Source organism: Pseudomonas veronii (genome assembly GCF_002028325.1).
GTDB lineage: Bacteria > Pseudomonadota > Gammaproteobacteria > Pseudomonadales > Pseudomonadaceae > Aquipseudomonas > Aquipseudomonas veronii.
Map to the genome: position 1 here is coordinate 4,229,943 of NZ_CP018420.1, position 55,533 is coordinate 4,285,475.

56 protein-coding genes, 1 tRNA gene and 3 pseudogenes (2 of these 60 running past the window's edge) are annotated in these 55,533 nt (G+C 59.7%); 24 read left to right on the forward strand and 36 right to left on the reverse strand.

Annotation, left to right across the window (positions count from 1 at the left end; all coding sequences use genetic code 11):
- Positions 1–210: the 3' end of an undecaprenyl-diphosphate phosphatase gene (locus PverR02_RS19075; protein ID WP_017846697.1), read on the forward strand. Its footprint begins 663 nt before the window's first position; the window shows 210 of its 873 coding nt (coding positions 664–873); the start codon falls outside the window, past its left edge; it ends in the stop codon at positions 208–210.
- Between the two features lie 12 nt (positions 211–222).
- Here the strand turns inward: PverR02_RS19075 and yghU are convergent, their stop codons facing one another.
- Both yghU and PverR02_RS19085 read right to left on the reverse strand, forming a co-directional pair.
- On the reverse strand, positions 223–1,059 hold the full coding sequence (gene yghU / locus PverR02_RS19080; protein WP_046383028.1) for a glutathione-dependent disulfide-bond oxidoreductase: 837 nt from the start codon (positions 1,057–1,059) through the stop codon (positions 223–225).
- A gap of 81 nt (positions 1,060–1,140) precedes the next feature.
- On the reverse strand, positions 1,141–2,067 hold the full coding sequence (locus tag PverR02_RS19085) for a LysR substrate-binding domain-containing protein (protein WP_017846699.1): 927 nt from the start codon (positions 2,065–2,067) through the stop codon (positions 1,141–1,143).
- Positions 2,068–2,181: 114 nt separating this feature from the next.
- Here PverR02_RS19085 and PverR02_RS19090 point away from each other — a divergent pair, with 114 nt between their 5' ends.
- A complete protein-coding gene (locus PverR02_RS19090) occupies positions 2,182–2,784 on the forward strand; it encodes a glutathione S-transferase family protein (protein WP_079444157.1) in 603 nt (200 codons plus the stop codon).
- 6 nt (positions 2,785–2,790) lie between these two features.
- Here the strand turns inward: PverR02_RS19090 and PverR02_RS19095 are convergent, their stop codons facing one another.
- The gene (locus PverR02_RS19095) at positions 2,791–3,558 is read right to left on the reverse strand and encodes an SDR family NAD(P)-dependent oxidoreductase (protein ID WP_017846701.1); all 768 of its coding nucleotides are present in this window, start codon (positions 3,556–3,558) and stop codon (positions 2,791–2,793) included.
- Between the two features lie 138 nt (positions 3,559–3,696).
- Here PverR02_RS19095 and PverR02_RS19100 point away from each other — a divergent pair, with 138 nt between their 5' ends.
- From PverR02_RS19100 to potE, 3 genes are all read left to right on the forward strand, one after another.
- Positions 3,697–4,845, forward strand: a complete 1,149-nt coding sequence (locus PverR02_RS19100) for an aldose epimerase family protein (RefSeq protein ID WP_079444158.1) — start codon at positions 3,697–3,699, stop codon at positions 4,843–4,845.
- 147 nt (positions 4,846–4,992) lie between these two features.
- Positions 4,993–5,424, forward strand: a complete 432-nt coding sequence (locus PverR02_RS19105) for a hypothetical protein (RefSeq protein WP_017846703.1) — start codon at positions 4,993–4,995, stop codon at positions 5,422–5,424.
- Between the two features lie 342 nt (positions 5,425–5,766).
- Positions 5,767–7,095 carry a putrescine-ornithine antiporter gene (potE, locus tag PverR02_RS19110; protein ID WP_079444159.1) on the forward strand — a complete coding sequence of 443 codons (1,329 nt, stop codon included), beginning with the start codon at positions 5,767–5,769 and terminating at the stop codon, positions 7,093–7,095.
- Positions 7,096–7,215: 120 nt separating this feature from the next.
- On the opposite strand, the gene PverR02_RS19115 is transcribed toward potE, so the two are convergent.
- From PverR02_RS19115 to PverR02_RS19140, 6 genes are all read right to left on the reverse strand, one after another.
- Positions 7,216–8,958 (reverse strand): ABC transporter substrate-binding protein, encoded by a 1,743-nt coding sequence (locus PverR02_RS19115; protein ID WP_079444160.1) that lies wholly within the window; start codon positions 8,956–8,958, stop codon positions 7,216–7,218.
- A 169-nt stretch (positions 8,959–9,127) separates the two neighbouring features.
- Entirely contained in the window at positions 9,128–9,400 is a 273-nt protein-coding gene (locus tag PverR02_RS19120; protein ID WP_010567825.1) for a DUF2160 domain-containing protein, read from the reverse strand.
- 10 nt (positions 9,401–9,410) lie between these two features.
- Positions 9,411–10,211: a carbohydrate ABC transporter permease gene (locus tag PverR02_RS19125; RefSeq protein ID WP_017846707.1), complete on the reverse strand. Its 801-nt coding sequence runs from the start codon at positions 10,209–10,211 to the stop codon at positions 9,411–9,413.
- 10 nt (positions 10,212–10,221) lie between these two features.
- Positions 10,222–11,088, reverse strand: coding sequence for a carbohydrate ABC transporter permease (locus PverR02_RS19130; RefSeq protein WP_034098582.1), 867 nt, complete (start codon positions 11,086–11,088; stop codon positions 10,222–10,224).
- Positions 11,085–12,182, reverse strand: a complete 1,098-nt coding sequence (locus PverR02_RS19135) for an ABC transporter ATP-binding protein (RefSeq protein WP_079444161.1) — start codon at positions 12,180–12,182, stop codon at positions 11,085–11,087. Before PverR02_RS19135 ends, PverR02_RS19130 begins: the two co-directional genes overlap by 4 nt.
- Positions 12,182–13,276: an ABC transporter ATP-binding protein gene (locus tag PverR02_RS19140; protein WP_017846710.1), complete on the reverse strand. Its 1,095-nt coding sequence runs from the start codon at positions 13,274–13,276 to the stop codon at positions 12,182–12,184. The genes PverR02_RS19135 and PverR02_RS19140 overlap by 1 nt, the downstream gene beginning before the upstream one ends.
- A gap of 328 nt (positions 13,277–13,604) precedes the next feature.
- Between PverR02_RS19140 and PverR02_RS19145 the strand changes: the two genes are divergently transcribed.
- Positions 13,605–15,422, forward strand: a complete 1,818-nt coding sequence (locus PverR02_RS19145) for a sigma-54-dependent Fis family transcriptional regulator (protein ID WP_079444162.1) — start codon at positions 13,605–13,607, stop codon at positions 15,420–15,422.
- A 90-nt stretch (positions 15,423–15,512) separates the two neighbouring features.
- The gene (locus tag PverR02_RS19150) at positions 15,513–15,842 is read left to right on the forward strand and encodes a DUF7693 family protein (protein WP_079444163.1); all 330 of its coding nucleotides are present in this window, start codon (positions 15,513–15,515) and stop codon (positions 15,840–15,842) included.
- On the opposite strand, the gene PverR02_RS19155 is transcribed toward PverR02_RS19150, so the two are convergent.
- From PverR02_RS19155 to PverR02_RS19170, 4 genes are all read right to left on the reverse strand, one after another.
- Positions 15,812–17,929, reverse strand: coding sequence for a TonB-dependent receptor family protein (locus tag PverR02_RS19155; protein ID WP_079444164.1), 2,118 nt, complete (start codon positions 17,927–17,929; stop codon positions 15,812–15,814). The genes PverR02_RS19150 and PverR02_RS19155 overlap by 31 nt on opposite strands.
- A gap of 138 nt (positions 17,930–18,067) precedes the next feature.
- Positions 18,068–18,337: a hypothetical protein gene (locus PverR02_RS19160; protein WP_017846713.1), complete on the reverse strand. Its 270-nt coding sequence runs from the start codon at positions 18,335–18,337 to the stop codon at positions 18,068–18,070.
- 127 nt (positions 18,338–18,464) lie between these two features.
- On the reverse strand, positions 18,465–19,178 hold the full coding sequence (locus PverR02_RS19165; RefSeq protein WP_017846714.1) for a hypothetical protein: 714 nt from the start codon (positions 19,176–19,178) through the stop codon (positions 18,465–18,467).
- A 408-nt stretch (positions 19,179–19,586) separates the two neighbouring features.
- Positions 19,587–20,912 (reverse strand): OprD family porin, encoded by a 1,326-nt coding sequence (locus PverR02_RS19170; RefSeq protein WP_046485330.1) that lies wholly within the window; start codon positions 20,910–20,912, stop codon positions 19,587–19,589.
- A 684-nt stretch (positions 20,913–21,596) separates the two neighbouring features.
- On the opposite strand from PverR02_RS19170, the gene PverR02_RS19180 reads away from it, so the two are divergent.
- On the forward strand, positions 21,597–24,200 hold the full coding sequence (locus PverR02_RS19180; protein ID WP_079444166.1) for a cation-translocating P-type ATPase: 2,604 nt from the start codon (positions 21,597–21,599) through the stop codon (positions 24,198–24,200).
- Positions 24,201–24,590: 390 nt separating this feature from the next.
- On the opposite strand, the gene PverR02_RS32220 is transcribed toward PverR02_RS19180, so the two are convergent.
- Both PverR02_RS32220 and PverR02_RS19185 read right to left on the reverse strand, forming a co-directional pair.
- Positions 24,591–24,872 carry a hypothetical protein gene (locus PverR02_RS32220; RefSeq protein WP_156422907.1) on the reverse strand — a complete coding sequence of 94 codons (282 nt, stop codon included), beginning with the start codon at positions 24,870–24,872 and terminating at the stop codon, positions 24,591–24,593.
- 246 nt (positions 24,873–25,118) lie between these two features.
- Positions 25,119–25,577: an anti-virulence regulator CigR family protein gene (locus PverR02_RS19185; RefSeq protein ID WP_079444167.1), complete on the reverse strand. Its 459-nt coding sequence runs from the start codon at positions 25,575–25,577 to the stop codon at positions 25,119–25,121.
- Between the two features lie 577 nt (positions 25,578–26,154).
- Between PverR02_RS19185 and PverR02_RS19190 the strand changes: the two genes are divergently transcribed.
- Positions 26,155–26,445 carry a hypothetical protein gene (locus tag PverR02_RS19190; protein WP_227778673.1) on the forward strand — a complete coding sequence of 97 codons (291 nt, stop codon included), beginning with the start codon at positions 26,155–26,157 and terminating at the stop codon, positions 26,443–26,445.
- A gap of 207 nt (positions 26,446–26,652) precedes the next feature.
- Here PverR02_RS19190 and PverR02_RS19195 read toward each other — a convergent pair.
- Positions 26,653–26,921 (reverse strand): annotated as a pseudogene (locus PverR02_RS19195) (IS5/IS1182 family transposase); the annotation flags it as partial.
- A 424-nt stretch (positions 26,922–27,345) separates the two neighbouring features.
- On the opposite strand from PverR02_RS19195, the gene PverR02_RS31940 reads away from it, so the two are divergent.
- On the forward strand, positions 27,346–27,750 hold the full coding sequence (locus tag PverR02_RS31940; protein ID WP_152032031.1) for a hypothetical protein: 405 nt from the start codon (positions 27,346–27,348) through the stop codon (positions 27,748–27,750).
- Positions 27,751–27,829: 79 nt separating this feature from the next.
- On the opposite strand, the gene PverR02_RS19200 is transcribed toward PverR02_RS31940, so the two are convergent.
- The 5 genes from PverR02_RS19200 to PverR02_RS19225 all read right to left on the reverse strand — a co-directional run bounded on the left by PverR02_RS19200 (position 27,830) and on the right by PverR02_RS19225 (position 30,537).
- Positions 27,830–28,120 carry a hypothetical protein gene (locus PverR02_RS19200; RefSeq protein ID WP_152032032.1) on the reverse strand — a complete coding sequence of 97 codons (291 nt, stop codon included), beginning with the start codon at positions 28,118–28,120 and terminating at the stop codon, positions 27,830–27,832.
- A gap of 148 nt (positions 28,121–28,268) precedes the next feature.
- Positions 28,269–28,583: a hypothetical protein gene (locus PverR02_RS19205; RefSeq protein ID WP_079444169.1), complete on the reverse strand. Its 315-nt coding sequence runs from the start codon at positions 28,581–28,583 to the stop codon at positions 28,269–28,271.
- Positions 28,584–28,688: 105 nt separating this feature from the next.
- Positions 28,689–28,997 carry a putative quinol monooxygenase gene (locus tag PverR02_RS19210; RefSeq protein ID WP_057004405.1) on the reverse strand — a complete coding sequence of 103 codons (309 nt, stop codon included), beginning with the start codon at positions 28,995–28,997 and terminating at the stop codon, positions 28,689–28,691.
- A gap of 98 nt (positions 28,998–29,095) precedes the next feature.
- Positions 29,096–29,593, reverse strand: coding sequence for a hypothetical protein (locus tag PverR02_RS19215; protein ID WP_079444170.1), 498 nt, complete (start codon positions 29,591–29,593; stop codon positions 29,096–29,098).
- 440 nt (positions 29,594–30,033) lie between these two features.
- Positions 30,034–30,537, reverse strand: coding sequence for a GNAT family N-acetyltransferase (locus PverR02_RS19225; protein WP_079444171.1), 504 nt, complete (start codon positions 30,535–30,537; stop codon positions 30,034–30,036).
- 199 nt (positions 30,538–30,736) lie between these two features.
- Between PverR02_RS19225 and PverR02_RS19230 the strand changes: the two genes are divergently transcribed.
- A complete protein-coding gene (locus PverR02_RS19230) occupies positions 30,737–31,063 on the forward strand; it encodes a hypothetical protein (protein WP_079444172.1) in 327 nt (108 codons plus the stop codon).
- Positions 31,064–31,258: 195 nt separating this feature from the next.
- Here the strand turns inward: PverR02_RS19230 and PverR02_RS19235 are convergent, their stop codons facing one another.
- Positions 31,259–32,086: a TIR domain-containing protein gene (locus tag PverR02_RS19235; protein WP_079444173.1), complete on the reverse strand. Its 828-nt coding sequence runs from the start codon at positions 32,084–32,086 to the stop codon at positions 31,259–31,261.
- Between the two features lie 347 nt (positions 32,087–32,433).
- On the opposite strand from PverR02_RS19235, the pseudogene PverR02_RS19245 reads away from it, so the two are divergent.
- The 4 genes and pseudogenes from PverR02_RS19245 to PverR02_RS19265 all read left to right on the forward strand — a co-directional run.
- Positions 32,434–33,588, forward strand: a pseudogene (locus PverR02_RS19245) (DNA cytosine methyltransferase); the annotation flags it as partial.
- A gap of 552 nt (positions 33,589–34,140) precedes the next feature.
- On the forward strand, positions 34,141–35,133 hold the full coding sequence (locus tag PverR02_RS19250; protein ID WP_079444175.1) for a hypothetical protein: 993 nt from the start codon (positions 34,141–34,143) through the stop codon (positions 35,131–35,133).
- A 672-nt stretch (positions 35,134–35,805) separates the two neighbouring features.
- A pseudogene (locus PverR02_RS19260) lies at positions 35,806–36,367 on the forward strand (hypothetical protein).
- A 47-nt stretch (positions 36,368–36,414) separates the two neighbouring features.
- Positions 36,415–36,756 carry a site-specific integrase gene (locus tag PverR02_RS19265; RefSeq protein WP_424801389.1) on the forward strand — a complete coding sequence of 114 codons (342 nt, stop codon included), beginning with the start codon at positions 36,415–36,417 and terminating at the stop codon, positions 36,754–36,756.
- Positions 36,757–36,844: 88 nt separating this feature from the next.
- On the opposite strand, the gene PverR02_RS19270 is transcribed toward PverR02_RS19265, so the two are convergent.
- A tRNA-Ser gene (locus tag PverR02_RS19270) sits at positions 36,845–36,935 on the reverse strand.
- Between the two features lie 152 nt (positions 36,936–37,087).
- On the opposite strand from PverR02_RS19270, the gene PverR02_RS19275 reads away from it, so the two are divergent.
- On the forward strand, positions 37,088–37,759 hold the full coding sequence (locus PverR02_RS19275) for a Bax inhibitor-1/YccA family protein (RefSeq protein WP_057004407.1): 672 nt from the start codon (positions 37,088–37,090) through the stop codon (positions 37,757–37,759).
- A gap of 74 nt (positions 37,760–37,833) precedes the next feature.
- Here the strand turns inward: PverR02_RS19275 and murB are convergent, their stop codons facing one another.
- The 8 genes from murB to PverR02_RS19315 form a co-directional block, all read right to left on the reverse strand.
- Positions 37,834–38,853, reverse strand: a complete 1,020-nt coding sequence (gene murB, locus PverR02_RS19280; RefSeq protein ID WP_079444176.1) for a UDP-N-acetylmuramate dehydrogenase — start codon at positions 38,851–38,853, stop codon at positions 37,834–37,836.
- Positions 38,850–39,314, reverse strand: a complete 465-nt coding sequence (locus PverR02_RS19285; RefSeq protein ID WP_017848010.1) for a low molecular weight protein-tyrosine-phosphatase — start codon at positions 39,312–39,314, stop codon at positions 38,850–38,852. The genes murB and PverR02_RS19285 overlap by 4 nt, the downstream gene beginning before the upstream one ends.
- A complete protein-coding gene (kdsB, locus tag PverR02_RS19290) occupies positions 39,314–40,078 on the reverse strand; it encodes a 3-deoxy-manno-octulosonate cytidylyltransferase (RefSeq protein ID WP_017848011.1) in 765 nt (254 codons plus the stop codon). Before kdsB ends, PverR02_RS19285 begins: the two co-directional genes overlap by 1 nt.
- Complete coding sequence (locus PverR02_RS19295; RefSeq protein ID WP_003174668.1) at positions 40,075–40,260, reverse strand: Trm112 family protein; 186 nt, start codon at positions 40,258–40,260, stop codon at positions 40,075–40,077. Before PverR02_RS19295 ends, kdsB begins: the two co-directional genes overlap by 4 nt.
- A gap of 23 nt (positions 40,261–40,283) precedes the next feature.
- Complete coding sequence (lpxK, locus tag PverR02_RS19300; protein WP_079444177.1) at positions 40,284–41,294, reverse strand: tetraacyldisaccharide 4'-kinase; 1,011 nt, start codon at positions 41,292–41,294, stop codon at positions 40,284–40,286.
- A complete protein-coding gene (locus PverR02_RS19305) occupies positions 41,294–41,722 on the reverse strand; it encodes an ExbD/TolR family protein (RefSeq protein WP_046382925.1) in 429 nt (142 codons plus the stop codon). The genes lpxK and PverR02_RS19305 overlap by 1 nt, the downstream gene beginning before the upstream one ends.
- Positions 41,719–42,354, reverse strand: a complete 636-nt coding sequence (locus PverR02_RS19310; RefSeq protein WP_046382924.1) for a MotA/TolQ/ExbB proton channel family protein — start codon at positions 42,352–42,354, stop codon at positions 41,719–41,721. Before PverR02_RS19310 ends, PverR02_RS19305 begins: the two co-directional genes overlap by 4 nt.
- A gap of 109 nt (positions 42,355–42,463) precedes the next feature.
- Positions 42,464–44,677: a DNA internalization-related competence protein ComEC/Rec2 gene (locus PverR02_RS19315; protein WP_079444178.1), complete on the reverse strand. Its 2,214-nt coding sequence runs from the start codon at positions 44,675–44,677 to the stop codon at positions 42,464–42,466.
- Between the two features lie 147 nt (positions 44,678–44,824).
- Here PverR02_RS19315 and PverR02_RS19320 point away from each other — a divergent pair, with 147 nt between their 5' ends.
- On the forward strand, positions 44,825–45,340 hold the full coding sequence (locus PverR02_RS19320; protein WP_017848016.1) for a DUF2062 domain-containing protein: 516 nt from the start codon (positions 44,825–44,827) through the stop codon (positions 45,338–45,340).
- 3 nt (positions 45,341–45,343) lie between these two features.
- Here the strand turns inward: PverR02_RS19320 and PverR02_RS19325 are convergent, their stop codons facing one another.
- Together PverR02_RS19325 and PverR02_RS19330 are read right to left on the reverse strand one after the other, a co-directional pair.
- On the reverse strand, positions 45,344–46,714 hold the full coding sequence (locus PverR02_RS19325; RefSeq protein WP_079444179.1) for a sensor histidine kinase: 1,371 nt from the start codon (positions 46,712–46,714) through the stop codon (positions 45,344–45,346).
- Positions 46,701–47,429: a response regulator transcription factor gene (locus PverR02_RS19330; RefSeq protein ID WP_079444180.1), complete on the reverse strand. Its 729-nt coding sequence runs from the start codon at positions 47,427–47,429 to the stop codon at positions 46,701–46,703. Before PverR02_RS19330 ends, PverR02_RS19325 begins: the two co-directional genes overlap by 14 nt.
- Positions 47,430–47,633: 204 nt before the next feature.
- Between PverR02_RS19330 and PverR02_RS19335 the strand changes: the two genes are divergently transcribed.
- The 4 genes from PverR02_RS19335 (at position 47,634) to PverR02_RS19350 (ending at position 52,362) form a co-directional block, all read left to right on the forward strand.
- Complete coding sequence (locus PverR02_RS19335; protein WP_046382920.1) at positions 47,634–50,387, forward strand: response regulator; 2,754 nt, start codon at positions 47,634–47,636, stop codon at positions 50,385–50,387.
- A 72-nt stretch (positions 50,388–50,459) separates the two neighbouring features.
- Positions 50,460–51,449: a 2-hydroxyacid dehydrogenase gene (locus tag PverR02_RS19340; protein WP_057004413.1), complete on the forward strand. Its 990-nt coding sequence runs from the start codon at positions 50,460–50,462 to the stop codon at positions 51,447–51,449.
- 71 nt (positions 51,450–51,520) lie between these two features.
- Positions 51,521–51,961 carry a hypothetical protein gene (locus tag PverR02_RS19345; RefSeq protein ID WP_079444181.1) on the forward strand — a complete coding sequence of 147 codons (441 nt, stop codon included), beginning with the start codon at positions 51,521–51,523 and terminating at the stop codon, positions 51,959–51,961.
- Complete coding sequence (locus PverR02_RS19350; protein WP_079444182.1) at positions 51,958–52,362, forward strand: META domain-containing protein; 405 nt, start codon at positions 51,958–51,960, stop codon at positions 52,360–52,362. Before PverR02_RS19345 ends, PverR02_RS19350 begins: the two co-directional genes overlap by 4 nt.
- A gap of 115 nt (positions 52,363–52,477) precedes the next feature.
- Here the strand turns inward: PverR02_RS19350 and PverR02_RS19355 are convergent, their stop codons facing one another.
- Complete coding sequence (locus PverR02_RS19355) at positions 52,478–52,939, reverse strand: TlpA disulfide reductase family protein (RefSeq protein WP_017848023.1); 462 nt, start codon at positions 52,937–52,939, stop codon at positions 52,478–52,480.
- A gap of 115 nt (positions 52,940–53,054) precedes the next feature.
- Between PverR02_RS19355 and arsC the strand changes: the two genes are divergently transcribed.
- Genes arsC through PverR02_RS19370 form a run of 3 tightly spaced genes read left to right on the forward strand, consistent with a single transcriptional unit; the run spans position 53,055 to position 54,422 of the window.
- On the forward strand, positions 53,055–53,408 hold the full coding sequence (gene arsC / locus PverR02_RS19360; RefSeq protein WP_046382919.1) for an arsenate reductase (glutaredoxin): 354 nt from the start codon (positions 53,055–53,057) through the stop codon (positions 53,406–53,408).
- Positions 53,405–54,019: an NAD(P)H:quinone oxidoreductase gene (gene wrbA / locus PverR02_RS19365; RefSeq protein WP_046485241.1), complete on the forward strand. Its 615-nt coding sequence runs from the start codon at positions 53,405–53,407 to the stop codon at positions 54,017–54,019. The genes arsC and wrbA overlap by 4 nt, the downstream gene beginning before the upstream one ends.
- Complete coding sequence (locus tag PverR02_RS19370; RefSeq protein ID WP_017848026.1) at positions 54,003–54,422, forward strand: DUF2069 domain-containing protein; 420 nt, start codon at positions 54,003–54,005, stop codon at positions 54,420–54,422. Before wrbA ends, PverR02_RS19370 begins: the two co-directional genes overlap by 17 nt.
- Before the next feature lie 83 nt (positions 54,423–54,505).
- On the opposite strand, the gene PverR02_RS19375 is transcribed toward PverR02_RS19370, so the two are convergent.
- Both PverR02_RS19375 and ttcA read right to left on the reverse strand, forming a co-directional pair.
- Positions 54,506–55,177, reverse strand: a complete 672-nt coding sequence (locus PverR02_RS19375) for a DNA-3-methyladenine glycosylase I (protein WP_079444183.1) — start codon at positions 55,175–55,177, stop codon at positions 54,506–54,508.
- A gap of 67 nt (positions 55,178–55,244) precedes the next feature.
- On the reverse strand, positions 55,245–55,533 hold the final stretch of the coding sequence (gene ttcA, locus PverR02_RS19380; RefSeq protein WP_017848028.1) for a tRNA 2-thiocytidine(32) synthetase TtcA. Its footprint extends 536 nt past the window's final position; the window shows 289 of its 825 coding nt (coding positions 537–825); the start codon falls outside the window, past its right edge; its stop codon occupies positions 55,245–55,247.

Genomic DNA, 55,533 nt, shown 5'->3' on the forward strand with positions numbered 1-55,533 from the left:
GAGCTGTGGGTGCTGCTGCACGCCGATATGCCGGTGCATGCCTGGCCGCACTTGCTGTTTGGCCTGGTAGTCGCCAGCGTCTCGGCGTTCTTCGCGATCTGGGGCCTGATGAAGTTCCTGGAGCGGTTCTCCACCTGGCCGTTCGTGATCTACCGTGCGCTGCTGGGGATCTTCTTGATCGTGGCGGTCAGCACCGGGTTGTTGAGCTGAGCCTCATCGACCTCAGCGCTCGAAATCGCGCGCATCGTGCCGCTCCGGCAGTTGCTCTTCGAGCGGCCCGGACACCCGGTTGACCCGTCGTCCACGCTGCACCGCCGGGCGCGCCTCGATCGCATCGGCCCAGCGCAGCACATGTTTGTAATCCTGCACCGAAAGGAACTGCGCCGCGTCATACAGGCGGCCTTTGACCAGGCCGCCGTACCAGGGCCAGATGGCGATGTCGGCGATGGTGTAGTCGTCACCGGCAATGTACTCGCTCACGGCCAGGCGCTTGTCGAGCACATCCAGTTGGCGCTTGGTTTCCATGGCAAAGCGGTTGATCGGGTACTCCATCTTGCTCGGCGCATAGGCGTAGAAATGCCCGAAACCACCGCCCAGGTACGGCGCGCTGCCCATCTGCCAGAACAGCCACGACAGGCACTCGGCGCGGGCCGCAGGTTCGGTCGGGAAGAACGCCCCGAATTTCTCCGCCAGGTACTGCAGGATCGCACCGGACTCGAACACGCGAATCGGCGTGGCGCCGCTGCGGTCGAGCAAGGCGGGGATTTTCGAGTTCGGGTTCACCGCGACAAAGCCGCTGCCGAACTGGTCGCCGTCGCCGATCTTGATCAGCCAGGCGTCGTATTCCGCGCCGGTATGCCCGAGGGCCAGCAGCTCTTCGAGCAGGATCGTGACTTTCTGCCCATTGGGCGTGGCCAGCGAGTACAGCTGCAGCGGGTGCTTGCCGACCGGCAGTACCTTGTCGTGAGTCGCCCCGGCGATGGGCCGGTTGATACTGGCGAACGTGCCGCCACTTTCGGTGTCCCAGGTCCAGACCTTGGGGGGTACGTATTCGGTCATGCTCACGACTCCTGATGTGCTTGAGGTCAACGAATCGACCCAGACTAAACCAAAGGTTGGGGTTGCGTCACAACCCAGCCTTCATCCTTGAGCGCTGGGTGGACACTTATCGGTAACGCCTTTCAATTGCCCCAGGTAGCTGTCCACTTCCTTGAACAACCACTGGGAAAACGCCTGCTGCTTGGTGTGCGAACCTTCGCGGGGCGGCCAGACCAGCCAGTAGGGATACGCGTAGGGCACACTGATATCGCCGAGCTGCACCAGTTCGCCACGGGCGATGGCGTCCTGCACCAGGCTGCGCCGCTCCAGGGCGATGCCCTGCCCCAGGCGCACCGCCTCCAGGATCAGGTTGGAATCATTGCTGCATAAGCCGGCGCGCTCACCGGACATCTCGACGCCCGCCGCCTCGCACCATGGCAGCCAGGACTCGGTGCTATGGATGATCGGGCTGTCGACGATCTGCTGTGGTGTCTGCGGCAACTGCCCATGATTGAAATGAGGCGCGGCCACGGCGATCACTTCATCGTGAAACAACAGCCGCTGCTCCACGCCGTCCCAATCGCCCTCGCCCATGCGGATGCCGATATCGACCGATTCCTGATGCAGGTTGGAAATGCTCAGACTGGCTTGCAAGCGAATGCGGATATGCGGGTACAACGCCTGGAACGTCGGCAGGCGTGGGACCAGCCAGGAGCAGCCGAACGAGGGCAGCACCGCGACCACCAGTTCATCGGTCTTGGGTTGGGCCTGGATCAAGCGCGTGGCTTCGGCGATATCTCCCAGCGCCTTGCGAATCTGCAAGGCGTACAGGCGCCCGTCTTCGCTCACCCGCAGGCCGCGACCTTCGCGCACGAACAGGGCCAGACCGACGAGCTCCTCCAGCACCTTGATCTGCTGGCTGATGGCTGAGTGGGTAACGTGCAGTTCCCTGGCCGCCAAGGTCACGCTGCCCAATCGCGAGGTGGCTTCGAAGCTGCGCAGGCAGGTCAAGGGAGGAAATGCGTTCATGTAAGCTCAGCTAACCTTTTACGGTAAAAATAATCGATATTGCAGGACCTACAGCCGCTTTAAAGTTACCTAAATTAACCAATCCTGCCAACTACCCATTACCAAGGAGGCTTTATGAAACTGGTCGGCATGCTGGACTCGCCTTATGTACGCCGCGTGGCCATTTCCCTGGAACTGTACGGGGTGGATTTTGTGCATGAGCCCTTGTCCGTGTTCAGCACCTACAAAGCATTCGCGCGGATCAACCCCGTGGTCAAGGCGCCCACCCTGGTGCTGGACGATGGGACAGTGTTGATGGACTCCAGCCTGATCCTGGATTACCTCGAAACCCTCGCGCCAGCTGACAGAAAGCTGCTGGCGCAGCCCCCCGCGGCACGCGCCAAGGACCTGCAGTTGCTCGGGCTGGCCCTGGCGGCCTGTGAGAAAAGCGTGCAGATCGTCTATGAACACAACCTGCGGCCGGCCGAGAAGCAGCATGCGCCGTGGCTCGACCGCGTCAGCGGGCAATTGCTGGCCGCGTATACGCTGCTGGACAAACACCTGAGCCAGGCCGACAGCGAAGCGCTGACCCAAGCCTCGCTGACGGTGGCGGTCGCCTGGTCCTTCAGCCAGTTCACCGTGGCCTCGGTGGTCAAGGCGGATGCGTTCCCCCATGTGCAACGCCACGCCGAACGCCTGGAGCAGCACCCGGCCTTCAAGCGCTACCCCATCGAGTGACCGGAGCTACACCCAACCGCCATCGACAATGAAGTTCTGCGCCGAACACATCGCTGACGCCTGCGAGGCGAGAAACAGCGCCATGCTGGCGATGTGTTCCGGCAATACGCTGCCAGGCAGGCACTGGCTGCGGCTGATCAGTTCCTTGGCGGCGTCGTCGACCCACATCGTCAATTGTTTTTCGGTCATCACCCAGCCCGGCACCAGCGTATTGACGCGGATACGGTCCGGGCCCAGCTCACGCGCCAGCGCCCGCGTCATGCCGTGGGCGGCGGCCTTGCTGGCGGCGTACACCGGGTAGCCGGCGGAGGCCATCATCCAGCCAACGGAGCCCAGGTTGATGATCGAACCGCCACCCGCACGTTTCATCATCGGCACCACAGCCTTGGCAGCAAAAAAGGCGTGCTTGAGGTTGACCGCGATCAGCTTGTCGAACGTCTCCGAATCAACTTCCTCCAGGGTATGACGCACGTCGTTGGCGGCATTGTTCACCAACACGGTGATCGGCCCCAGGGCGTATTCGAAGCGCGCAATCGCGGCCTTGTAGGCAATCTCGTCGGTGATATCGCAGTGACCGAACTCGACGGTGTGCCCCTGGGCACTCAACAACGCCGCCAGGCGCTCGCCCTGGCCTTGCGCGCGGTCGACGAACGCCACCTTGGCCCCCTGCCCGGCGAAGGCTCGCACCATGAATTCGCCGATCCCCGAAGCGCCTCCGGAAATCAATACGGTCTTGCCCTTGAGGTCGGGATAAACGGCCTGTTCAGTACTCATATCAAGGTTGCCTCGATCAATTAGTCTTATTTTATTTTACGAAATCGGCGTTTAAGGCTATAAATTTGCGGCCTCACCGACAAAATATCGCACATTAGTAGAACTATTCCACTCAAAACAACAAAAGGAAGTTCGACCATGAAGCACCCTCGATACCTGTTGTCCGGCCTCGCCTTGTCCATGCTGATCGCCAGCGGTGGCGCGCAGGCCGCCGGTCTGTCCAGTGAGCACAAACCCTTCGGGAAAACCAACGACGGCACCGCTGTCGAGCAGTACATATTGCGCAACAGCCATGGCATGCAAGCCACGGTCATCACCTATGGCGGCGTGTTGCAGGCGCTGAAAGTGCCGGACAAGCACGGCAAGGTCGAGGACGTGGTGCTCGGCTTCGATGATGTGCAGGGCTATCAGCGCGGTACGGCGTTTTTTGGCGCGACCATCGGCCGCTTCGGCAATCGCCTGGCCGGCGGTGCGTTCGAGCTCGACGGCAAGCGTTATCAGGTGCCGCTCAACGACGGTCCCAATTCGCTGCATGGCGGCGCCCAGGGCTTCGACAAGCGCGTGTGGCAAGCCAAGCCCGTCAAGGACAAGGATTCGGTCGGCGTGACCCTGACCTACCTGTCCAAGGATGGCGAGATGGGCTTTCCCGGCAACCTGACCACCGAAGTCACCTATCGGCTCAACGACAACAACGAATTGCACATCGACTACAAGGCCACCACCGACAAACCGACGGTGCTCAACCTCACCAACCACAGCTATTTCAACCTCGCCGGCGCGGGCAACGGCGACATCCTCAAGCAGGTGGCGACCTTGCACGCCAGCCACTACACGCCGGTGAATGCCACCTTGATTCCCACCGGTGAAGTGGCATCGGTCAAGGGCACGCCGATGGACTTTCTCCAGCCCACCGCCATCGGCCAGCACATCAAGGACGCGCATCCGCAACTCAAATTCGCCGAGCCGAAACAGGGCGGGTTTGACTTCAACTGGGCGCTGGATACCCAGGGCGACATCAAGCAACTCGCCGCCGATGTGTACGACCCCGCCTCCGGCCGTCGTTTGCAGCTCTACACCACGGAACCTGGGGTGCAGTTCTATACCAGCAACTTCCTCGATGGCTCGGTGAAGGGCAAGGCAGGCAAAACCTACCTGCATTGGAGCGGTTTCACACTGGAGACCCAGCACTTTCCCGATGCGCCGAACCAACCGACGTTTGCCTCGACACGCTTGGACCCCGGGCAGACCTACACCCAACGCACCCTCTTCAAGTTTTCCGCCGATTGAGGATGGCGGCGGGCTTGCCGGCGACCAAAACGCTGTCGCCGGCAAGCCGGCGTCCGGCGCTAATGTGATGCAAATAGTCCCCAAAACCGTGCTTGGCTGCTATTGTGCCGCGCTTTGAAAAGCCGCCTACCAGCAAGGAATTGGACGTTGAACACTGACGAAAAAATGACCGGGGACCTGTTCGAGGTGGATAAGCGTCTGTCACTCAAACCCGTGGTGGACTTCAACGCCTACCTGCGCAACGCATTCGGCGACGGCCCCTGCACCTGCGTGCGCTGTGCTGCCGCTGGCGGGGAGGAAACCGGCTATGAGTTCCAGCACACCTTCAACCTCGACACCAAACCCACCCACCGCCGCTTTGCCTCGACGGCCGGCAGCGATGTGCTGTTGATGTTGAAAAAGGCGTGGCTGTCGTACACCAAGGCGGAGTTGCCGCTCAGTGGTGTGCTGGCATTGCCGACGGTGAAGGAGTTTGTCGAGCCACAGCTGCACAAGCGCCTCGCCCCGTTGTTTCTGGCCAGTGGGTTGGCCAAGGATGTCGACGGCGAACTGCGCATCCAACCGCAGGCCATGGCCTGATCCCTCCCTTTGAGCCGCCCTTGAATGTGCGGCTCAGGCGTCGGGGTGATAAATCGAACCGTTGAGTGAGCACAGTAGCGAGCGTCCTACCCTGGGACGCCGCTGTCCCTACGCCAATTCTGCCTATTTCGGCTTTTTCCTTGCGCAAGTTTCATCAGTGGGATCAGCATGGCCCACGATGAATAGCCGCTTGATCGAATAACGCGCCTTCACCACCAAAGCCGAACACCGTCGCACCGAGACGGGCATCCTGCGCGTGACGATGTCGCCCGACTGCCGCCGCGCAGGGTTGGCGCAGCGAAAGCACAGCTCAGGTTTTGCGTTGATCACAAGGAGTTCTGGATGGCCGCACCAAGCAAGAAGATGAGCCTGTTGGGCCTGACCACCCTGGTAGCGATCAACATGATGGGCTCGGGGATCATCATGTTGCCGGCCAGCATGGCGCAACTGGGCGCGATTTCGCTGCTGTCGTGGGTCGTCACTGCGCTCGGTTCGATGGCGATCGCCTACGGCTTCGCTCAGTGCGGGCTGTTCTGTACCCACAGCGGCGGGATGTCGGCGTATACCGAGGAGGCCCACGGCAAGTCGGGGTTTTTCCTGTGTTCGTTTCTGTATTTTCTGTCGCTGATCATTGCCAATGTGGCGATTGCGATTTCGGCGGTGGGTTATTTGTCGTCGTTCATTCCGTGGCTGGGCAGCGGGCCGGGGCCGTTGTTCGTCGGCAGCCTGGCGCTGATCTGGCTGACCACCGTGGCCAACTTCGGCGGCCCGCGCATCACCGGGCGCATCGGAGTGGTCACGGTATGGGGCGTGATCATTCCAGTGGCGGGGCTCTGCGTGATCGGTTGGTTCTATTTCAAGCCCGAGGTGTTCACGGCCGCCTGGAACCCACACCAACGGCACCTGTGGGACGCCGTCAGTGCGAGTATTCCTCTGACCCTGTGGGCGTTTCTTGGCATGGAGTCGGCCGCCCAGGGCTACGACGCGGTGGAGAACCCCAACCGCACCGTGCCCCTGGCCTGCCTGCTCGGCACGCTTGGGGTGGCGGTGGTGTATGTGCTGTCGACTGCGGTGATCCAGGGCATCGTGCCCAATGCCGAACTGGCGGCGTCCTCCGCACCGTTCGCACTGGTTTACGCACAGATGTTCAGCCCCTGGGTCGGCAAGCTGATCATGGCGTTGGCGGTGGTGGCCTGTATCGGCTCGTTGCTGGGCTGGCAATTCACCCTGGCGCAAACGGCCAAGATGTCGGCGGACCAACGCCTGTTTCCGCGGTTTTTCAGCCGCATCAGCGCCGCGAATGCGCCGGTGCTGGGGCTGCTGGCGTGTGCCACGCTGCAAAGCCTGATTGCCTTGTCGACCATCTCGCCCAGCGCCAGCGCGCAGTTCAGCAAACTGGTGAACCTGGCCGTGGTGACCAACCTGCTGCCCTACGTGACCGCCCTCACCGGCCTGCTGGTGATGATGTACAAGGCACACGCCAACGCAACGGTGCAGGCGCGCAATACGTTGGTGGTGCTGGTGGCCGTGGGGTATTCGCTGTATGCGATTTATGCCTGCGGTGAAGAGGCGGTGTTTGGCGCGATGCTGGTGCTGGCGTTCGGGTATCTGTTGTATGGCTTCCTGGCCAAGCGGTTTATTGGGGAACCGGCAGATTCCCCTGGCAGATGAAGATCAAAATGTGGGAGGGGGTTTGCCCCCGATTGCGCCAGTCGATACATGCATTGACTGAACCACCGCTATCGGGGGCAAGCCCCCTCCTACAGTGTTTACCGCGTTTGCCTGAACTGATTATTTACGCGCCGCCTCCCACTGCTTGAGCAGGTCGCCGTAGGCCACGGTTTCGCCTTTGGGTTTCTCGTTGGCCAGTTTCGGCTTCGGCGCGCCGGGCTGGTCGAACCAGTATTGGGCGTCACGTTCCGGGTTCATTTTCGGACCGCACACCGGTTGCACTTTGGAGCGCTCCAGGCGCGTCATGATCGCGTCTTGCTCCTTGGCCAGGTTGTCGAGCGCCTGTTGCGGGGTTTTCTCGCCGCTGGCCGCCGCCGCAATGTTGCTCCACCACAATTGCGCCAGGCGTGGATAGTCCGGCACGTTGGTGCCGGTCGGGGTCCACTCGACCCGGGCCGGGCTGCGGTAGAACTCCACCAGGCCGCCAAGCTTCGGCGCCAGGTCGGTCATGGCCTGGGAATTGATGTCCGACTCACGGATCGGCGTCAGGCCGACGATGGTTTTCTTCAGCGACACGGTTTTCGAGGTGACGAACTGCGCGTACAGCCAGGCCGCGAGCTTCTGCTTCTCAGGCGTCGACTTGAGGAAGGTCCAGGAACCCACGTCCTGATAACCCTTCTTCATGCCCTTTTCCCAATAAGGCCCGACGGGCGACGGCGCCATGCGCCATTTCGGCGTGCCGTCGGCGTTGACCACCGGCAGGCCCGGCTTGGTCATGTCGGCCGTGAACGCGGTGTACCAGAAGATCTGCTGGGCGATGTTGCCCTGGGACGGCACCGGGCCGGATTCGGAGAAGGTCATGCCCGCCGCTTCCGGCGGTGCGTAGGCTTTCATCCAGTCCACGTATTTTTGCGTGGCGAACACGGCGGCCGGGCCGTTGGTGTCGCCGCCCCGGGTGACGCTGGAGCCCACCGGGTGGCAGTCCTCGACGCGAATGCCCCACTCGTCCACCGGCAAACCGTTGGGCAAACCCTTGTCGCCGCCACCAGCCATGGAGAACCAGGCATCGGTGAAGCGCCAGCCGAGGGATGGGTCTTTCTTGCCGTAGTCCATGTGCCCATAGATGCGCTTGCCGTCGATTTGCTTGACGTCCTCGCTGAAGAACTTGGCGATGTCTTCATAGGCCGACCAGTTCACCGGCACGCCGAGGTCGTAGCCGTATTTTTCCTTGAACTTGGCTTTCAGCTCCGGCCGCTCGAACCAGTCAGCGCGGAACCAGTACAGGTTGGCGAATTGCTGGTCGGGTAACTGGTAGATCTTGCCGTCCGGCGCGGTGGTGAAGGAGATACCGATAAAGTCCTTGATATCCAGGGTCGGCGAGGTGAAGTTCTTGCCTTCGTTGGCCATCAGGTCAGTGATGGATTCGGTTTTGCCGTAGCGAAAGTGCGTACCGATCAGGTCGGAATCGTTGACCCAGCCGTCATAGATGTTCTTGTCGGACTGCATCTGGGTTTGCAGCTTTTCCACCACATCGCCTTCCTGCAGCAGGTCGTGGGTCAGCTTGATACCGGTGATTTCACTGAAGGCCTTGGCCAGCACCTTGGATTCGTATTCATGGGTGGTGAGGGTTTCCGACACCACGTTGATCTTCATCCCACGGAACGGTTCGGCGGCCTTGATGAACCACTTGAGTTCCTCGAGCTGCTGGTCGGCCGTGAGGGTCGACGGCTTGAACTCGCTGCCGATCCATTTTTTCGCCGCATCTTCATACGCATCGGCCCAGGCCGTGGCGCTCAAACCACTGAGGGCCAGTACGGCGGCCAATGAAATGCTATGTCGCAGCTTATTGTTTTTATCGAACATAGAGACCTCCTGGTTGATTTCAAAAGGGACTACAAACGCCACACACCCCTTGTAGGAGCGAGCTTGCTCGCGAAAAACGCCCAGACACCGCGCACGCCCAGAAACGCCGCGTTATCGTTGACAAATTTCGCGAGCAAGCTCGCTCCTACAGGGAATAGAGGCATCCGCACTAGCCCCAACGCATCACACACAACAGCCATACAAGGGAGAGCGCGGACGCCACCCAGATGCTCCAGTCGGTTACGCCGATCACCAGCAGGTGCAGGTAGGCGCTACCGAGAAGACCGATAAACAAACGATCACCACGGGTGGTGCTGATCGGCAGAAACCCGCGCCGAGGGATACTCGGCGCGCGCAATTCCCAAGTGGTCATGCCCGCCAGAATCAGGGCGATACCGCCAAAGAACAGCGCGGTGGGGGTGGTCCAGGCCATCCATTCCATCATCGACTCCTCAGACCCGGCCCAGGGCAAAGCCCTTGGCCACGTGGTTGCGTACAAACCAGATCACCAGCATGCCGGGCAGGATGGTCAACACCCCCGCCGCCGCCAGCACGCCCCAGTCGATCCCCGACGCCGAGACGGTGCGGGTCATCACCGCCGCGATGGGCTTGGCATTGACCGAAGTCAGGGTGCGTGCGAGCAGCAGTTCGACCCAGGAAAACATGAAGCAGAAAAACGCCGTCACGCCGATGCCGGAGCCAATCAATGGGATAAAAATCTTCACAAAGAACTTGGGGAAGGAGTAGCCGTCGATGTAGGCGGTTTCGTCGATTTCCTTGGGCACACCCGACATGAAGCCTTCGAGAATCCACACCGCCAATGGCACGTTGAACAGGCAGTGCGCCAGGGCCACCGCGATATGCGTGTCGAACAGGCCGATGGACGAATACAGCTGGAAAAACGGCAACAGAAACACCGCCGGCGGCGCCATGCGGTTGGTCAGCAGCCAGAAAAACAGGTGCTTGTCGCCCAGGAAGCGATAGCGCGAGAACGCATACGCCGCCGGCAGCGCCACGCTCAAGGAGATCAGTGTGTTCAGGCTCACGTAGTACAGCGAGTTGAGATATCCGGTGTACCAACTCGGGTCAGTGAAGATCACCTTGTAGTTGGCCAGGGTGAAATCCTGCGGAAACAGCGTCAGCCCACCGAGGATTTCGGTATTGCTTTTGAAGGACATGTTCAGCAGCCAGTAGATCGGCACCAGCAGGAACAGGATGTAGATCAGCAGCGGTATGACTTTGCGCTTGCTCATGTTGGTGGCCTCAGCGGTTGGCGTCGGAATGGGTCATGGCGGTGTAGAACAGCCAGGACACCAACAGGATGATCAGGAAGTACACCAGGGAAAACGCCGCGGCCGGGCCCAGGTCGAATTGGCCGACAGCCATCTGAGTCAGCGTCTGGCTGAGGAACGTGGTGGCGTTACCCGGCCCGCCACCGGTCAGTACGAAGGGCTCGGTGTAGATCATGAAACTGTCCATGAAGCGCAGCATCACCGCGATCAGCAGCACACTTTTCATCTTCGGCAGTTGGATATGTCGGAAAACCGCCCAGGCCGACGCCCGATCGATACGCGCCGCCTGGTAGTACACATCTGGAATAGCGCGCAGCCCCGAGTAGCACAGCAGCGCCACCAGGGAGGTCCAGTGCCAGACATCCATCACCAGCACCGTGACCCAGGCGTCCATGGTGTTGGCCGCATAGTTGTAGTTGATGCCCAGCGCATTGAGGGTAGAGCCGAGCAGGCCGATATCGGCGCGGCCGAAAATCTGCCAGATGGTGCCCACCACGTTCCACGGAATCAGCAACGGAATGGCGAGGATGATCAGCACCAGCGACGACCAGCGGCCCTTGGTCGGCATGGTCAGGGCGATGGCGATGCCCAGCGGGATTTCGATCAGCAGCACGCACGCCGAGTAGATGAACTGGCGCAGCAGCGAGTCGTGCAGACGCGGGTCGAGCAGCACCTGTTTGTACCAGTCGGCGCCGACGAAATAGCGGCTGGACTGGTCGAAAATGTCCTGCACCGAGTAGTTGACCACCGTCATCATCGGGATCACCGCACTGAATGCCACCAGCAGGAACACCGGCAACACCAGCCACCAGGCCTTGTTGTTCTGCACCTTGTTCATGGCCGCACCTCCAGCAGGTAATCGTCGGCGTAGAGCATCAGCCACTGCGCGGGGAAGCTGATAGAAGCTGTGCCTTCGGGCACCGGTTTGTCTTCGGCCAGGCGCACTTTCAGGGTGGCGCCGTCCAGGTTCAGGGTCAGGATCTTGTAGGTGCCGAGGTCCTCAATATGGGTGACGTCGGCTTGCAGCGCGTCGGGGTTATGCTCATCCCACACATGAATGAATTCCGGGCGGATGCCCACCTGCAAGGTCGTGTAGGGCGTGTCGGCGAGGCGTTGCTGCACGGCCTCGGACAACCGCAGATGGGTGTCGGCAAAGCGCACTCCGCCGGCCTCGGCCTGCACTTCGATCAGATTCATCCCAGGGCTGCCGATGAAATAGCCGACAAACGTATGGCTCGGCCGCTCGAACAAATCCCGCGGCGTGCCGAATTGCACGATTTGCCCGCCGTACATCACCGCGATCTTGTCGGCGAAGGTCGAGGCTTCCAGTTGGTCGTGGGTCACGTAGACCATGGTGATATTGAACTGCTCGTGGATCTGCTTGAGCTTGCGTCGCAGTTTCCATTTGAGGTGCGGGTCGATCACCGTCAGCGGTTCATCGAACAGGATCGCCGAGACGTCGTCGCGCACCAGGCCCCGGCCCATGGAGACTTTCTGTTTTTCGTCGGCGGTGAGGTTGCGTGCCTTTTTGCTCAGCAGGCTTTGCAGGTCGAGGACTTCGGCAATTTCCTGCACCTTGCTGTGAATTTTCGCCTCGGCCATGCCCTGGTTACGCAACGGGAAAGCCAGGTTGTCGAACACCGTCATGGTGTCGTACACCACCGGGAACTGGAACACCTGGGCGATGTTGCGTTTTTCCGGGGTCAGCTCGTTGACCACTTTATGGTCGAACAGCACGTGCCCTTCGGACGGGCTGAGCAGGCCGGAGATGATATTGAGCAGGGTTGATTTGCCGCAGCCCGAAGGCCCGAGCAAGGCGTAGGCGCCGCCCTGCTCCCATACGTGGTTCATTTCCCGAATGGCGTAGTCCTCGGGACCTGTCGGCGTAGGGCTGTAGCTGTGCGCCAGGTTCTGCAAATGGATCTCAGCCATCAGGCAACCCTCGCGACACGGCGTCCGGGGGCCTGGACCAAGCGGCCCTGGCCATCGAACACAAACAGTTTATGGGTGGGGATATACACACGGATCGGCGCGTCGACGTCGTACTCATGCACCCCCGGCAAGTGCAGCACCAGCAGGAAATGCTCGCTGCGCACATGCAGGAAGGTTTCCGAGCCGCTGATCTCGGCGACTTCCACGGTCACCGCCAGTTCGAGGTCGTCGTCGTTGCTGGGCACCAGGCTGATATGGCTGGGGCGCACGCCAAAGCGGAACTCGCCCTCGCCGATGGGACGCAGGTCAACATTGAGTGGGAAGTGTACGAAATTGGCGAAGCTCACTTCATTGCCGCGGATGCTGCCCGGCATCAGGTTGATCGGCGGTTCGGAAAACAACTCGGCGGCCAATACGGTCTGCGGCTGGTGATAGACCTCGGCCGCCTTGCCGCTCTGGATCACCCGGCCTTCGTGGAGGATGGTGGTGGTGCCGCCGAGTGCCAGCGCTTCGTTGGGCTCGGTGGTGGCGTAAATCGCAATGGTGTGGCGGGCCTTGAACAGCTCGCGCATTTCCTGACGCAGCTCTTCGCGCAGTTTGTAGTCCAGATTCACCAACGGCTCATCGAACAGGATCAGTTCGGCATCCTTCACCAACGCGCGGGCCATCGCCGTGCGTTGCTGCTGGCCGCCGGACAGCTCCAGCGGGTGGCGCTTGAGGAACTTCTCGATGCGCAGCATCTTCGCGGTTTCCAGCACCTTGCTCTGGATCAGCTCGTTGGACACACCGGCCTGGCGCAACGGCGAGGCGATGTTCTCGAACACGGTCATGGTCGGGTAGTTGATGAACTGTTGATACACCATCGACACGTTGCGCAGGCGCACCGGTTTAGCGGTGACATCCACGCCGTTCATCAGGATGCGACCGCTGTCGGGCTTGTCCAGGCCGGCCATCAGGCGCATCAGGCTGGTCTTGCCGGACAGGGTGCGACCGAGCAGCACATTGAAGGAGCCGGCCTCGAAACGCAGGTTGGCGTCGTCGATCCAGGTCTGGCCTTCGATGACGCGGGAGACATGTTCCAGGGTCAATGACATGACACGCCCTTTTTTATTATTGGAATGAATCTGGCCAGTGGTCACAGCGAGTTTCGTGCCAACCGCAGCAGGTGCTTGATCCACAAGGAAATGCCCTGAAAGCGAGGTTCGGGAGCGAACAAAAATGAACAATTCGGACTGAACAACTGAACACTCAGCGGGTTGACAATGAACAGTTCTGAACAACACTGTTTGAACCCGATTGACTGAACAACGCAGAACACATGTGGGAGGGGCGGTGCGACGATTCGACTTGCCCCCTCCCACATTGACCGGGTGACATCCGTTAGATTGCGCAAGACCCAAAAACAATAAAAAGAAGGTCTCCATGGCCGAACCGCTGACTCACGACACCCTCATCCAGGAGTCCTGGCGCCGCTGCCGCGCATTCGGCCTGGACCACCAGAGCCCACCCAGCTTTGACCAACTGCCCGCCGAGGGCATCAGCCAATTGCTGGAGAGCCAGCATTCCCTGGTGCAGACCACCCACCAGGAAGTGTTGCCTTACTACGAGAACATCCTGAGCAACTCCAACTGCCTGATCATGCTGGCCGACAACCAGGGCCAGGTTTTGACGTCGTGGGGCACCCAGCGCTTTATCGACCCCAAGTTGGCCCGTGGTTTCAGCCCCGGCGCCAGTTGGATGGAGCGTTCCAGCGGCACCAATGCCATCGGCACCGCGCTGGCCTGTGCCCAGGCGGTGCATATCGAACACGATGAACACTTCCTCAAGGCCAACCGCTTCATGACCGGTTCGGCGGCGCCGATCTTCGACGCCCAGCGCGAAATCATCGCAGTGCTGGACGTGTCCAGCGACAGCTACCTGCCGCCCTCCCACACCCTGGGCATGGTCAAGATGATGAGCCAGACCGTGGAAAACCGGCTGATCCTCAACCTGTTTCGCGGCGAGCATTTCCAGCTGACCTTCAACACCGGGCTGAACAACCTCGACAGCCAATGGGCGGGCTTGCTGATCTTTGATGAAAGCGGCCAGGTGTTATCGGCCAACCGCCGCGCCGACAACCTGCTGGGCATCAGCCTGTCGCGGGTGATGATCGACCGCTTGTTCAAGGTGTCGATGCTGGAGTTACTGAATCAGCCGGAGGGTTTGCCGTTCTCCTTGCAGGCGGCCGGCCGCAATCGTTTCCAGTGTTTATTGAAGCGGCCCAAGCAGATGCCGGTACACGCGCGGGTTTTCAGCGAACCGGCGCCGCCGCAAGCCGCACCGATCAGCCTCAAGACCCTGCATTTTGGCGATGTGCGCGTGGAAAAAGCCGTGCGCCAGGCCGAACGCCTGCTGGAAAAGGACATTCCGCTGCTGATCCACGGTGAAACCGGCGTGGGCAAAGAGGTATTCGTCAAAGCCCTGCACCAGGCCAGTTCGCGCAGCCAACAGGCATTTATCGCGGTGAACTGTGCGGCGATTCCCGCTGAGCTGGTGGAATCGGAACTGTTCGGCTACGAAAAAGGCGCCTTCACCGGCGCCAATCAAAAAGGCAGCGTCGGCCTGATCCGCAAGGCCGACAAGGGCACGCTGTTTCTCGACGAGATCGGTGATATGCCACTGCCGACCCAGGCCCGCTTGCTGCGGGTCTTACAGGAACGCTGCGTGCAACCGGTGGGCAGCAGCGAGTTGTTCCCGGTGGATTTGCGCATCATCTCCGCCACCAACCATGTGCTACGCGAGCAGGTGCAAGCCGGGCGCTTCCGTGAGGATTTGTACTACCGCATTGGCGGGCTGACCCTGGAGTTGCCACCACTGCGCGAGCGCACTGACAAGCAGGCGTTGTTCCAACAACTGTGGCAGCAACACCGCGAACCGAAGCAATGGGCCGGGCTGAGCGCCGAGGTGCTGGCGTTGTTCGAGCAGCACCCGTGGCCGGGCAATTTGCGCCAGGTCAGCAGTGTGTTGCAGGTGGCGTTGGCCATGGCCGAGGAGCAGCCGATCCGCCCGGAGCATCTGCCGGACGACTTCTTCGTCGATCTGAACGTGACGGCGCCGCTGCCCGCCAGCGCGCCTCTGGAGGACAGCATTGACCTGACGCGGCGCTTGAAAGCGGCAGGCGGGAATATTTCCCACCTGGCGCGGGAACTCGGCGTGAGCCGCAACACCCTGTACAAGCGCCTGCGCCAAGGCAATGACTGAAACCCGGGCAGCAATCGACCGCTGCCCTCAGGCTTGAAACCGCCTCGCCCGCACGCGACACTGCGCCGCTCCATCACGAGGACACCGCCGATGACCGCAACCGCCGCCACCGTTTCTGCACGGGAGGCTTATCAAGTGCTCAAGGATATGGCCCTGGAAACGCGGGTCATCAGCGCCTGCGCGGCAGCGGATGACACGGTGAGCGTGGAAACCGACGGCTGGCGGATGGTGCTGCTGACCCAAGGCGCGATGCTGGTGGGGTGCCAGCACTGCCGCTCACCCGACGGGCGGCATGGCTCATTGGACAGCTGGCAACGCTATGGCACCAACCCAGTGGCATTGATGAGTACGTGGGAGCACGCGCAAGTCGAGCGCCTGTTGTCGGTGTCTCAGCGCCAGCTCCACGACACGCCGGTGTAGATGCCCCGACCGTCCCCGGGCGTGGAGCGGGCGGCGTCCAGGCCATTGTCGTCATAACCCGGGGTGACGGTGTTGGCGTAGCGGCGGTTGGTCAGGTTGCGCAGGTCGACCCAGGCTTGCCAGTCCTGCTGCGGGGCGTCGTAGCCGAACGTGGCGCCGAGTAAGGTATAGGCCGCCGCGTAGTAGGAATTGGCGTAATCCACCGCCACCCGCGAGGAATGCTCGGTGTTGAGGCTGGTGTAGAAACCGGTCGGATGGCTGTAGCGCAACTGTGCCTGGTAGTAGTGCTTGGGAATACCCGGCAAGGTGTTGTCGCCGAAGCGGTCGTCGTTGCGGTAGTGGAAGTCGCTGAAGGTGTAGGCCTGGCGCAGGGCGAGCTTACCGCTGCCGCCGCCGTCCCACAGCGGGCTGAGCAGGCTCAGTTCGACACCTTGGTGAACCGTGGGGCTGGCGTTGGCCTCGGCGAGGATCGCGTTGCTGGTGGGGGTCTGGGCCTGGGTTTCAACGGTGAGCAACTCGTGGCGCACTTCCGAGCGGTACAGTGCCAGGTCCCATTGGCCGAACCACGCGTCACCACGGCCGCCGACTTCCAGGGTGGTGGCGGTCTGGTTTTTCAAACTCACGCCTTCGCGTTGCAGGCCGGTGGCCGGGCCGCTGCCCGGCCCGAAGTATTTGTTGGAACCCCAGATCATCGACCAGGCATGCGGCGGCTCGACCGAGCGGCTCAGGTTGCCGTACACCTGCAATTGCGGGGTGAAGTCATAGCGCAGGCCGATGCGCGGCGCATAGTCCCAGTCATGTTGACTGAGCGGCGCCTGGCCGTCGGGATAGGTCACCTGGGTTTCGCGGCGGGTGTAGATCGCCGCCAGGCCGGTGGTCAGCCACAGGTCCGGGACCAGTTCCAGGTCGTTGCCGATATGCAGCACCGTGTCGGAGCCCAGGTAGCTGTAGTCGCGGGTCTTGGTGCCGGGGGCATAGCCTGCGGTATTGCCGACAGGAATTCGCACGTATTCCGACGCGCCATTGTTGGGCATCGCCTGGGTGGTGCGCAGGCCGATCATGGTTTTACTGTCGTGACCGAACAGGGTGTCCTGGCGAATGTAGTTCAGCGTGCCGCTGATATCGGTGTAGGCGACTTTCAGGCGATTGGTGCCCTCGCGCAGGTCCATCGGGTAGTCGTGATAGGCCAGGCCGACTTCGAGCCGTGCGTTGTCGTCGAGCTGCAACGTGGTCTTGTTGGCGATCCAGGTGGAGCCCGGTTGCAGGCGTTTTGAATCGCGGGCGGCGTTGAGGCTGTTGGCGGCACGCGGATCATGGCTGATCTGGTAGCGCGTGAGCTTGCCTGGCGTGTCGTTGGTGGTTTCGCGGTAGCGAAAGTAAAAGCGCGTCTCCAGGTTCGGGTTGAAACGGTAGCCGAAGTTGGCCGCGACGCCCTTGCCCGTGCCGGCGCTCTGCTGCTGATAGCCGTCGGATTCGGAATCGGTGAGGCTGATGCAATAGTCGGCATCCCCCAGCACCTGGCCCGAACTGATCTCGCGCTGGGCATAACCACGGCTGCCTGCTTCGTAGCGCACTTGCAGCTTGGGCGCGTCGTAGCCGGTGTGGGTCACGTAATTGACCGCCCCACCCAGGGCCAGCGCGCCCTGATCAAAGCCGTTGGCACCGCGCAGCACCTCGACGCGGCTTTGCCACAAGGGGTCCTTGAGTTCATAGGGCGTACCGCCGGGGCCCGTCAGCGGCAAGCCGTCGAGCGTCTCGTACAACCCGGAAGCATGGGCGCCGGGGCTGCGGTTGAGGCCCGAGCCACGGATCGAGAGTTTGACGCCTTCATTATTCGCCGCCTTGGCGTACACCCCGGCCTGATACTTGAACACGTCCTCGTTGGTGCTCACCCGCCCCTGTTGCACGCTGCCCATGTCGATGTAATTGGTGCCGCCGGGCACGCGCTTGAGCTGCGCCTGCGCCACTTCAGCCGCGCTGGCTTCGCTGGTGGTGACTTCGACCGGCGCCAGTTGCAGGTCTTCGGCCTGCACAAGGGAACTGAGGGTCAGGGCAGCAAAAAGCAGCGGGGGTTGGCGCAGCAACATGGGGCGGGTCCTTGGAATGCGGGGGCGTGAAGGCCAGGCCTGGCACGCGAACTGTGATGGGAAGACCGGGACGCTCGCCAGGTCACGCCTTATTCACGGCGCAGAGCCTTCCCGACCCCTGAAAAAACTACCTGTCTCCTAGCCCGCGGCGGACGCCAGCGCGCGCATGAAGTCATCCGCCTCCGACCCCGCCGGAAAGCGGAACCCGTACATTTCGTCGGTCGTCAGAATGCTGTTGAGGGCGTCGCGAAATTGCGCCTCAGTCGGCGACTCCTGCAGCAGTTTGTGTGCCGGTAACAACAGCTCGGCAGAGACGCCTTGCGCACTCGCGGCGTCAATCACCGCAAACAGGATAAATCGCAGGCGAATTTCGCGATCCGTGGGCCAAACCGTTTTTCGCTTACCCAAGGTAGGGCCTCATATTTAAGAAAAGTCCGAGGCTATTGCCGACAGATGGGCGTTTCAAGCAGTGCAGTGCAAGATAGGGCACTTCCTACAGAGGAAACGGAAACACCGCACTCAACGGCCCTAACGCTCACTGCACCGGCAGAAAATTCATCAGCAACAGGCTTTGCGCGTAATTGACGCCAATGCGTCGGTAGCGCTCATCGAGCATCTGGGTCAGCAGGTCGAGCCGCGCGACGATCTTGCCGAACTCGACGGCGAAACTGAGGTTGCTGCCCTCCTCCGAGATCTCGTTGGAAAACAGCAGCAGCACGCCATTGGCATCCTGACGCTGGCTGAGCAGCCAGGTGGCCTTTTCGATATTGCGCGCCGCGTTGCTGACGAATTGCGGGTTGATCGTGTCAGAGATATAGAACCGGGTGCGCCCGCCATGCGCAGTCACCAGCATGCTGCCAATCGCATAGATAAACGCTCCGACCCGATCGCCGCGAAACTCGGGGCTCAAGGAGTAACTCAGGGCCGCCAGATCGCGACGATCCCCCAGGGCGGGCAGCGGTTGACGGTTTTCGATGGCCGAACGGATTTCCCGCGCCGCGCTCACCGCGTCCAGGTAACCCGACTGCCGCCACTGGTTGGGGTTGCGCAGGTACAGCTTGTTCATCAGCAAATACAGGCTTTGCAGGTTATCGCGCATGCCGAGGGTGGCCATGCGGTCGACGCTGGTCTGGAGAAACTCATCAGGCTTGCCATTGCTGAATTGCCTGGCGATATCGCGCCCCTGTTGCTGGCTGCAGGCGGTGGTGCAGAGCAGAAACACGAGGACGAGCCAGCGCGGGCGGTTCATCCATCGGCAGGTAAGAGGCGGGAACGTATGATCCATCGGCACCAGGTCTAGTTCTTATGTCCACACGCAGTATGAGTATGGCTGGGATAGAGATAGATCCGAAAAATCCGAAAAAGTGCAGGATTGGGCAACAGAACATCCGGAAGGTCATGAGAAATGCCCAGCGCATGTCAGTGGGTTTCGCAACAAAGCGACCTCAGGGCCGGTCGGCACCCGAATCAGCACAAGCGCGTAACGATCCGCAGATTCAGGCTGCCAAAACGGGAACCTCAACCTTGTAGGGCAAGCGTCGGACATAGCCTCCCGCCGACAAAGAACGCGTTATACAAACAAAAACGCCAGCTTCAGCAGAGCTGAAACTGGCCGTCAATGCGTTGCGTCCTCCGGGCTTGACCGGCGATCGTCCGCTTAGAAAATCGAGATTGGGTAATCCACGATCAGACGGGTTTCGTTGTAATCCCCTTCCGCCTGATCAGCGTTACCGCGGTGCCAGGCTTGACGCACGCGCATCGACAAATCTTTGACTGGGCCGCTCTGTACCACGTATTTGGCTTCAAAGTTGGTTTCATGGTGCTTGCCGTCAGCACCATAACCATAGGCACGGTAGGCGCTGCCGACCGGCATGTGCGTGCCGTCGATATTGTCACCGTTGAGGTAGCGCGTCATAAAACTCAGCCCTGGCACGCCATAAGTCGCCATGTTCAAGTCGTAACGGGCCTGCCAGGACTTTTCGCCTGGGCCGTTAAAGTCAGAATATTGAACCGAGTTGGCCAGGAAGATGGAGTCGGCCAGATCACCCGACTTGTTATTACCCACGGCCACATAGTCGAACGGCGTGTCGCCGTGAACTTTCTGGAACGCCAGTGTGACGGTATGAGCACTCAGGAAAGAGTACGCCGCTGCCAACGACCAAGTGGTGTTGTTGATGGAACCGGCTTTGGACTGGCCGGAATCGGTGGTGCGGTAGATGTTGAAGTCCAGGTTCAATGATTGATCGGCAGTGAACGGAATCGTGTAGTTGGCATTACCGTAGTATTGATGCCAGACGTCCTTGAGGTCCGAGGCAAACACGCTCATGGACAAGTTATCGGTCAGCGTGTACTTGCCACCGAGGTAGTCAATGCTCTTGGCCGGTATGTTGGCATAACCGGCATACAATTCGTGGCTATTGTTGGTCGTGGTCGGACCGTTACTGCTGGTGAAGTGCCCGGCGTCGAAGTTCAACCCTTCAATTTCGCTGCTCAACAGGTTGAAGCCAGTTGCTGTTTGAGGCGTGGCGCGAGTACCCGCCGTGGCCAGGACCGGGTTGTTGGGCTGCAAGTTGCCATAATGCAGTTCAGTCTTGGAGAACCGTGCCTTGATCGACGCGCCTGCACTGCTGAAGTCATTCTCCGGCCGGCCGTTGCTGTCGACCGGCAAGTTGCCAGAGCCTGCATTGCCTTTGCCACCGTCCAACTTTACGCCCCAGTATCCGTAAGCATCCACACCAAAACCGATGGTGCCTTGGGTGAAGCCGGAGGAGAAGTTGCCTTGCATCACCTGCAACCAATCCTGTTTATCACCCGCCGAATTCTTACCGTCACGATCAAAATAAAAGTTGCGAAGCAGCAGGTTCAAACTACTGCCTTCAACAAACCCCTTGGCAGTCGCTTGGTCCTCCACACCCGCGGCTGACGCTAGTTGACTAGCACCCAGCGAGACCGTCAGCGCCACCAAATTCCACTTAAAAGACATTGTTTGTTCCCCTGTTTTTAATAGAGCTGCCTCGTCTCTCAACGCACAGTCAGCAGGGTCTCCCCTGAAGTCAGGCGGTCAAAAGCGAAGAGTCATAAGTCGATGGCAGATGAGAAGGTTTCTAAGTCGCAACGCATTGACTGCGCAGCGCAAGGTACCGTTTTATAACGGTTTATTTTTAGTACAGGGCAGAGCCTAAGGTGAAAAACTTATAACACTTTCCCGCCGATGGAATGACCTCGTTTCCCGTGAAAGTAATTTTCCATTTCTGTAACAATTCAGGTTTATACAAGAAAGCCGGACGCGTGAAATGAGCTGGACATCGATGTTTCGCATACATCTAAAGTCCCAACTGCACGATGAAAACGGCACGCTCTGAGCCTGGATATCCGCAAAGGGCAGAACTGATTCCGGCGTTCTTGGGGCTCCCTTATCGAGAGCGGCGAATGCCGCAATATTTAAAGCAACGTTGTGCTAGCGTACCTGTAGGACGGATTACATGATGGTCTTAGACGCATGCCTCGAGGTCGATACGACTACAAGCCTCGAGACAGGACATCACATTGCTATAGAGCCAGCCTGCAGGTATCGCAGCGCCATGGGGGTACAGAACCTGATGACACACATTGCCCCATTGCCCCCCCTTGATTCGAGTCACGATCACCCACTCATAACGGCCGCGCTGTGAACGCTGAGCTACCTCATTCAGGTTCGCAGACGCCGCTTGAGGGTTTGTGCGAGGCGCAGGTGCAGCAACGTCTGGCGCAGGACGGGCCGAACGAACTCCCCGCCTCCCGCCGACGCAGCGCCTTGCGCCTGATGTGTGACGTGGCCTTCGAGCCGATGTTTCTCCTGCTGGTCGCGTGCGGCGCTTTGTACATGGTGCTGGGCGATGTCCAGGAAGCCCTGATGTTGCTGGGCTTTGTCTTCGTCGTGATGAGCATCAGCTTTGTCCAACAGCGACGCAGTGAACGCTCCCTGAATGCGTTGCGGGACCTCTCCAGCCCAAGGGCTAAAGTGCTAAGGGAAGGTAAGGAGTGCAGCGTTCCCTCGCGGGACCTGGTTGTTGGCGATGTTGTAATGCTGGCTGAAGGCGATCGCGTACCCGCTGACCTGCAACTGACAACATGCGCCAACCTATCAATTGATGAGTCCTTGCTGACCGGAGAATCCATGCCAGTCAGCAAGCTGGTCGCGCCGCAGTCTCATACACTTGGTGATCCAGCGCCGCCGCCAATGGATGCGGCCCTAGCGCAGGCATTTTCAGGCACATTGGTCACGTGCGGCACCGCCCAGGGACGTGTCACCGCCACAGGCGAGCGCAGTGCGCTGGGCCGGATTGGCCAGTCACTGGCAGACATCGAGGTGGAACCCACCCCGACACAACAGCAAACGCGTCGTGTGGTCAAGCGGGTTGCTGTCATAGGCCTGGCGCTGGCGGCGGCGCTCGCTATCGCTTTCGGGCTGCTGCGCGGTGACTGGCTGCATGGGATGCTGGCGGGCCTGACGCTGGCGATGGCAATCCTACCGGAGGAGTTGCCGGTTGTACTGACGCTCTTTCTAGGCCTCGGCGCCTGGCGACTCGCCCGTGAGAAGGTGTTAGCGCGTAGCATCCCTGCCGTCGAATTGCTCGGTGCGACCACCGTCTTATGCGTCGACAAGACCGGTACGCTGACGGCTAACAGAATGACGGTCAGGCGCCTTTGGTCCGAGGAGGCTGAGTATGAAGTCGCCAGGGACGGTACTGACGGCGGCACGCCTTTGCAGGAGGCGCTCCATGGTGTGCTTGAGTACGCGGTTCTCGCCAGCCACCGGCATGCTTTCGACCCGATGGAGTCGGCCATCGGCGAGACCGGGCAGAGCCTGCTGGCGCTCACCGAGCACCTTCACGCCGACTGGACGCTGATCGACGACTATCCCTTGTCACCCCAGATGCTGGCAATGTCGCGGGTCTGGCAATCGCCGAATCAACGAGAGCGACTCATTGCTGCAAAGGGAGCGCCCGAGGCAATCGTCGATTTGTGCCATATGGATCCCGTTCGCAGCGCGCGCATTGCGGCTCAGGTGCTGGCGATGGCGGCAGACGGGCTTCGCGTTCTCGGCGTCGCACAGGCGACCTTCGCCGCCGAGGTATTGCCCGGTTTACAGCACGACTTCGACTTCAGGTTTCTAGGATTGGTCGGGCTCGAAGATCCGATTCGTCCAGATGTGCCGCAGGCTATTGCCGAGTGCCGAGCCGCAGGCATCCGTGTGGTGATGATGACGGGCGACCACCCGGCCACAGCGATGTCGGTCGCCAGGCAGGCCGGGCTGGGCACCGATGCGCCGGTGATCACTGGAACCGAACTGTCCACACTGAACGATTCTGAACTGGCCGCACGACTGATCACCACGCAGATCTTCTGCCGTGTTCAGCCAGAGCAGAAACTGCGCCTGGTACGCGCGTTCCGTGCACAGGGTGATGTCGTCGCCATGACCGGCGACGGTGTCAACGACGCGCCTGCGCTGAAGGCAGCCGATATTGGCGTTGCGATGGGTGCGCGTGGCACCGAGGTCGCACGCGAGGCGGCCGCACTGGTTTTGCTCAATGATGATTTCGAGTCGTTGGTGACCGCCGTGCGCTATGGCCGCCGCATTTTCGCCAACTTGCGCAAGGCGATTGTGTTTGTGGTGGCCGTACACGTGCCGATCGTCGGCCTATCGATGCTTCCAGTGCTTTTCGGCTGGCCGATGGTGCTGATGCCGGCGCACATTTTGTTCTTGCAACTGATCATCGACCCCGCCTGCTCGGTCGTGTTTGAGGCCGAACCGCTTGAGCCGGATGCGATGAAGGCTCCTCCACGTCGAAAGGAGCAACGGTTGTTCGACAGCGCAGTGATGATACGCGGCCTCTGCCAGGGCATTGGCTTACTGATACTGCTTCTCGCGACGTATGCAAGTATGAGGTTCTTTGCGCCGGTTGCGTCTGAGCGAGATGAGCTTGCGAGAACACTGACCTTCGTCGTCCTGGCGCTGGCCAACCTCGCCCTGATCCATACCAATAAGTCATGGGGCCGCACGCGCTGGGTGGGGCCTGGCGCGTTTGGCACCCAGCTCAGTTGGATCGCTTTCGCAACGTTGGCCATGTTGGCGATAGCGCTGTTTTTTCCGCCGGTTACCCAGCTGTTCTCATTCGTGACACCCGCGCCAGTACTGCTACTTTTCGCATTTGGCATCGTCGCGCTGAGCGTAATGTGGTTCGAAGTCGTGAAATGGCTAATACGAATGAGGAGCGGGCATAGCGACTGAGCGAAGCCTTTCGTGCTGATCCCCGAGTTCGCCAGGGGCTGCACATGTCGCAACCCAGGCGAGGTTTGTTCAGCAGCTAATCGCTTAGATTGGCTCCCAGCTTTGGAAAAGCAAACCGGATCAGCAGCGCAGCATCGGGCCCTTCGCCCGTGAGAGTAATCTCCGCACCTCGAACATTATCGGGTAACGCGGCGAGTGGACTCGTCACGTTGGCGAACCTCTTACTCGGGTCAACGCCTTCATAAAAGGTGTACGTCAGGATTCGAACCCTGGAATCGCCAGTAACGTTCACCGGCTTCCAGGAATCCAAAGTAACTTTTTAAAACAATACGTTAGACTCTAATAATTACCGCACCAAGGCACTTTTGAATGCGTTGGAGCCCGCGCCGATCATGGGGCGCATAAGGTTGCAGAAATCATTCCGCCCTCCCCCGCGTGCTGCCGATCGAACACTATCGCCAATAGTCGTAGTGAAACATCCGGGGGCCGCTGATAATCTGCGACCACGTTCGCCAGCCGTTTAGGGATGGAGGCGAAAATAGAAGCCCTGGAGCCGCGAACCTCCGGGGCTTTGCTTTTTTGGCGCAGGCTGACACCCAACTCTTCTGGGCATTTTTCCTTTGGCCCTAAATTGTTCAGGGCGCTGGGCGAAATCCCTTTCAGTACCGACATGGCCGAAATCGGAATGGTTGTGATGTGCCTTGATCTTTCCCGATAGACACGTTCGATTGCCCCCCGCCGGATTGTTTGGTTGTCATGGATTTGGTGTGTTTGTGCATTGGCGTAGCCGTGAAGCAAGCCTACGATCAGCCCCTGAGACAGCCGACCTTGCGATTGCTCATGGTCGCGTTTAGCGCGGATACAAAAACGCCCGCGTGGCGGCGGGCGTTTGGCATAGATCGTCGAAGCGTTATCGCCTTAATCGAAGGCGCCGTTGAGGACTTCGTAGATTATGCCGGAAGCAATTGCGACCAGTATCAAGTCCGTGCCTGCCTGCTGCCATTCGTAGCCGTCGTAATGTGGAAGTCTGCCCAGCAATCGACCATCAAGTTTCTTGGCGATGCCTGGAGGAAGAGGCTTCCCTCTGGCGAGGTTCTTTTGTATTCCGGGTGGCAGTGAAGGGCCTGGGCTCCAGTAGTCACGGTAGCCGCCGAGCACTCCCAATACGCTGCCGCGGTCAATGCTTGGCCCGCGAGACCAGTCGTCTCCGCTGGAACCTTTCCCCTTATTACCCTGGTTGCCATGACCTTGACCACCTTGTGAGTTGCCTTTTCCATTGCCTTGACCTTTCCCATTGCCAGGGTCTGCGAGTGCATCCACCGAGCCAACGGCCAAAGTAAGGCAGATAGCAGCTACAAGCGTGCGTGATCTAAACATGACTGTCTTCTCCGGAAGGGAATGCTCCCTGAAATGTAGACGGTATTGAAGGTTTTGGTTCCGTAATACCCATCCCACTCGCTGCATCCGTTAACGGAGCGTGGCGCCCAACGATAACCGCCGATTAGGCCCCCTCCAGGTTAAAAAACTGCGGAATCAGGTGCTGCTTTCGATTTCACCAATCGTCGATGCCTTACACCCAGCACTGCCAAACACGTACATACATTCCCCTTGTATTTGATAGCTTAAAGCCATCAAGCGGCATGCCTCATGCGCAGAGCCACCTTGGACAAGACGTGGACGTCTGGCAATCATCACTCATTGGTGAATTGTTTCTATCAGGGAAGAGGATCTGAAGCGGGTGACCGCCACCCCATCCTCCATAGCCAAATGCTCAGGCATGCACGCGCGCCTATGGCTGACCCTGCCCGACCAAAGCGTTAAGCATTGGTGCCTTCCCAGGAATCTGTTTTGCGACCAACAGTCGTTGCCCAGGAGCACCCTCAGGAAATGGATTCCGGAAACCATTCAATAGACGGGGCGAACTCCGAAAAGCCAAACGAGTAGGAACTTAAATATGGAGATTTATAGTATGTCAGCTCAAGAAAATTACGTTGGTGTTGGCGGATGGACTGCTTACCACGAACTGACTCCAAAGGACCATGCTGTATTCAAAGAAGCCTTGGAAGGCTTTGTGGGGGTGCAATACACCCCTGAGACGGTTGCAACCCAGGTCGTCGCTGGCACAAACTATCGCTATCACGCCAAAGCACAGCAGCCTGGTTCGCCAGCAATCTGGGCAGCAATCGTAGAAATCTACGCCCCCCTCAAAGGTAAGCCGCACATCACCCAGATCATCCGCATCTAAGCGCGCTTAACACCCTTCGGGTCACGCGAGGATTGCGGGACTCGAAGGCTGATCGCGCGCCCTTGCTTGTGCTGCGCTTCTGGCTTCTCCCTCCCCTGGAGCCGCAAGCATGACGATTGATGGTATGCGTCCGGCCAAGTCATCTACCCAGCCCTGCAAAGCCAAGGCCTGATGTCCTCTTAATTAGTAGGTGAACACCTTCGCCTGCGAAAACTGGCGCAGAATAGTAGTCTCGTACAGTGCCCTTCCATCATTGCATTGCTGTAGCCGAGTCAGCTCTGCATCAGATGACCCCGCAACATGGCCAGCAACGGATAGGCCGGACGACCACCGTCACCCTTGGATAATGCGGCTCGATCAAGGCAATCAAACCCTTCCAGGGTATAACCCGATCCATCTCAATCAGGAAGCGCTCGCGGCGGGTCTGCTTACGTTTGCCGGCGTACTCGCGCATCCGCGAAGGTCGTCTGCGTCATCGGAAAACTCGACGGGTGGCAGTTGGGTATTTTTGCCAAATCTGGAAGTCTTCTTCAGAGTTTCCTAATTGATTTTAAAGGGTGTTAACAGACCCTCCGTTTGAAAAAATAGATCTTGTACAGCCAGCAGAACTTGCAAATTTTCTCCCCATCAAATTTCAACGTGAGGTGCGGAGGAAGAGCTTCACGATGATGTCAGCCATATGCTAGGATTTGTATGCGTATAGGCTCTTATTTCGAACAGCGCTTACAACCGGGTATTCATATTCCTTATGGAGATAAGTATGGCTACTATTACCGGTGACAGCGGCTACAACGTTTTGTCGGCTACTGAAGCTTCGTATATCGAGTCCTCATTACACAGTTTGGCTTTGGCGTAACTTGCCAGCGGTAGACCTTGTTTAAACAGAAGGAGATTTATTTTATGGATATTTCCAAAGGCATACGTTTAACGACAAACATGTCGCGCAGCATTGCAGACCTGAATCTGCCGCAAGTGAAACTGCCTGCTAATTTCGCTCATACCTTAGAGAATGTGGCTGAAGATCTTCGTAAAGCGGAAGCGGTAGGACGAGGCGAAGGTCGCCTTGTTGCTGATAACTCACCCGAGAATGCAGTTCAAACTGTTGTAAAGAATAACCAGCTTGTTGCCACAATTTATAAATCCGGCGTAGTAGAAATTTCCAATCAGTTCGCTGAAAATTTAAGAAACTTGAGCCTTCCTGATTCAGGAGCGATTCGCGCCACAATGATAGCAGAGGCTGTGGGTGGGGAGGTTTTAGACGTACGCTCTCTTTCTTCGCAATCTCGGTTTTCAACAACCGTATAGATAAAAAAGTGGGGGGGGGTCAGGCACGAGAAGCCATCAACGCATTGGTATGGTCGATCTGGCTCTGCATTTGTATGTCTTACTGTGTAGCCTTAGAGGCGACCTTCAGAGCCGCGTCGAGATCCTGCTCAGCGATGGAAAGAATGATCCATAGATTCTCCATCTCGTAATGATGATCCTTGGATACCGCAGCCATTTTGAGCAAATTCTGTTTATTGATTTCCTCAATTTCGGCGCGGTGCTCCTGGCTTAGGGCGTTCTGACGAACCACGCTCGAACCGAGGGTCGCTGCGACCTCTGCTCTCGCTTTTTTGCTCTCGATTAACGTTAGTACCAGTACACCGGTCACGATCAGAAGCGCACCGATCACGAACACCCAGCCAGCAGAATAACCACCAGTCCCGCTACAACACTTCGCATGTCGTTCCCTCTTTGGTTTGGCGGGACTGTAGCACCTGGCCGCAGAAAGCAAAAAGCCCAGCGCGAGGCTGGGCTCAAAGCAACTAATCTGCAAGAGACTAAGCGTCTGGAACTTCTTTATCGAGTGCAAGCTTTGGATCAGCCACCTCTACCCAGCCTTTCTTCAAATACTCATCTACCACAATTCTACGTATCAAAAAACAGTAGATGATTGGCAGTCCAGCAATAGGTATAGCTGCCCAAGGCGGGCCTGCAAACAGCCCCAACCCTATAGCAATACCCCAGATCAATAAATGGCGCCAAAGGCCGGCGAAGCAAAGATAGAGTGGGCCTAGGAACAATATTGCCAGAACCTGAAACGCATCGACTTCTTCAACCTTGCCATTGTCTAGACTTTTGAAGTATCGGGCCATTGCACTCTCCGTGTGGGGGTTAATTCGGAAAAATAGCACTGGGAAAGCCAGATGCAAAGAGCCCTGCGTGGGGCTGGGCTCTTCTGTTGTGAGCTCAGCCCTTCTTCAGTGCGATGAAAGCACCGCCGACTCCAAAAACAGCACTGTAGCCGGCCCCGCACGGAACGTCGGGTTGTGCTTGGCTGCCTCAAGCATATGCGGAGCGAGATCATGGGCATCAAGCGCTTCTTTTGATGCCCACTTCTCGATCAATACAAAGCTATCGCTGTTTCCGACTACAGGATGGATATCATATTGAATGCACCCTTGCTCAGCCCTGACCAAAGGAGCGAGTTTTTCAAAAGCCGCGAGCTGGTCCGAGCCTCGACCTGGCTGGGTATTGATGATGACGACAAGCCGAACTTCATCAGACATAGGTAACACGCCGCATACTAAAGAGGGGAAAACACAGTACGCTACAACCAAGTACAGATGCAAAAAGCCCAGCGATGAGCTGGGCCTAACTGGTTCAACTAGGCTCCGGTCACGGGAACTCTGCCAGCGTTGCAGTAAGGTAGTTGAATTTTTGATTTAGACTTATCGGCGGACTTCACCGTCCCATAGGCGGTTGCTAATGTGGACACCGCGTCCACTGCCATCTTCAGTCCGGGTGTCGAATCGGCGCCCACCTTTGCCAAGCTACCGTTATCGTTTAGGTCTACCGAGAATTTAGAGGTTTCGAGCCATCCAGCCTCGTAACGGATATAGCTTTCCTGGGCCGCCGGGATTAGCTTCGTTTCAGTGACTTGGACCGCAAAGCAGCCAGTGTTTTCGTCGCCGCCGGCGTAACGTAGCATCTCACCTTCTTTATTCAGGATTTTGTCCTGAATGTAATGCTCCTTTACCTGAACTAGCCGAAAAAAAGGAACACCCTCACAACCATTCTTGCAGTCAGATTGCTCATACGTGACAATTTTCCCTGAGCATCCTGCCAGCACGGCTATCACTGAAAAAATCATAAACCGTTTCATGCCCACTTCCTCCCCTATATGGCTTATTGCCACAACAAGATCGTAGCGGGCGCTAGCGGAAGCGCCATTTTTCTACGATCTCACCTGCTGACCTGTCCAGGCATCCAGCGTGAATGGAATGCCAGTGGCGCCGGGGAGCGCGTCGATAGTAGCCTCTGGCCTTCACTCAACCAAGGAATGGTCATGTCGATCAGAAGTCTTGCAAAGAACCTACCCGCCGATCCAAACAACAAGGGTCACGTACTCGGATGAGGCGTGTGCCGTAATGCGACATGGGACTTTGTAGATATTTACGCCTCAAAAGATGCGGCAGATGCCGAAGCTGCAAGGCTCGGCGAGGGTTATTCGGTTGATTTTGGCTCTCATGAGCTGGGTACCGACAACTACCTTGGCGGGCTTACGCCACCGGGCGCGCCAGGCAAACAACGGGGCACTAAAGGTTAACGTATGCGAGCCATAGTAAGGGCGTCGACCAGCACGCCGTCACGGACGGCGTATTTCCGTAGAGTCCCCTCCACTTCAAACCCAAATTTCTGGTAGAGGGCCAAAGCGGCTTCGTTGTCTGAATACACAGTCAGCTCAACCCGGACCAGGTTCATCCAGTTGTCAGCGATGTCTAACACAGCGGCCATCAACTTGGATCCGACACCTTTACCGTGCCAGTCCTGAGCCACGCCCATGTAGACCGACCCGACATGGCTTTGGCGGATTCGCGCGTATTGGTCCAAGCCTATATTGCCGATAACCTTAGCCTGATTGATGGCAACTAGCTGAACGCGACGCTCATCACAGCCCGCTAGACGACTACGCCAAATATCGTTTGGCTGATAGGGCATCTGAAGCACTTGGCGGCATACAGCCGGCTCGTTGTAGAGCGCGGTCACGCCTTCCACGTGAGCATCAGTGAATCGCTCAATGACGATTTCTGCGGATGAGACGGTCACTGTTTTCAATCCTCTGTGAAGCGAATGGCAAAGTAGTTTAGAAAATCACGCCGCCAAAAAGCCAGTACCAAATATATGGCCTTCAAAGGCATTAGCTGACACTAAGCGGAGCAGGAGTTGCATCGCATAGCCCGCATCCAGTAACGCAAACGACAAACCTGGCTCGCACTGCCGGCCAGCGGGATAGAAGAGGTAGGCCATGGCCAAGACTGCGCAGGAGCGCTCGGCGAAAACCGCCAGGGAGCGCGTGGCACTTGCCGAAGAGGAATTGAGGCTCAGGCTTCGCCCAGGTACACGTCAGGCGCTGGCCGACCTGATGGAGTGGTCCGGCATTACTGAGCAGGGCGAGGCGATGACGCTGATGATTCATCACCTGCACGCACTTGGCTCGACGAAGTGCCGTCCACTGCTATCACCGCCGCGCCACGAAATCGAGATATCGCAAAACGTGGCGCGGGAATTCCGCAACAAAAGCCTCCTCGCCATCCAGAAAGACCCGGGCGACGAGATCATCGAACCAGCATAACCCACCCTACTCGCTGCATCGGGTAACAAAGCCCCCTGGTCGCCTAGTCGGAGACACCTGACTACCGCTCAATACAAGAACATCTCACGTGCGCTGGCACGCCTCAGTAAAAAACTATTCAAACCAGTTTAATTGGCACTTTTTTGCTTACAGCAGATATTACCCGACTAAATACAAATGCCTTAGTGCAAAATCCTAGAGATCCTCAGCTGAGATTTCGCGACCAAATGAACCGTCCAGTCTCTTGTTCAGCAGTTCTCTTACGACTTTAAGAACTTTAGGAGTACCCATACCCATTTTTATGAATCTATCCAGTATCTCGTCTTCGCCGAGGCCTTCAGATGCAAACTGTTTTAGTTGTTCAGCAAGTGTAGGCTCCCAAAACTGCTGATTTATAGCGGAAAAAGATCTTCGCGTCATATCGGGCGAGCGCGACTCTTTCTCAAGGGATCCAATTCTTTTACCTAGCGCTCGAGTACTATCCAAAATTTCCGCCAAAATATCATTATCAGAACGGGGCATTGCAACCTCACGCGGCAGGTTTTCCTCCAGAGCGTTTTTAAAGGAGCTAAGGAAACTAGGCCAATAAACATTAAATATTTTCTCAAGTACTCTCTCCTCTAAAGCTTGCTCGCCAAGACAAACATTGAGTGTTTTCACAAGTTCCAAAACACTATCCTCGTTAGGAAGAGTGTGATTAAACTGGGCTAGCGGATCTACTAAATCTGACGGTTGGAGATCAACCAAGAATGTACATACACGGCTACTACTCAATCCCTTTGCAAGCGCCCCAGTCTCAAACAATATCCAGGGCTTGCTTTTATTTTCCTGCGTCAGACAGACAATGCCTACCGATATATCCCTAAGCTTTTCGTTTATTTCTGAAAACCAAAGAGATCCGCGCTCAATGTGGCGTGTTGATATCCATGGCTGCGAGGCCTGGAGTACACATTTTATCCAATCACTCATAACCTCTGCGACGGCTCTGCTGCGGTCGCCAGACCAACTAATGAATACTTTCAATTCTTGCTCCTTGATCCGGCTCCATGTCGGTCACCCGTAATACCCCATATCAACAAATCATGCCAGCCGCCAGCGCCCTATCGCCTTCTGTTCGTATAGGGAATAAAGCTACCCAAGAAAAAGACAGTCGCAGGCCCTATGAGCCACGCGGCGGTCGTTCCCGGACTGACAATTGGTACGGCAATAGCAATTGCAAACAAGCCTATCCCTGTCCATAGCCTCTTACGCGGCGTGAACCACTCGCGGAACGCTTCAAGCTTTTTACCGACCATTACCACCTCCTTGTTTGATAAGCAGCAAAGCATATCACCCACCTTAACGAATCACGCCAGCCGGCGAGGCCCCCTATGTCCGCACAACAGAAGAAACACCCCTTCGATTTCAAAACCCAATACGGACTTGGCTTCAACCCTTAGGACGATGAGATCGTTGTCGACTTCTTCTGTGGTGGTGGCGGTGCCGGCCTGGAAACGGGCCTGGACCGTGCGGTGAACGTGGCGAAGAACCACAGCCCGCAAGCGATCAGCATGCACACCGTGAACCACCCAGAAGCCCTGCACTTCACCACCGACGTGTTCGAGGGTGATCCGGACACCGAATGCGGCGGCAAGGCCGTGGCCTGGTTCCACATGTCACCGGACTGCACCCATCACAGCCAGGCGGCCAGCTGCGCAAGCGTGAGATCCGCAACCTGTCGTGGATCGGCCTCAAGTGGGCAGGCATGAAGCGCCACCAGGTGATCAGCCTGGAGAACGTGAAGCAGATCCTGCAGTGGGGGCGGTTGATCGCCAAGCGCGACAAGGACACCGGGCGCGTGGTGACCCTGGAGCAGGTGCCGCACCCAACCAAGAGAGGAAAGACCACCAATCGGGTAGCGGCACCGGGCGAGCAAGTACCGGTATCGAATCAGTTCCTTGTGCCAGACCCGAAGCAGCGCGGCCGTACCTGGCGGCGCTTCATCGCCCTGCTGGAAGGCATGGGCCACGTCGTTGAGTGGAAGGTGATCAGGGCGTGCGATTTCGGCGCCCCGACCAGCCGGGAAAGACTGTTCATGATCGCCCGGTGCGACGGTCAGCCGATCATGTGACCGGAGCCGACCCACGCAAAAAAACCGGTCAAGGGCCAGCAGAAGTGGAAGACCGCCACTGACTGTATCGATTTCAGCGACCTGGGCAAAAGCATCTTCGGCCGCAAGAGGGACCTGGCCCCGGCCACCCTGCGCCGCGTTGCCAAGGGCATGAAGAAATTCGTCATCGACAACCCGGCGCCGTTCATTGTGCCGATCGCCAACTGGTCAGGGCAGACAGTGCAGTCGGCCGATGAGCCGCTGCCGACCGTTACGTGCGCCAATCGCAGCGAACTGACGCTGATCAGTCATGGTCGGTGCGGGTGGCCCGGTGTACGCCGGGCACCCCGTATCAGCAGACCAGCCGATCGGCACGCTCATGACTCGCAGCCACCGCGCTGTCGCATCGGCCTGCATCGTCCAGGCCGGGCACGGCGAGGATTCCGGCACAAACAAACGGCGCTCCCACGGGGTGAACAATATATGCGGGCCGATCCTTCAACATCACCCAGCAGGTCCACATGTGCGGCAACAGTGTCAGCCCGCCGCCGATGGCTGCGTCGGCGAGGGCCAACGATCCGTGGAGAGTGGCCGAACGCCAGGCGGAAGCCGCCTAACAGCCACATAGCGATTGCCAAGGCAGTGACAAAAGCCAGCCCAGTAACTGCTGAAGGACGTCAAGTAACAGATTGCTGATTATTTGAAGGATGAGGTCTACGATTATTCGGTTCATGTGAGCGCCTTTTAATTGGGACGCTGCCTATGATCCTCTCGGTTCTGAGCCCGCTGTATACCGGAAACTTTGTCGCATACCTTCCTACAAGTCGCAACTTTCGCTCACGCCCCCCATTGACACCATTACGCCGCCCGGGTATGGCCCGGCAAGGACTCCCCATACATACAGAAAACAAAACTCAGCAATGGTCATTGAGCTTACAAATGGAAGATTTTTATCAAAGCAACCAAGGCAAAACTAAGGGACTTGAAAATGAATAACCGCGCCAGATTTAACTATTATTCCGGTCAAGTTGTTGAGGTGTTCGTACCAGACTCGATCGCAATGGCAGGCTTCCGATTCGCTGGAGCCTACAAAAAGAGCGACGCACCTTCATTCTCGTCGGGTGCCAATGGGCCGTTGAAGATAAGCCTTATTTCAAACCTTGGAGTTGAGTCAGCAGCGCGCGCCAGTAACTGGTACGGTCTATTCGCTTGCGCGAATACTGGTGACGCATCAGCTAAGTACAAGCTCATGCCGTTTTTGCGTATCGGTTCAATTGCAGGCCCCGTTGCAAGTTTCACTTACGGCGGAGAGGGTCCGTCAGCGCACGTGGTCACACCTACTTCTTACGCATGGGCTGACGACTCGTTACGTGGAGCCGACTGCCTCGTGATCAATGAGGCTGGGCGCTTCTCTGCGCGCGTCACAACCATTACTGGCAACCGTACAAGCTCTGTCACTCTGGCGGAACCGGGTGGTATCGGTGCGTTTGACTTCTTGCTGCCCTCGCCGCCAGGGTTTGAACACTATGTGTATTTGGGCTCTTTCTACCGCGATACTGCGGAAGTTCGGAATATTGCAGATACCGGCGCTGCGGTCGGTAGCTACGGCGTACAAGTGCAAGACCCAAACTTTCCGCTGTCCGGCCCTATTGCACAGACAATCCCTGGATCACCTGGCATAGGCGCACGCATTAACTTCGGCGGTTACATATCCCCACTGGCCACTGCCGTGACGTTTGAAAACGGCGAGAAACTCAATACTGCATCGATTGGCTTGTTTGCCATTAATTTTTCGCACGATGGTTCTAACCACGTGGTTGAGCGCCAACTGTTGTGCAAAGAATCCTCTCCTGTCTATTACCGTGCCCAGGTCATAACAATGCCGTTTTCTATTGGCCAGTTTAGCTACGCGTGGACCGGTGGCAGCTTGCAGGCCGATCGCACCGGCACAATTCAAATTTATGGGAGTATTGAGCTATGAGCGAAGTGAAATTCAAAGCATGCAGCCTGCGTGCTAATGCGATTGTTATGCAGGCGGAAGACTTTGACCTAGTAACCGCTTAGCGTGACGCCCTGCAACAGCGCCTGACAGCAGCGGATGAGCGGGTGGATGGGCTTCAGGAGCTGCTTAGGCTGCCCTTCAAACATTGCGGCTATCTAGAATTGAAGATGCTTTGCGGTCATACCACCTGATTGTGGTATGACCCAACTCCCCACCTACTGCTAGTGCCTGCTGGCACTGGCACAACTGATTTGCTGAAACCTCTGTAACCCCTCCCCCTTCAAAGTCAGCCGTTATAGCGGCAAGGTTAAGGGCAAGCTATCGGCTTTCGAGACTGCTCTTTAGTCCACATATTTTGGCCTTTGATAGATCCCTTGGACCAGGACTCGGTAATCAGTGAGCAGTTGCCGTTCAGTTTCTCAACAAAAGTCCTCGGATAGCCTTCAGGCTCATCACCTATGCGCAACCAATTTGGATCTGTCGACGTAACAACAGATTTACTTGAACTGCAGGCTGCCAAGGCAGCTAACGAGAGCACTAAAACTACTTTCTTCATGTAATCCCCAAGAAAACCGACAAATCGTCTAGCCATTATGTTGCCACTAATCCTTCTCAAACACAGCCGGCGCTAATGCGCCAGTTGGTGAAGTCCTGCCTGAAATCAAAGAGCGCCCCATCCTGTTCTCGGCGCCGATGGTGCGCGCCATCCTGAAAGACCGGAAGACGGTCACGCGCCGGGCGGTGAAGCTCCCACTCATGGACCGCACGGTCGGTTGCGAGCTCTCCGGCAATGAAATCGGGCCGAAGGAAATACGCAACAACTGCCCGTATGGCGTGCCGGGACAGCGGTTGTGGGTGCGCGAGACCTGAGCTCGTGTCGGCAATGATGATCCGGGCCATTTTGACCTTCGGCGCCACCTACCCTTACTGCCTGCCGCCTAGCCTGGAAAGCATTCCGACTGCCAGCCAGATCCGCTGGAAGCCAAGCATCCACATGTTCCGCCGTGACAGCCGCACCCTGCTGGAGATCACTGACGTGCGCGTCGAGCGGTTACAGGACATCACCGAGGAGCAGGCCAAGGCCGAGGGCGTGCGGCTCTACACCGATCATGCCGAACTCGGTGACTGGTGGCACGTTGAGGGAATCGAGACCTACAGCGCCGACCCTCGAAAGTCTTTCGAGCTGCTTTGGTCATCCGTCGGCGGTGACTAGGAAGCAAACCCGTAGGTCTGGGTGATCGAGTTCAAGCGGGTGACGCCATGATCGCCACCCTCTGGTTCGCCTACCTGATTGTCACGGAGGATGGGCGACAGGTGACCAAGCCGATGCTGCGATTGCGCTTTGACGACGCCAGGGACCGGGCGATAGCGACAGCCCGCGAGAAAAGCGACGGGATTCTTGCGGCGAGCATTCGCCAGTTCCAACTCCGCGATATCCGGCCGAAAGCCGCCAGCGAGATCCTAGACCTGGGCGATGCCAGCCGCTTCCTGGGGCACACGGACAAGCGCATCACGGAGACGGTCTACAGACGCATTGGCGAGATCGTAAAGCCGACTCGTAGATCTCGAATCTGGCGGAGTTGCGGAAACCGCCTGAAATGAAGCGGAAACGATCAGATGCTTCACTGCCGACACTCCTAAACCCCAGAAACACAAAAGCCCCGCATCAGCGGGGCTTTCGTGTAAATCTTGGCGGGAAACCAGGGATTCGAACCCTGGGAACGCTATTAACGTTCGCCGGTTTTCAAGACCGGTGCATTCAACCACTCTGCCAATTTCCCTTTTGCATCACAGGATTATAGCAGCCCATCCTGTCTCAGCGGGCGCCATAATACCCGAATGAAACACACTGTCAAACTCTCGCCATCGCTTGTTACAGAGCGTCTGTTATGATCTTTGCGACTGAACGTTTCAAAACCGAAGGAGTGTCGCCATGCGCGAACAGAATTACGCAGTGAATGGTAACGCGCAGGCTGAGCAGCTTGAAGTCAGCCGCGTCTTGCGCAACACCTATGGCTTGCTCGCCCTTACCCTCGCATTCAGCGGCGTAATGGCGTTCATGGCGCAGCAGATGCACGTCGGCTACCCGAATGTCTTTGTCGTGTTGATCGGCTTCTACGGTCTGTTCTTCCTGACCAACAAGCTGCGTGACTCGGCCTGGGGACTGGTGTCGGCGTTTGCCTTGACCGGTTTCATGGGCTTTATCCTCGGCCCGATCCTTAACCGTTACCTCGGCATGGCCGGCGGCGCGGAAGTGGTCAGCTCGGCGTTTGCCATGACAGCCCTGGTGTTTGGTGGTTTGTCGGCGTATGTGCTGATCACCCGCAAGGACATGAGTTTCCTGGGTGGCTTCATCACCGCCGGCTTCTTCGTGTTGCTGGGGGCAGTGGTCGCTGGCATGTTCTTCCAGATCAGCGGTCTGCAGTTGGCGATCAGCGCAGGTTTTGTGCTGTTCTCCTCCGTGTGCATCCTGTTCCAGACCAGCGCCATCATCCACGGCGGTGAGCGCAACTACATCATGGCGACCATCAGCCTGTATGTGTCGATCTACAACCTGTTCATCAGCCTGTTGCAGATCTTCGGCATCATGAGCCGCGACGACTGATTGCCAGCAGTACAAAAAATGCCCCGTATCGCAAGATACGGGGCATTTTTGTTTCAGGGCGCTTTGTTCAGGGCTCAGTACTGGTTGGGCTCCATCTCCAGATCGACCTTGAAACGCTGGGCAATATCCTGCTGGATACGTAGCGCCAGGTTGGCAATGTCATGCCCGGTGGCGCCGCCGTAGTTGACCAGCACCAATGCCTGCATCTTATGCACGCCGGCATCTCCATCACGAAAGCCCTTCCAACCGGCCTTGTCGATCAACCAGCCGGCAGCGAGTTTCATCTGCCCGTCGGCCTGGGGATAGGCCACCAAGTCCGGATACAAGCCCTGCAGCTCGGCGGCCAGCGCCTGGGACACCAATGGGTTTTTGAAGAAGCTGCCGGCATTGCCCAGTTCTGCGGGGTCCGGCAGTTTTTCCCGACGTATATCGCAGATCGCCCGGCTGACATCGCTCGGGGTGGCGTCGGTAATCCCCTGCCCGGCCAGGCGCTGTTGCACGGGGCCGTAGTCGAGCTTGAGGTGGCTGACGCGGCTCAGGGCAAACCGCACCCGCAGGATCAGCCAACGTCCGGTTTCGTGTTTGAACAGGCTGTCCCGGTAGGCGAAGTTGCATTCTTCCAGGCTGAAATCACGCAACTCGCCGGTCTGGCGATCCAGGGCCGTCAAGCCGGCGAACACATCCTTGATCTCCACTCCGTAGGCGCCGATGTTTTGCATCGGTGCAGCGCCCACGGTGCCGGGGATCAGGCTGAGGTTTTCGAGGCCGCAGAAGCCATGTTCCAGGGTCCACAGTACGAACGGGTGCCAGGCTTCGCCCGCTTCGGCCTCGACCACCACATGCTGGCCGTCATCCTGCAGCACCCGAATACCCTGGGTCGCCATGCGCAATACCAAGGCCGGAATATCCCGGGTCAGCAGCAGGTTGCTGCCACCACCGATCACCAGCAGCGGTACTGCCTGGGCGGCGGCATAGGCCAGGGCCTCGCGAACATCCGCGTCGCTGTGGGCCTCGGCGAAGAGCTGGGCACGCACGTCGATGCCGAAGCTGTTGAATGGCTTGAGCGATACCTGCGCAAGCACTTGCAAGGTCATAACCGCCCCTTCAATTCGATCACCAATAAATCACAGGCTCGTTCGATCAGGTCCAGGACCCGCTCAAAGCCTTGTTCGCCTTCGTAGTATGGGTCTGGCACCTCGTCCACTTCAGAGTCGTAGCGGCGCAGGAACAGGTCGAGCTCGGCCTTGCCCTGCCCCGGCTGCATCGCTTTGAGGTTACGCAGGTTGCTGTGGTCCATGGCCAGGATCAGGTCGTAACGCGCAAAGTCGGCGCGGGAGACCTGCTGCGCACGCTGGGCCGACAGATCGTAACCGCGCTGCCGCGCTGCCTGTTGGCTGCGTGAATCCGGTGGGTTGCCGATATGCCATTCCCCCGTGCCGGCGGACGCTACGTCGACCTGGCCAGCCAAACCCGCTTCGCGCAATTTATGGCGCAATACGCCTTCAGCGGTGGGCGAGCGGCAGATGTTGCCCAGACAGACAAACAGAACCTCCATCAGGCCCCCAGCAGGCGGCGCACGCGCTCGAGGTCTTCGTGGGTGTCAACACCCGCAGGCGGTGCTTCCAGAGCATCGCCGACATGGATACGCACGCCATGCCACAGGGCACGCAGTTGTTCCAGGGACTCGGTGTTTTCCAGCCAGCACGGGCCCCAACTGACGAAGTCATGCAGGAAACCGGCACGGTAGGCATAGATACCGATGTGACGGCGGTACGGCACGCCTTCTGGCAACCGGTCAGGATGCCTGGCAAAAGCATCCCGCGCCCAGGGCAACGTCGAGCGGCTGAATGTCAGCGCCAGGCCGTTGATGTCGCTGACCACCTTGACCACGTTCGGGTTGAACAGCGTTTCAATGTCTTCGATGGGCTCGGCCAGGGTCGCCATGCGCGCTTCGCCATGGGCCGCCAGGTTCGCGGCCACCTGGTCGATCACGCGCGGCGGGATCAACGGCTCGTCACCTTGCACATTGACCACGATGGCATCAGGCGCCAGGCCAAGTTGTGTGGCCACTTCGGCCAGGCGGTCGGTGCCGGAATTATGGTCTTCGCGGGTCAGTACCGCTTCGGCACCGAAGGTTTTGCACGCATCGATAATGCGCGGATCATCGGTGGCCACCACCACGCGTTCGGCGCTGCTTTTGCAGGCCTGTTCCCACACCAGCTGAATCATCGGCTTGTTGCCGATCAGTTGCAGCGGTTTACCCGGCAAGCGGGTCGAGGCGTAGCGCGATGGAATGACAACGGTAAAGGCTGTAGTCATTTATCCAGGCGCTCGTCGGTGGTCAGCGTGCGGGCTTCGCTTTCCAGCATCACCGGGATGCCATCACGGATCGGGTAAGCCAGGCCGGCGCCTTTGCTGATCAGTTCGGTCTTGTCCGCGCTGAGCTTGAGTGGGCCTTTGCAGATCGGGCAAGCGAGGATGTCGAGCAGTTTGGTGTCCATGAGTGTTTCCTGGAATGAAGCGTTTAAGGCAAGAGACGGGCGGGCAACAGACGCATCAGTTGCATGTCGAACCAGGCGACAAACGCTGGCGACGGCACCGCATCCACCGCAAGGTACCACCAGTCGGACTGGGCAAAGGCGCGGCACTTCACCGCGTCCTTCTCGGTCATGACCAGCGGCAATGATGGCGTGAAATTCAAGACTTCCGCGCTGTAGGACGCATGGTCGGCAAAAGCATGGGGTATCGGCTGCCAGTGTAGCGTTTCAAGGGTGTTGAAGAAACGTTGCGGGTTGCCGATACCGGCGACCGCATGCACCTGCTGGCCCGCCGGGAAGTAATCGACCGGCTGGCGTTCGCCGGTTTGCAAGTTGATCAACGCCGTGGGCAGCAGACGAAAGGCGAAACCATCTTCGCGATCGGCCGCGGCGCCATTATAGAGCAGCGCATCCACGCTCTTCAGGCGCTCCGCCGGTTCGCGCAACGGCCCGGCAGGCAGGCAGCGGCGATTGCCCAGGCCCCGGGCGGCGTCGATCAGCACCAGCTCAAGGTCGCGAGCCAGGCGGTAATGCTGCAGGCCGTCGTCGGAGAGGATCAGGTCCAGGGTTTCGCTGGCCAGCAGCGTCTTCACTGCGCGGCTGCGATCGGGGTCGATCATCAAGGGGACGCCGCAGCGCTGCACGATCAGCAAGGGTTCATCGCCAGCCACTTCAGCAGCGTGGCCGGCCTCGACCCGCCACGGCAACTGCGGTGGCTTCGCGCCATACCCGCGACTGACCACGCCCACACGCAAACCTCTGCGCTGACAATGCTCGATCACCCACAGGATCAACGGCGTCTTGCCAGTCCCGCCCACGGTGATATTGCCGACCACCACCACCGGCACCGGCGATTGGTAGATCTCGCCCTCGCCCGCCAGGAAGCGCGCGCGCTTGCGCTGCACCACCGCGCGATACAGCGACTCCAGCGGCCGCAGCAACGTCAGCGCCGGATGGCCTTCGTACCAGGCCTTGAGCAAGCGATCGGACATGGCCATCAGGGTTGGCTCACCGCCTCGACGGTGCTCATGCGCAAGTGGCTGAACCCCAGCTTGCCGGCAGCGTCCATCGCGGTAATGACAGCCTGGTGCTGGGTCTTGCCATCAGCACTGATCGACAGCGGCATCTTGGTATCGCCACCGGACTCTTTCTGCAGGGCTTCCATCAGGCTGTTGAGGTCGTTCTTCTCGAGCAACTGGTTATTCACCGAAAACACGCCGTCGGCACTGATGGCGATATCCAGTTGCTTGACTTCCTGGTCCTCGGCCGGCGAGCCGCTGACCGCTTCCGGCAAATCGACCCGCAGCTGGGTCTGCCGCGTAAAGGTGGTGGTCACGACAAAAAACAGCAGCAGGATAAACACCACGTCGATCAGCGACGCGAGGTTGATATCAACATTTTCCCGTTGCTTGCGGCGAAATTTCACGCTTTGTCCCCGACCAAGTCCACGTCACGGTCGCCCTGCACCACTTCCACCAGTTTGATGGCTTCCTGCTCCATGCCGACCACCAACTCATCGATCCGGCGTTGCAGGAAACGGTGGAAGAACACCGAGGGAATACCGACCATCAGGCCCGCTGCCGTGGTGATCAGGGCCTTGGAGATACCACCGGCCAGCACCGCGGCGTTGGTGCTCATGCCCGAGCCCATGAACGAGCTGAAAATATCGATCATGCCCAGTACCGTGCCCAGCAGGCCGAGCAACGGTGCCATGGCGGCGATGGTGCCGAGGGCGTTGATATAACGCTCCAGCTCATGGATGACCCGCGCGGCGGCCTCTTCGATGCACTCTTTCATGATCTCGCGACCATGCTTGGAGTTGGCCAGCCCGGCCGCGAGGATTTCACCCAGGGGTGAATTGGCACGCAGTTCCTTGAGTTTCTGCTTGTCGAGCTGCTTGTTCTTGATCCAGCCCCAGACCTGCCCCAGCAGATGCTCGGGTGTGACACGGCTGGCGCGCAAGGTCCACAGGCGTTCGGCAACGATGCCGAGTGCGGCGATGGAGCTCAAGATGATCGGCAACATCATCCAGCCGCCGGATTTGACCAATTCCCACACAGTGAATGTCCCCTCGAAAAAGTGCGCCACTTTACCATATAGGTCAGGCAGCGGGGCTCGTCGACCCACGACCCGCCGATCACAGGCTTCGGCCATTGGTAACGTGCGGTTACGGTAGCGCTTCTCGCCAGAAGCGGCGTTGACTGCGCGCAACAATCGGTGGCGCGAAGGCGCCCAATCGCAAACGTACCGCGCCCTGTTCGGCGCTGTCATACACCTGCGCTCCCAACGCTTGATAGCGCTCCACCACCTGTGGATGAGGATGACCGAACGCATTGCCGCGCCCTCGGGAAATCAGCACCGACTTCGGCGCCAGCCGCTGCAGAAACGGCCAGGATGACGAACTGCGGCTACCATGGTGAGGGGCTTGCAGCCAATCGGTCGGCACCGCCAGGGCCGAGGCCAGAAACGCCTGCTCTGCGGCGCGATCGATATCGCCGGTGAGCAGCAGGCGCTCGCCATTGGCCTGTACGTGCAATACACAGGATTTGGGGTTGCCATCAACTGCGTCTGGCCATTGCCACAATTCAAAGGACACGCCGTCCCACGCCCATTGTTCACCGCTGATACAAGGCTGAGTGTCGAGAAGCGCCGGCAACCCTTCAGTTTCACCACCGACGACCCGTTTGATCGACAGCCCACGGGCGACAGCCGCCGCACCGCCGGCATGATCGGCATCGGCATGGCTCAGTAACATCATGTCCAGAGCGTCTACCCCAAGCCTCTTCAGCGACGGCAACACCACCCGCGCGCCGAGATCGACCGCCCCGGAGCGCGGGCCGGCATCGTAGAGCAAGGTGTGATGGCGGGTGCGCAGGATCAACGCCAGCCCCTGCCCGACATCCAGCTGCAGTACGTCCACCTGCCCGTGGGGCACCGGCTCGCGCGGCGGGAACACCGCCAACAACAGCATCGGCCAGCCGAGCAACCGAAACGGCACACCCTTGGGCAGCAACAGCAACACCGTACCGACCAGGCTAACCAGCCAATAACCCATGGGCACCTCGGCCGGTATCCACGCGGGCAATTGCCCCGCCAGCAGCGCCAGGGCGTTGAACAAGCCGTCCAGCGCCCCACCCGCCAGCCACAACAAGCCCGCGCCCACGAACGGCACCGCCAGCAATGCCGTCCCGAGCAGGGCCAGGGGCAACACCACCAGGCTGATCCACGGCACCGCAAATAGATTGGCCAGCGGCGCACTGAGGCTGATGGGCAAACCCAGCACCAGTAACACCGGGAAAAGACCGATGGCTATCAACCATTGCGGACGGGTCCATGCCTGCCAAGCGCTCCAGCGGCCTAACCGACCGCCGAACGTCAGCCCCAGTACCGCCACGGCCGCAAAGGACAACCAGAACCCCGGCTGCAAGCTGGCCAAGGGCTCAAGGATCAGCACACCATTGAACGCCAGCAACAGCGGCCACCAGATGCCCAGATGACGGAAACGCAAACGCCACAGCAACACCAGCCCCACCATTACACAGGCGCGCTGCACCGGCACGCCGAACCCCGCCAGCAGGCCGTACCCCAACGCCGCGGTAAACGCCAGGCCACATGCCCACGGCAGCCACGGCCAGGTGCGCGGCCAGCAGCCGTAGCGCGCCAGAGCGGCGACGAGCGCATAGATCAACCCCGCCAACAGGCCAATGTGCTGGCCGGAAATGACCAGCAAATGCACCGTGCCGGTGTCCTGCAAGACACGCCAGTCGTCGGCCGTCAGCCCGGAGCCGCCCCCCAGCACCAGGGCCGCCAGCCCCGCCTCGCGCCCTTGGGCGTCCACCGCCATCAAGCGCTGACGGACCGCGTCGCGCCAAGCATTGCGGGCCGGCGCCAGGCGTTCGCCGTCCTTTACCGAGCCGGTGGCACCGATGCGCTGGGCGAGCAGCCAGGCTTCATGGTCGACGCCATGGAAGTTGAGCAGGCCCGACGGACGTTTAAGCGTCACCGCGAGGCGCCAACGCTCACCGCTGCGTACCGGTGGGCCACCGTGCCAGTACAGCCGAATGCGCGCGGGCAAGCGGGCGTTGCGCGACCGGCTGTCGCTCAGTTCGAAACGCACGCCGCTGTCAGTCTGCTGCGGCAACCCGCTCACACGCCCCTCCAGCCAACGCGTCTGGCCGTCGAGCATCGGACGCAAGCGGTCATCCAGCGCCCACTGCGCGCTCACACATGCCCAACACAAGCCGAACAGGAAAAACGCCAGCGGATAAGTGCGAAACGGCAGCAGCATCAACGCCACCACTGCCAGGGCCAACAGCATCCCGGCAGACGGCAGTGCGGGTAGAAATCGCAGCGCAAGCAGCCCGAGTGCAAGCGCGAACATCCCTGTCCTCATGGATCATTCCTTTGACGTGATCCATTCAGTCTTAGCTGGCCCCCGGCCGCAGCCTATGATGTTTTGTCACAAAGTCTGAATTTTCTGTTTATAGAATGCGCGCATACTTGCCCCTCGACTTGATCTGGACCCCTTATGCCCCGGCGCTTATTCAAACGGTACATGCCCGACCCCACCAGTATCAGGGAACACAAGTCATTACAGTTTCTGGGCACCTTGCTGCATGACCCGAACCTCTGGCACCTGAATCGGCACTCGGTAGCCCGCGCCATGGCGGTAGGCCTGTTCGCGGCGTTTATCCCGATCCCCTTGCAGATGCTCTTGGCGGCGGTGCTGGCGATCACGGTGCGGGGCAATATGCCGATTGCCATCAGCCTGGTGTGGCTGACTAACCCGATCACCATGCCAGTGGTGTTCCTGTGTACCTACATGACCGGCGCCTGGCTGATGAACGTGCCGGCGCGCAGCCTGCCCGACGACCTGACGTGGGAGTGGATCAGCGGTCAGTTGAGCACGCTGTGGCAGCCGTTCCTGCTCGGCTCGCTGGTACTGGGTGTGGTGTTGGGCGCGCTGGCCTATTGCCTGACCATGGGTTATTGGCGCTGGTGGGTCGCGCACCAATGGAATAAACGCAAACTGCGTCGCGCTTGAGCCCTAGGCTGCGCACAAACGCAGATGCACACGCAAGCCCTGGCCGGTATTCTCCGCCCACAAGCTGCCGTCCTGACGTTGCACCGCATTGCGCGCGATGCTCAACCCCAGCCCGAAGCCACCGTCGCCAGGCCGTGAGCCGTCCAGGCGGATGAACGGCGCGAAGATCCGCTCCAGATCGCGTTCATCAATACCCCCGCCCTGATCCTCCAGCCATAGGTGCCAATATGCGCCATCACGGCGCCCATCGAGGCTGACGACACCGCCCGCAGGTGAATGCCGTATGGCGTTGCGCAGGATATTTTCCAGCGCCTGGGCCAGGGCGTTCAGATTGCCGCGTACCCAACAATCCGGCCCCAGCCGGCATGGCAGCCGCGAGGCTGGCCAATCGCTTTCGAAACAGGCGTTGTCCTTGAGCATGTCCCACAGCGCCTGAACCTGAATGTCTTCGACAGGCAGCGGCGTCCGCTCGGTGTCCAACCAGGCCAATTGCAGGCTGTCCTCGACCAGACGCTGCATGACGTCGATCTCCCGCCCCAGCCGTTCACGCAGTTGCGCCAGATCCTGCTCGCTGTCACAGGCCACGCGCAAACGGCTGAGGGGGGTGCGCAGTTCATGGGACATGTCCCGCAACAGCTGTTGCTGCAATACCACCGTGCCCTGCAACCGCTCGGACATATGGTCAAACGCCCGCCCCAGCTCGCCCAATTCATCCTGGCGGCTGGTGGCATCGTGGGATAGCCGCGTGTTCAATTGATCGGCACGCCAGGCGTTGGCCTGCTCGCGCAGTTGATTGAGCGGCATGATCAGCAGCCGGTACAGGCCGATGCACAACAACAGGGTAAACAGACCGGGAATCACGCCATTGGTCACCACCCGCCAGAACAGTTGGTAGCGCCCCGGCATAAAGCGCTGGGGCAACTCGATCACCAGCGAGCCGACACTGGGGTCCAGGGGAAACGGGATTTTCAACCATGGCAGGCCTTTGGCGTGGCGGCTGACCGGCCAGTCCAGGCCGCGCAGAAAAGTCAGGCGCTGGCTTTCCTTGTCGGTCAACGGCGTGCTGGCGAGAGATTGCAGGTCGTTGCCGATCACGCCGATCCAGGTGCGCTCACGCGCAGCCATCAGTTGCAACCAGGCGTCCACGCCGTTAGCGCCCTGGGTACTCCAGGCCAACTCCGCTCCCGCCGCATAACCGCTGAGAATCTCGCGGGAGGTGTCGGACAGATAAGCGTTCTGCTGCTCCATGTACCGACCCCAGGACCAACTGAGCCAGATCATCAACAAGCAGAAGGCAATCAGCAGGCAGGCCAACTTCCAGAATAACGAGTGCCTGCCCGGCAGACGTTTCAAGCCTCCCTCAAAGGCCGTCATCGTGACCGCTCAACACATAGCCCTTACCCCAGACGGTACGCACTTCACGCTCGCTATAGCCGATGCTCTTGAGTTTGCGGCGAATCTGGCTGATATGCATATCGAGGCTGCGGTCATGGGGCGCATAACCGCGCTGCAGCACGTGCTGATAAAGGAAGGCTTTGCTCAGCACTTCCTCGCCGTTGTTGTGCAAGGTCTGCAGCAGGCGGTACTCGCTGCGGGTCAGCCCGGCCCACTGCTGCTGGTAGAAGATGTCGGACAGTTCATCGTCAAAACGCAGGCTCCGGGCGTCGTCGCGCACGGGCGGCAAACTCAGCGGCGCACGGCGATCCAGGGCCACCCGGCGCAGGATGGCTTCAATACGCACGCGCAACTCGATCATGCTGAACGGCTTGGGCAGGTAATCGTCCGCACCCAGGCGAAAGCCGTTCACGCGATCGGCTTCGGCGCCCAGGGCCGACACCAGGATCACCGGGACCGCATGGCTCTGGCGCAGATGCGTGAGGATCGACAGCCCGTCCAGCCCCGGCAGCAGAATATCCATCAACACCACGTCGAAGACGTGCTCGCGGGCCATCTGCAGGCCTTGCTGGCCGTTCCGACACCACGTGACCTGAAAGCCACAGCGCCCCAGATGCTCGTGGACATAGGCGCCCAGCACGGGGTCATCTTCGATGGTCAGGATACTGGGTAGACCAACTTCCACGGGATTCATTAGCGCCTGCAAGTCATTCTCAATCACTGATTATTCAAGATTCCCCCGCGCCAGGCAATCACCACGTCGCGCCAAATGGCCCGAAGATTGCCCGCTGTCATTAATTTGCAAGATTCCACGCCGCGCAAATGGCTACACTGCGCAGGGGTGCGGGCCGGATGCCTGCACGGGCGATCGATCACAACGTGGTAGCAGGAGAGTGGCGTGCTTAGAAGAATGGGGATAAAAGGCCGCGTACTGTTGCTGACCTTATTACCGACCAGTCTGATGGCCTTGTTGTTGGGCGGCTATTTCACCTGGATGCAGCTCTCGGAGTTGCAATCCCAGTTGCTGCAACGTGGCGAAATGATCGCCGAGCAGTTGGCCCCACTGGTGGCTCCGGCGCTGAGCAGCAAGAACGCCGACCTGCTCGAACGCATCGCCACCCAATCCCTGGAACAACAGGACGTGCGCGCCGTTTCCTTCCTTGCGCCGGACCGCTCGTCGATGGCCCACGCCGGCCCGACCATGCTCAACCAGCCGCCGGTGGGTAACAGCTCGCACCTGTTGCAGCGCACCGGTAACGACGCCACGCGCTATCTGCTGCCGGTGTTTGGCCGTCATCGCAACCTTGCCGGCGAGCTGATTCCCGATGAATCCGACCGCTTGCTTGGCTGGGTCGAGGTGGAACTGTCCCACAACGGTATGTTGCTGCGCGGTTATCGCAGCCTGTTCGCCAGCCTGCTGCTGATCGCCATCGGTCTGATCTGCACGGCGACCTTGGCCCTGCGCATCAGCCGCACCATCAATTCGCCGATCGGCCAGATCAAGCAAGCCGTGGCCCAACTCAAGGACGGCAACCTGGAAACCCGCTTGCCGGCGCTGGGCAGCCAGGAGCTGGACCAACTTGCCTCAGGCATCAACCGCATGGCCGAGACCCTGCAGAACGCTCGGGAAGAACTGCAGCACAGCATCGACCAGGCCACCGAAGACGTGCGCCAGAACCTGGAAACCATCGAGATCCAGAACATCGAGCTGGACCTGGCGCGCAAGGAAGCCCTGGAGGCCAGTCGCATCAAGTCGGAGTTCCTGGCCAATATGAGCCACGAAATCCGCACCCCGCTCAACGGCATCCTCGGTTTCACCCATCTGCTGCAAAAAAGCGAGCTGACACCGCGCCAGCTGGATTACCTGGGCACCATCGAAAAGTCCGCCGATAACCTGCTGGGCATCATCAACGAGATCCTCGATTTCTCGAAAATCGAAGCCGGCAAGCTGGTACTCGACAGCGTGCCCTTCAACCTGCGTGACCTGCTGCAAGACACCCTGACCATCCTCGCCCCCGCCGCCCATGCCAAACAGCTGGAACTGGTGAGCCTGGTGTACCGCGACACGCCGCTGGCATTGGTGGGTGACCCGCTGCGCCTCAAGCAGATCCTGACCAACCTGATCAGCAATGCGATCAAGTTCACCCGCGAAGGCACCATCGTGGCCCGGGCGATGATCGAGGATGAACAAGAAGACAGTGTGCAACTGCGCATCAGCGTGCAGGACACCGGCATCGGCCTGTCCAACCAGGACGTGCGCGCGCTGTTCCAGGCGTTCAGCCAGGCCGACAACTCGCTGTCGCGCCAACCGGGCGGCACCGGCCTGGGCCTGGTGATTTCCAAGCGCTTGATCGAGCAGATGGGCGGCGAAATCGGCGTCGACAGCACACCGGGCGAAGGCTCGGAATTCTGGATCAGCCTGAACCTGCCCAAGACCCGCGACGACGTCGAAGACCTGCCCTGCGCGCCGCTGCTCGGCCGCCGCGTGGCCGTGCTGGAAAACCACGAACTGGCGCGCCAGGCCTTGCAACACCAGCTCGAAGACTGTGGCCTGGATGTTACGCCGTTCAATACCCTGGAAAGCCTGACCAACGGCATCACCGGCGCGCATCAGACCGAACAGGCGATCGACCTGGCAGTACTCGGCGTCACCGCCAATGACCTCCCGCCCGAGCGCCTCAACCAGCATCTGTGGGACCTCGAACACCTGGGCTGCAAGGTGCTGGTGCTGTGCCCGACCACCGAGCAAATGCTGTTCAGCCCGTCGGTGCCCAACCCCAACAGCCAGTTGCAGGCCAAGCCCGCGTGTACGCGCAAGCTGCGCCGCGCCCTGACCGACCTGATCAGCCCGCGCCCCACGCGCTGCGAACCGGGTGAACCGTTGTCCAGCCGCGCGCCGCGGGTGCTCTGCGTGGATGACAACCCGGCGAACCTGTTGCTGGTGCAAACCCTGCTGGAAGACATGGGCGCCAAGGTCCAGGCCGTGGAAAGCGGCTATGCGGCCATCAATGCCGTCCAGCAGGAAACCTTCGACCTGGTGCTGATGGACGTGCAGATGCCCGGCATGGACGGTCGTCAAAGCACCGAGGCGATTCGCCAGTGGGAAAGCGAGCGCCACGGTACACCGCTGCCGGTGGTGGCCCTCACCGCCCACGCCATGGCCAACGAAAAGCGTGCGCTGCTGCAAAGCGGCATGGACGACTACCTGACCAAACCCATCAGCGAGCGGCAATTGGCCCAGGTGGTGCTGAAATGGACCGGCCTGGCCCTGCGCAACCAAGGGCCGGAGCGCCCGACCGAAGGCCTCGGCCCAGGCGTGCGATTGCTGGTGCTGGACCACGAGGAAGGACTGCGGCTGGCCGCGGGCAAGGCGGACCTGGCGGCGGACATGCTCGCCATGTTGCTCGCCTCCCTCGAAGCCGACCGCCTGGCCATTACCCTCGCCCGGGAGGCCAATGACAACCATGCCTTGATCGAACGCGTCCATCGCCTGCATGGCGCCACCCGCTACTGCGGCGTACCGCAACTGCGCGCCGCCTGCCAACGCGCCGAAACCCTGCTCAAGCAGGACGACGCCAAGGCCATGGCCGCGCTGGACGAGTTGGACATGGCCATTGCCCGGTTGGCCAGTGAAGCGCGGGTCAGCGCCTGAGATTTTTTACAACGCCGGGCCCGTTCCCACAGGGTCCGCGTTACCAAAACGTACATTGCAGGGAGCTTTTTCATGCGCGTCATTCTTTTCAGCAGCCAGACCTACGACCGCGACAGTTTTCTCGGCGTGTCGCTGCCGCCCGGCCTGGAACTGCAATTCCAGCCCGCCCGGCTCACCCTCGACACCGTGGCCCTGGCCGAACGCCACGAAGTGGTCTGCGCGTTTATCAACGATGACCTCAGCGCGCCCGTGCTCGAGCACCTGGCCACGGGCGGCACCCGCCTGATCGCGCTGCGCTCGGCCGGTTACAACCATGTCGACCTCGCCGCTGCCAAACGCCTGGGCCTGACCATCGTGCGTGTGCCCGCCTATTCGCCTCATGCCGTCGCCGAACATGCCGTGGCGCTGATTCTCGCCCTGAACCGGCGCCTGCACCGTGCCTACAACCGCACCCGCGAGGGCGATTTCAGCCTGCATGGCCTGACCGGCTTCGACCTTGTCGGCAAGACCGTCGGCGTGGTCGGCACCGGGCAGATCGGCGCCACCTTCGCCAAGATCATGGCCGGTTTCGGCTGCCACCTACTGGCCTACGACCCGTTCCCCAACCCGCTGGTCCAAGCGCTCGGTGCGCGCTATGTGAGCCTGCCCGAGCTGCTGGCCGAAGCGCAGATCATCAGCCTGCACTGCCCGCTCACCACCGACAGCAAGCACCTGATCAACGCCCGCTCCCTGGCGCAGATGCAGCCCGGCGCGATGCTGATCAACACCGGGCGCGGTGGCCTGGTGGACACCCCTGCGCTGATCGAAGCGCTCAAGGACGGCCAACTCGGCTACCTGGGGCTGGATGTGTATGAAGAAGAAGCCCAGCTGTTTTTCGAGGACCGCTCCGACCTGCCCCTGCAGGACGACGTGCTCGCACGCCTGCTGACGTTCCCCAACGTGATCATCACCGCGCACCAGGCATTTCTCACCCGCGAGGCCCTGGCGGCGATCGCCGAGACCACCCTGGCCAACATTGCGGCCTGGGCCGATGGCCGGGCGCAGAATCGTGTCGACGGATGATCAGCGGTCACATACCAGGCGCATGATCCGCAGGCGCGCGTGCTAGGATGCCGCGCCTATTTGGAGGAACCATGGCCGAACACGATTTCCGCTTCAGCTTGCTGAGCCCGCAACACACCCTGATCGAATGCCGCGCCCTGGTGCCGGGCCGCTATCAGGTCACCGGCAACGGTGGTTCGATCAAGCATGGCGACGTACTGATCGTCACCCTGCGCGGCAGTAAAACCCTGTCGATGCGCCTCACCGTCGAAGGCGACGCGCGCTACTCCATCCGCCCGGCGGGTCAGTGGGTCGCCATGGCCCAAGGGCCGAAGTTCGGCGAGCTGGAGATTCACACCTGGAAGGTCAACTGCGACAGCTGCGAGGCCGTGCTGGAGTTTGAATTCGCGGTGGAGACCAAGCTGACCAAGGAAGCGCTGCAACCGGCCGCCAATGCGCGCATTGCCGAGTTGGGCTGGGCCAGCGAAGGCGCCAAGCACCGCTGCCCGAAATGCCAGAAGGCCGCGCAATGAAAGGCCTGCTTCTGCTGGCCGCCGTCGGTGCCGGCCTGATGGGCTGCGCCGGTGATGCGGTAAAGCTCGAGCGGGATCACAGCTACGTGGTGGAATGGATCGGTGAGCGGCCGCTGATGGATTACGCGCACCTGAGTGTCACTCTGGGCGCCGATGGGCGCGCCTACGGCAACGGCGGGTGCAACCACTGGTTTGCACCGTACACCGTGGAGGGAGACAAACTCAGCTTCGGCAAGATCGGCAGTACGCGCAAACTCTGCGGCGACGCCCTGATGGAGCAGGAACACCGCTTCTTCCAGGCCCTGCAAGGCGTTGAGCGCTGGGACATCTCGCCGATCGAGCAGACCCGCTTCTGGCCGGCCGAAGGCAAGCCTATTCGCCTGTGGCTGGAAGAAGGCTGATAGCAGGCTCAATGGGATCTAACTGTGGGAGGGGGCTTGCTCCCGATTGCGCTATGTCAGTACCGAATATGTTGGCTGACACACCGCCATCGGGAGCAAGCCCCCTCCCACATGTTCAACCGCGCAGGGCCTTGAGCTTGGCCAGCACGCCTTGTGCCGTCTGTTCGCCCATCAACTGCTCACGCACCTTGCCCTTGTCGTCGATAATGTAAGTCACCGGCAACGCTTCGCTGCGTGGAATATCAAAGATCCCGTCCGGGTTCTGCGCCAGCACGGTGAACTTGATGCCCAGCTTGTCACTGGCTTCCTTCAGTTCCGCGCCCTGCACATTGTCGAAATTGACCCCGAACACGCCGACGTTCTGCCCTTTGAGCTGTTCCGCCAAGGCATTGAGCTCCGGGATTTCCGTGCGGCACGGGCCACACCATTCCGCCCAGTAGTTGACCACCAGCCATTGCTTGTCCAGGCGTTCGGCCGCCACTTTCTGGCCATATTGGTCAACGCCGTAGTCATTACCGCAGCCGCTGAGCAGCAGGGTTGTGATGATCGCCAATGCACCGATCAGTCGCCTTGTCATGGGGTAATCCTTCGCAAAAATGAACGTTGGCTGCGACGGATCGCCTCTTACGGTTTAAGGACCGGGCGCAGCGCAGGTAGAATACCCGCCACCTTACGCAAGATGCGACCCGCACATGACCGATCTGACGCTTTATCACAACCCGCGCTGCTCGAAATCCCGCGGAGCGCTCGAACTGCTGGAAGCACGCGGCCTCGCGCCGACGGTGGTGCGCTACCTGGAAACTCCGCTGAATGCCGCGCAACTGAAGGCCCTGCTGGCAAAACTGGGGATCAGCGCGCGCCAATTGCTGCGCACCGGCGAAGAGGAATACAAAACCCTCAACCTGGCAGACGCGACGCTCAGCGAAACACAGTTGATCGCCGCCATCGCCGAGCACCCCAAGTTGATGGAACGTCCGATCCTCGAAACCCCCGACAAAGCCATCATCGGCCGCCCACCGGAGAGCGTGCTGGAGATCCTGCCGTGAGTGCGCCGTATGTGCTGGTGTTGTATTACAGCCGCAACGGCTCGGTCAGCGAAATGGCCCGGCACATTGCCCGAGGCATCGAACAAGGCGGGATGGAAGCGCGCCTGCGCACCGTACCGGCGATCTCCAGCGAGTGCGAAGCCGTAGCGCCGAGCATTCCGGCCGAAGGCGCGCTGTATGCCAGCCTGGATGATCTGAAGAACTGTTCAGGCCTGGCCCTGGGCAGCCCGACCCGCTTCGGCAATATGGCGGCGCCGTTGAAGTACTTTATCGACGGCACCAGTAACCTGTGGCTGACCGGCGCCCTGGTCGGCAAACCGGCCGGGGTGTTCACCTCCACCGCCAGCCTGCACGGCGGCCAGGAGACCACGCTGATGTCGATGCTGCTGCCGCTGCTGCACCACGGCATGCTGATCACCGGCCTGCCCTACAGCGAACAAGCGCTGCTCGACACCCAGGGTGGCGGTACGCCTTATGGCGCCAGCCACCATGCTGGCCCCGACGGCAAGCGCCTGCTGGATCAACATGAAATCGCCCTGTGCAAGGCCCTCGGCCTGCGCCTGGCGAAAACCGCTGCGTTGCTGGAGAACGGCCGTGGCCAAAAAACCTAAGATCCTGCCACCCCAAGCGTGGCTGGAGCCGCGGGTCAAAGTCGCACGCGCCCTGAGCCTGCTGGCGTTTTTCGGCCTGGTGGGCTTGCTCTGCGTGTATTACCTGTTCGTCGCCGACCTGCACGGCGCACGGCCGTGGGTGATCCTGCTGATCGAACTGGTGCCGCTGCTGGTGCTGGCGCCGGGGATACTGATCGGCAGCGCACGCGGACATTCATGGATGTGCTTTGTGGTGAACCTGTATTTCATCAAGGGCGCACTGGCGGCGTATGACCCGAACCGCCAGTGGTTCGGCGTGCTGGAAATGCTGGCGAGCCTGGCGCTGTTCTGTACGGCGCTGCTGTATGTGCGCTGGCGGTTCCAGTTGGATCGGCGCTTGGCCGGCGAGGGTCAGCCGGCCTGACCCGCCATCATCGCGGACAAGCCCACAGTTGAAATGCAGTTTCCTGTGGGAGTGGGCTTGCCCGCGATGGCATCACCTCGGTCTCAATGATTGACCGTATACGCCAGCATCATCGACAACTGACACATCGGCCGCCCGCTCTCGACATGCCACTGGTTGAACGCCCCCTGCACCGTCGCCAAGTCGCGCAGGCTGGTGGGGGCCTTGTCGACGATCTTCTGCGCGTGCAGGGCCGCGACCACGTCATCGCTCGGCACGAACGTATCCTTGCCCACCATGCGCAGGAAGCGCGGCGCCGACAGCCCGCCCAACTGGTGGCCGTGCTTGCTCAGGTATTTCCATAAACCGACGATATCGGTCACCGGCCAGTCGGCGATAAACGCGCCGAAACTACCCTTCTCCTGGGCGATATCCAGGATCATCTGCGCGTTGCGCGGCACACTCTTGAGCTTGCCCAGGTGGCGGATGATGCGCGTGTCCTGCATCAAGCGCTCCAGGTGCTCGGCGCCCATCAGCACGACTTTTTCCGGATCGAAGCCAAAGAACACCTGCTCGAATGCAGGCCATTTGGCATCCACCACGCTGTGCTTGAGCCCGGCGCGGAAAACCCGCAGCGCCAGGGTCGACAGGTAGCGATCATCACTGATCTGGCGTAATTGCGCCGGCGTCTTGGGCACAGGCAGACGGGCTTCCAGTTCGGCCGCCGAACCGAAGCGGTTCAGACAATATTCGTGCAGCCACTTGTAATCGCGCATGCCCTCTCCTGGGGATTGAAATGAAAACGGCGCCTGTGAGCGCCGTCGTTCAGAGCGTTGAGAAACGTCAGAGGTTCACCACGTTGACGAAGCGCGAAGCGGCGTTCTCGTCGATACGCAGGCTGGTGAAGTCGAACAGGTTACGGTCGGCCAACTGCGACGGGATCACGTTCTGCAAGCTGCGGAAGATACTCTCGGTACGCCCTGGGGTCTTGCGTTCCCAGTCCTGGAGCATCTCCTTGACCACCTGGCGCTGCAGGTTTTCCTGGGAGCCGCACAGGTTGCACGGGATGATCGGGAATTGCTTGAAGTCGGAGTAGGCCTGGATGTCCTTCTCGTTGCAATACGCCAGCGGG

Coding starts and splice junctions, on each gene's coding strand:
- yghU (WP_046383028.1), bottom strand. CDS start 1,059: ATGACCGAATACGTACCCCCCAAGGTCTGGACCTGGGACACCGAAAGT.
- PverR02_RS19085 (WP_017846699.1), bottom strand. CDS start 2,067: ATGAACGCATTTCCTCCCTTGACCTGCCTGCGCAGCTTCGAAGCCACC.
- PverR02_RS19090 (WP_079444157.1), top strand. CDS start 2,182: ATGAAACTGGTCGGCATGCTGGACTCGCCTTATGTACGCCGCGTGGCC.
- PverR02_RS19095 (WP_017846701.1), bottom strand. CDS start 3,558: ATGAGTACTGAACAGGCCGTTTATCCCGACCTCAAGGGCAAGACCGTA.
- PverR02_RS19100 (WP_079444158.1), top strand. CDS start 3,697: ATGAAGCACCCTCGATACCTGTTGTCCGGCCTCGCCTTGTCCATGCTG.
- potE (WP_079444159.1), top strand. CDS start 5,767: ATGGCCGCACCAAGCAAGAAGATGAGCCTGTTGGGCCTGACCACCCTG.
- PverR02_RS19115 (WP_079444160.1), bottom strand. CDS start 8,958: ATGTTCGATAAAAACAATAAGCTGCGACATAGCATTTCATTGGCCGCC.
- PverR02_RS19120 (WP_010567825.1), bottom strand. CDS start 9,400: ATGGAATGGATGGCCTGGACCACCCCCACCGCGCTGTTCTTTGGCGGT.
- PverR02_RS19125 (WP_017846707.1), bottom strand. CDS start 10,211: ATGAGCAAGCGCAAAGTCATACCGCTGCTGATCTACATCCTGTTCCTG.
- PverR02_RS19130 (WP_034098582.1), bottom strand. CDS start 11,088: ATGAACAAGGTGCAGAACAACAAGGCCTGGTGGCTGGTGTTGCCGGTG.
- PverR02_RS19135 (WP_079444161.1), bottom strand. CDS start 12,182: ATGGCTGAGATCCATTTGCAGAACCTGGCGCACAGCTACAGCCCTACG.
- PverR02_RS19140 (WP_017846710.1), bottom strand. CDS start 13,276: ATGTCATTGACCCTGGAACATGTCTCCCGCGTCATCGAAGGCCAGACC.
- PverR02_RS19145 (WP_079444162.1), top strand. CDS start 13,605: ATGGCCGAACCGCTGACTCACGACACCCTCATCCAGGAGTCCTGGCGC.
- PverR02_RS19150 (WP_079444163.1), top strand. CDS start 15,513: ATGACCGCAACCGCCGCCACCGTTTCTGCACGGGAGGCTTATCAAGTG.
- PverR02_RS19155 (WP_079444164.1), bottom strand. CDS start 17,929: ATGTTGCTGCGCCAACCCCCGCTGCTTTTTGCTGCCCTGACCCTCAGT.
- PverR02_RS19165 (WP_017846714.1), bottom strand. CDS start 19,178: ATGAACCGCCCGCGCTGGCTCGTCCTCGTGTTTCTGCTCTGCACCACC.
- PverR02_RS19170 (WP_046485330.1), bottom strand. CDS start 20,912: ATGTCTTTTAAGTGGAATTTGGTGGCGCTGACGGTCTCGCTGGGTGCT.
- PverR02_RS32220 (WP_156422907.1), bottom strand. CDS start 24,872: ATGTCGGTACTGAAAGGGATTTCGCCCAGCGCCCTGAACAATTTAGGG.
- PverR02_RS19185 (WP_079444167.1), bottom strand. CDS start 25,577: ATGTTTAGATCACGCACGCTTGTAGCTGCTATCTGCCTTACTTTGGCC.
- PverR02_RS19190 (WP_227778673.1), top strand. CDS start 26,155: ATGGAGATTTATAGTATGTCAGCTCAAGAAAATTACGTTGGTGTTGGC.
- PverR02_RS31940 (WP_152032031.1), top strand. CDS start 27,346: ATGGATATTTCCAAAGGCATACGTTTAACGACAAACATGTCGCGCAGC.
- PverR02_RS19205 (WP_079444169.1), bottom strand. CDS start 28,583: ATGGCCCGATACTTCAAAAGTCTAGACAATGGCAAGGTTGAAGAAGTC.
- PverR02_RS19210 (WP_057004405.1), bottom strand. CDS start 28,997: ATGTCTGATGAAGTTCGGCTTGTCGTCATCATCAATACCCAGCCAGGT.
- PverR02_RS19215 (WP_079444170.1), bottom strand. CDS start 29,593: ATGAAACGGTTTATGATTTTTTCAGTGATAGCCGTGCTGGCAGGATGC.
- PverR02_RS19230 (WP_079444172.1), top strand. CDS start 30,737: ATGGCCAAGACTGCGCAGGAGCGCTCGGCGAAAACCGCCAGGGAGCGC.
- PverR02_RS19250 (WP_079444175.1), top strand. CDS start 34,141: ATGAATAACCGCGCCAGATTTAACTATTATTCCGGTCAAGTTGTTGAG.
- PverR02_RS19265 (WP_424801389.1), top strand. CDS start 36,415: ATGATCGCCACCCTCTGGTTCGCCTACCTGATTGTCACGGAGGATGGG.
- PverR02_RS19275 (WP_057004407.1), top strand. CDS start 37,088: ATGCGCGAACAGAATTACGCAGTGAATGGTAACGCGCAGGCTGAGCAG.
- murB (WP_079444176.1), bottom strand. CDS start 38,853: ATGACCTTGCAAGTGCTTGCGCAGGTATCGCTCAAGCCATTCAACAGC.
- PverR02_RS19285 (WP_017848010.1), bottom strand. CDS start 39,314: ATGGAGGTTCTGTTTGTCTGTCTGGGCAACATCTGCCGCTCGCCCACC.
- kdsB (WP_017848011.1), bottom strand. CDS start 40,078: ATGACTACAGCCTTTACCGTTGTCATTCCATCGCGCTACGCCTCGACC.
- PverR02_RS19295 (WP_003174668.1), bottom strand. CDS start 40,260: ATGGACACCAAACTGCTCGACATCCTCGCTTGCCCGATCTGCAAAGGC.
- lpxK (WP_079444177.1), bottom strand. CDS start 41,294: ATGGCCATGTCCGATCGCTTGCTCAAGGCCTGGTACGAAGGCCATCCG.
- PverR02_RS19315 (WP_079444178.1), bottom strand. CDS start 44,677: ATGTTCGCGCTTGCACTCGGGCTGCTTGCGCTGCGATTTCTACCCGCA.
- PverR02_RS19320 (WP_017848016.1), top strand. CDS start 44,825: ATGCCCCGGCGCTTATTCAAACGGTACATGCCCGACCCCACCAGTATC.
- PverR02_RS19325 (WP_079444179.1), bottom strand. CDS start 46,714: ATGACGGCCTTTGAGGGAGGCTTGAAACGTCTGCCGGGCAGGCACTCG.
- PverR02_RS19330 (WP_079444180.1), bottom strand. CDS start 47,429: ATGAATCCCGTGGAAGTTGGTCTACCCAGTATCCTGACCATCGAAGAT.
- PverR02_RS19340 (WP_057004413.1), top strand. CDS start 50,460: ATGCGCGTCATTCTTTTCAGCAGCCAGACCTACGACCGCGACAGTTTT.
- PverR02_RS19345 (WP_079444181.1), top strand. CDS start 51,521: ATGGCCGAACACGATTTCCGCTTCAGCTTGCTGAGCCCGCAACACACC.
- PverR02_RS19350 (WP_079444182.1), top strand. CDS start 51,958: ATGAAAGGCCTGCTTCTGCTGGCCGCCGTCGGTGCCGGCCTGATGGGC.
- PverR02_RS19355 (WP_017848023.1), bottom strand. CDS start 52,939: ATGACAAGGCGACTGATCGGTGCATTGGCGATCATCACAACCCTGCTG.
- arsC (WP_046382919.1), top strand. CDS start 53,055: ATGACCGATCTGACGCTTTATCACAACCCGCGCTGCTCGAAATCCCGC.
- PverR02_RS19375 (WP_079444183.1), bottom strand. CDS start 55,177: ATGCGCGATTACAAGTGGCTGCACGAATATTGTCTGAACCGCTTCGGT.